The sequence below is a fragment of the Plebeiibacterium marinum genome (genome assembly GCF_026013615.1).
Taxonomy (GTDB): domain Bacteria; phylum Bacteroidota; class Bacteroidia; order Bacteroidales; family Marinilabiliaceae; genus Saccharicrinis; species Saccharicrinis marinus_A.
The window spans coordinates 1-57671 of record NZ_JAPDPI010000025.1 but is presented as its reverse complement, the minus strand read 5'-3'; the positions used below and the strand labels follow the sequence as shown (position 1 = coordinate 57671).

General features: G+C 37.2%; 58 protein-coding genes and 1 pseudogene (1 of these 59 running past the window's edge). 27 read left to right on the top strand and 32 right to left on the bottom strand.

What is annotated here, in order from left to right; translation table 11 throughout:
* On the bottom strand, nt 1–478 hold the 5' portion of the coding sequence (locus OM074_RS12905) for a single-stranded DNA-binding protein (RefSeq protein WP_301200045.1). Its footprint begins 8 nt before the window's first position; 478 of the gene's 486 nt are visible here — the first part of the coding sequence; its start codon is at nt 476–478; its stop codon lies off the left edge, out of view.
* Between the two features lie 166 nt (nt 479–644).
* Nucleotides 645–1691, bottom strand: coding sequence for an A/G-specific adenine glycosylase (gene mutY / locus OM074_RS12900; protein ID WP_301200043.1), 1047 nt, complete (start codon nt 1689–1691; stop codon nt 645–647).
* A 126-nt stretch (nt 1692–1817) separates the two neighbouring features.
* Between mutY and OM074_RS12895 the strand changes: the two genes are divergently transcribed.
* Complete coding sequence (locus OM074_RS12895; protein ID WP_301200041.1) at nt 1818–2102, top strand: HU family DNA-binding protein; 285 nt, start codon at nt 1818–1820, stop codon at nt 2100–2102.
* Nucleotides 2103–2363: 261 nt separating this feature from the next.
* Complete coding sequence (locus tag OM074_RS12890) at nt 2364–3914, top strand: Rne/Rng family ribonuclease (protein WP_301200039.1); 1551 nt, start codon at nt 2364–2366, stop codon at nt 3912–3914.
* Nucleotides 3915–3944: 30 nt separating this feature from the next.
* Here the strand turns inward: OM074_RS12890 and OM074_RS12885 are convergent, their stop codons facing one another.
* The 6 genes from OM074_RS12885 to yihA all read right to left on the bottom strand — a co-directional run bounded on the left by OM074_RS12885 (nt 3945) and on the right by yihA (nt 8015).
* A complete protein-coding gene (locus tag OM074_RS12885) occupies nt 3945–4511 on the bottom strand; it encodes a DUF4924 family protein (protein ID WP_301200037.1) in 567 nt (188 codons plus the stop codon).
* Nucleotides 4512–4566: 55 nt separating this feature from the next.
* Nucleotides 4567–4959, bottom strand: coding sequence for an RNA-binding S4 domain-containing protein (locus OM074_RS12880; protein WP_301200035.1), 393 nt, complete (start codon nt 4957–4959; stop codon nt 4567–4569).
* 3 nt (nt 4960–4962) lie between these two features.
* A complete protein-coding gene (gene pth / locus OM074_RS12875; protein ID WP_301200033.1) occupies nt 4963–5577 on the bottom strand; it encodes an aminoacyl-tRNA hydrolase in 615 nt (204 codons plus the stop codon).
* A 90-nt stretch (nt 5578–5667) separates the two neighbouring features.
* Complete coding sequence (locus OM074_RS12870; RefSeq protein ID WP_301200031.1) at nt 5668–6243, bottom strand: 50S ribosomal protein L25/general stress protein Ctc; 576 nt, start codon at nt 6241–6243, stop codon at nt 5668–5670.
* Nucleotides 6244–6341: 98 nt separating this feature from the next.
* The gene (locus OM074_RS12865) at nt 6342–7280 is read right to left on the bottom strand and encodes a ribose-phosphate pyrophosphokinase (protein WP_301200029.1); all 939 of its coding nucleotides are present in this window, start codon (nt 7278–7280) and stop codon (nt 6342–6344) included.
* A 138-nt stretch (nt 7281–7418) separates the two neighbouring features.
* The gene (yihA, locus tag OM074_RS12860; RefSeq protein WP_301200027.1) at nt 7419–8015 is read right to left on the bottom strand and encodes a ribosome biogenesis GTP-binding protein YihA/YsxC; all 597 of its coding nucleotides are present in this window, start codon (nt 8013–8015) and stop codon (nt 7419–7421) included.
* A gap of 119 nt (nt 8016–8134) precedes the next feature.
* Between yihA and OM074_RS12855 the strand changes: the two genes are divergently transcribed.
* On the top strand, nt 8135–9121 hold the full coding sequence (locus OM074_RS12855) for a type I phosphomannose isomerase catalytic subunit (protein ID WP_301200025.1): 987 nt from the start codon (nt 8135–8137) through the stop codon (nt 9119–9121).
* Between the two features lie 144 nt (nt 9122–9265).
* On the opposite strand, the gene murI is transcribed toward OM074_RS12855, so the two are convergent.
* From murI to porG, 7 genes are all read right to left on the bottom strand, one after another.
* Nucleotides 9266–10093, bottom strand: a complete 828-nt coding sequence (murI, locus tag OM074_RS12850) for a glutamate racemase (RefSeq protein WP_301200024.1) — start codon at nt 10091–10093, stop codon at nt 9266–9268.
* A 66-nt stretch (nt 10094–10159) separates the two neighbouring features.
* Nucleotides 10160–10675: an OmpH/Skp family outer membrane protein gene (locus OM074_RS12845; RefSeq protein WP_301200022.1), complete on the bottom strand. Its 516-nt coding sequence runs from the start codon at nt 10673–10675 to the stop codon at nt 10160–10162.
* Between the two features lie 31 nt (nt 10676–10706).
* Nucleotides 10707–11231 carry an OmpH/Skp family outer membrane protein gene (locus OM074_RS12840; protein ID WP_301200020.1) on the bottom strand — a complete coding sequence of 175 codons (525 nt, stop codon included), beginning with the start codon at nt 11229–11231 and terminating at the stop codon, nt 10707–10709.
* Between the two features lie 124 nt (nt 11232–11355).
* The gene (locus OM074_RS12835; protein ID WP_301200018.1) at nt 11356–11868 is read right to left on the bottom strand and encodes an OmpH/Skp family outer membrane protein; all 513 of its coding nucleotides are present in this window, start codon (nt 11866–11868) and stop codon (nt 11356–11358) included.
* A 68-nt stretch (nt 11869–11936) separates the two neighbouring features.
* Nucleotides 11937–14558 carry a BamA/OMP85 family outer membrane protein gene (locus tag OM074_RS12830; RefSeq protein WP_301200016.1) on the bottom strand — a complete coding sequence of 874 codons (2622 nt, stop codon included), beginning with the start codon at nt 14556–14558 and terminating at the stop codon, nt 11937–11939.
* A gap of 22 nt (nt 14559–14580) precedes the next feature.
* Entirely contained in the window at nt 14581–15324 is a 744-nt protein-coding gene (gene uppS / locus OM074_RS12825) for an undecaprenyl pyrophosphate synthase (protein ID WP_301200014.1), read from the bottom strand.
* A gap of 20 nt (nt 15325–15344) precedes the next feature.
* Entirely contained in the window at nt 15345–16097 is a 753-nt protein-coding gene (gene porG / locus OM074_RS12820) for a type IX secretion system protein PorG (RefSeq protein ID WP_301200012.1), read from the bottom strand.
* A gap of 237 nt (nt 16098–16334) precedes the next feature.
* On the opposite strand from porG, the gene kbl reads away from it, so the two are divergent.
* Nucleotides 16335–17522, top strand: a complete 1188-nt coding sequence (gene kbl, locus OM074_RS12815; protein ID WP_301200010.1) for a glycine C-acetyltransferase — start codon at nt 16335–16337, stop codon at nt 17520–17522.
* 71 nt (nt 17523–17593) lie between these two features.
* Here the strand turns inward: kbl and dnaJ are convergent, their stop codons facing one another.
* The 7 genes from dnaJ to OM074_RS12780 form a co-directional block, all read right to left on the bottom strand.
* Entirely contained in the window at nt 17594–18748 is a 1155-nt protein-coding gene (dnaJ, locus tag OM074_RS12810; RefSeq protein WP_301200008.1) for a molecular chaperone DnaJ, read from the bottom strand.
* 23 nt (nt 18749–18771) lie between these two features.
* Nucleotides 18772–19362 (bottom strand): nucleotide exchange factor GrpE, encoded by a 591-nt coding sequence (locus OM074_RS12805; protein WP_301200006.1) that lies wholly within the window; start codon nt 19360–19362, stop codon nt 18772–18774.
* Between the two features lie 208 nt (nt 19363–19570).
* Complete coding sequence (locus OM074_RS12800) at nt 19571–20092, bottom strand: TlpA family protein disulfide reductase (RefSeq protein ID WP_301200004.1); 522 nt, start codon at nt 20090–20092, stop codon at nt 19571–19573.
* Nucleotides 20093–20273: 181 nt separating this feature from the next.
* Nucleotides 20274–20804 carry a peroxiredoxin family protein gene (locus tag OM074_RS12795; protein WP_301200002.1) on the bottom strand — a complete coding sequence of 177 codons (531 nt, stop codon included), beginning with the start codon at nt 20802–20804 and terminating at the stop codon, nt 20274–20276.
* 325 nt (nt 20805–21129) lie between these two features.
* Nucleotides 21130–22443 carry a UDP-N-acetylglucosamine 1-carboxyvinyltransferase gene (gene murA / locus OM074_RS12790; protein WP_301200000.1) on the bottom strand — a complete coding sequence of 438 codons (1314 nt, stop codon included), beginning with the start codon at nt 22441–22443 and terminating at the stop codon, nt 21130–21132.
* Nucleotides 22444–22471: 28 nt separating this feature from the next.
* Nucleotides 22472–23095 carry a DUF4290 domain-containing protein gene (locus OM074_RS12785; protein ID WP_301199998.1) on the bottom strand — a complete coding sequence of 208 codons (624 nt, stop codon included), beginning with the start codon at nt 23093–23095 and terminating at the stop codon, nt 22472–22474.
* A gap of 153 nt (nt 23096–23248) precedes the next feature.
* Complete coding sequence (locus OM074_RS12780; protein WP_301199996.1) at nt 23249–25543, bottom strand: ATP-dependent helicase; 2295 nt, start codon at nt 25541–25543, stop codon at nt 23249–23251.
* A gap of 225 nt (nt 25544–25768) precedes the next feature.
* Between OM074_RS12780 and OM074_RS12775 the strand changes: the two genes are divergently transcribed.
* The 3 genes from OM074_RS12775 to OM074_RS12765 all read left to right on the top strand — a co-directional run bounded on the left by OM074_RS12775 (nt 25769) and on the right by OM074_RS12765 (nt 28433).
* Entirely contained in the window at nt 25769–26506 is a 738-nt protein-coding gene (locus OM074_RS12775) for an energy transducer TonB (protein WP_301199995.1), read from the top strand.
* A 167-nt stretch (nt 26507–26673) separates the two neighbouring features.
* A complete protein-coding gene (locus OM074_RS12770) occupies nt 26674–27444 on the top strand; it encodes a LuxR C-terminal-related transcriptional regulator (RefSeq protein ID WP_301199993.1) in 771 nt (256 codons plus the stop codon).
* Between the two features lie 263 nt (nt 27445–27707).
* Complete coding sequence (locus tag OM074_RS12765; protein ID WP_301199991.1) at nt 27708–28433, top strand: energy transducer TonB; 726 nt, start codon at nt 27708–27710, stop codon at nt 28431–28433.
* A gap of 105 nt (nt 28434–28538) precedes the next feature.
* Here the strand turns inward: OM074_RS12765 and OM074_RS12760 are convergent, their stop codons facing one another.
* Nucleotides 28539–29219, bottom strand: a complete 681-nt coding sequence (locus OM074_RS12760; RefSeq protein ID WP_301199989.1) for a hypothetical protein — start codon at nt 29217–29219, stop codon at nt 28539–28541.
* A gap of 240 nt (nt 29220–29459) precedes the next feature.
* Between OM074_RS12760 and OM074_RS12755 the strand changes: the two genes are divergently transcribed.
* The 9 genes from OM074_RS12755 (at nt 29460) to OM074_RS12715 (ending at nt 38213) form a co-directional block, all read left to right on the top strand.
* Nucleotides 29460–30338, top strand: coding sequence for a cell division protein FtsX (locus OM074_RS12755; RefSeq protein ID WP_301199987.1), 879 nt, complete (start codon nt 29460–29462; stop codon nt 30336–30338).
* Nucleotides 30339–30347: 9 nt separating this feature from the next.
* Nucleotides 30348–30593: a DUF3098 domain-containing protein gene (locus tag OM074_RS12750; RefSeq protein WP_301199986.1), complete on the top strand. Its 246-nt coding sequence runs from the start codon at nt 30348–30350 to the stop codon at nt 30591–30593.
* Nucleotides 30594–30745: 152 nt separating this feature from the next.
* The gene (locus OM074_RS12745) at nt 30746–31537 is read left to right on the top strand and encodes an undecaprenyl-diphosphate phosphatase (protein WP_301199984.1); all 792 of its coding nucleotides are present in this window, start codon (nt 30746–30748) and stop codon (nt 31535–31537) included.
* Nucleotides 31537–32238, top strand: coding sequence for a tRNA pseudouridine(55) synthase TruB (gene truB / locus OM074_RS12740; RefSeq protein WP_301199982.1), 702 nt, complete (start codon nt 31537–31539; stop codon nt 32236–32238). The genes OM074_RS12745 and truB overlap by 1 nt, the downstream gene beginning before the upstream one ends.
* A gap of 143 nt (nt 32239–32381) precedes the next feature.
* Nucleotides 32382–33431, top strand: coding sequence for a tRNA preQ1(34) S-adenosylmethionine ribosyltransferase-isomerase QueA (gene queA / locus OM074_RS12735; RefSeq protein WP_301199980.1), 1050 nt, complete (start codon nt 32382–32384; stop codon nt 33429–33431).
* Nucleotides 33432–33768: 337 nt separating this feature from the next.
* The gene (locus tag OM074_RS12730) at nt 33769–34611 is read left to right on the top strand and encodes a universal stress protein (protein WP_301199977.1); all 843 of its coding nucleotides are present in this window, start codon (nt 33769–33771) and stop codon (nt 34609–34611) included.
* A 44-nt stretch (nt 34612–34655) separates the two neighbouring features.
* Nucleotides 34656–35684, top strand: a complete 1029-nt coding sequence (locus tag OM074_RS12725; protein ID WP_301199975.1) for a 6-phosphofructokinase — start codon at nt 34656–34658, stop codon at nt 35682–35684.
* Nucleotides 35685–35788: 104 nt separating this feature from the next.
* Nucleotides 35789–36493: a phosphoadenylyl-sulfate reductase gene (locus tag OM074_RS12720; RefSeq protein ID WP_301199974.1), complete on the top strand. Its 705-nt coding sequence runs from the start codon at nt 35789–35791 to the stop codon at nt 36491–36493.
* A gap of 4 nt (nt 36494–36497) precedes the next feature.
* Nucleotides 36498–38213, top strand: a complete 1716-nt coding sequence (locus OM074_RS12715; RefSeq protein WP_301199972.1) for a S41 family peptidase — start codon at nt 36498–36500, stop codon at nt 38211–38213.
* Nucleotides 38214–38288: 75 nt separating this feature from the next.
* Here the strand turns inward: OM074_RS12715 and OM074_RS12710 are convergent, their stop codons facing one another.
* A complete protein-coding gene (locus tag OM074_RS12710; RefSeq protein WP_301199970.1) occupies nt 38289–38804 on the bottom strand; it encodes a gamma carbonic anhydrase family protein in 516 nt (171 codons plus the stop codon).
* 444 nt (nt 38805–39248) lie between these two features.
* Between OM074_RS12710 and OM074_RS12705 the strand changes: the two genes are divergently transcribed.
* From OM074_RS12705 to OM074_RS12695, 3 genes are all read left to right on the top strand, one after another.
* Complete coding sequence (locus OM074_RS12705) at nt 39249–41096, top strand: 2-oxoacid:acceptor oxidoreductase subunit alpha (protein ID WP_301199968.1); 1848 nt, start codon at nt 39249–39251, stop codon at nt 41094–41096.
* A 3-nt stretch (nt 41097–41099) separates the two neighbouring features.
* On the top strand, nt 41100–42119 hold the full coding sequence (locus OM074_RS12700) for a 2-oxoacid:ferredoxin oxidoreductase subunit beta (RefSeq protein WP_301199966.1): 1020 nt from the start codon (nt 41100–41102) through the stop codon (nt 42117–42119).
* Between the two features lie 151 nt (nt 42120–42270).
* Complete coding sequence (locus OM074_RS12695; RefSeq protein WP_301199964.1) at nt 42271–42957, top strand: head GIN domain-containing protein; 687 nt, start codon at nt 42271–42273, stop codon at nt 42955–42957.
* A gap of 45 nt (nt 42958–43002) precedes the next feature.
* Here the strand turns inward: OM074_RS12695 and asnA are convergent, their stop codons facing one another.
* Nucleotides 43003–44040: an aspartate--ammonia ligase gene (asnA, locus tag OM074_RS12690; RefSeq protein WP_301199962.1), complete on the bottom strand. Its 1038-nt coding sequence runs from the start codon at nt 44038–44040 to the stop codon at nt 43003–43005.
* Between the two features lie 198 nt (nt 44041–44238).
* Here asnA and OM074_RS12685 point away from each other — a divergent pair.
* The 7 genes and pseudogenes from OM074_RS12685 to OM074_RS12655 all read left to right on the top strand — a co-directional run.
* A pseudogene (locus OM074_RS12685) lies at nt 44239–44772 on the top strand (CobW family GTP-binding protein); the annotation flags it as partial.
* Nucleotides 44755–45210: a GTP-binding protein gene (locus OM074_RS12680; RefSeq protein WP_301200084.1), complete on the top strand. Its 456-nt coding sequence runs from the start codon at nt 44755–44757 to the stop codon at nt 45208–45210. The pseudogene OM074_RS12685 and the gene OM074_RS12680, both read left to right, overlap by 18 nt.
* A 300-nt stretch (nt 45211–45510) precedes the next feature.
* Complete coding sequence (ercA, locus tag OM074_RS12675) at nt 45511–46677, top strand: alcohol dehydrogenase-like regulatory protein ErcA (RefSeq protein WP_301199960.1); 1167 nt, start codon at nt 45511–45513, stop codon at nt 46675–46677.
* A gap of 4 nt (nt 46678–46681) precedes the next feature.
* Complete coding sequence (locus OM074_RS12670; RefSeq protein ID WP_301199958.1) at nt 46682–48310, top strand: PAS domain-containing hybrid sensor histidine kinase/response regulator; 1629 nt, start codon at nt 46682–46684, stop codon at nt 48308–48310.
* Nucleotides 48311–48520: 210 nt separating this feature from the next.
* Nucleotides 48521–48799 carry a DUF2089 family protein gene (locus tag OM074_RS12665; protein ID WP_301199956.1) on the top strand — a complete coding sequence of 93 codons (279 nt, stop codon included), beginning with the start codon at nt 48521–48523 and terminating at the stop codon, nt 48797–48799.
* The gene (locus tag OM074_RS12660; RefSeq protein ID WP_301199954.1) at nt 48792–49391 is read left to right on the top strand and encodes a hypothetical protein; all 600 of its coding nucleotides are present in this window, start codon (nt 48792–48794) and stop codon (nt 49389–49391) included. The genes OM074_RS12665 and OM074_RS12660 overlap by 8 nt, the downstream gene beginning before the upstream one ends.
* Nucleotides 49392–49393: 2 nt before the next feature.
* A complete protein-coding gene (locus tag OM074_RS12655; RefSeq protein ID WP_301199953.1) occupies nt 49394–49816 on the top strand; it encodes a hypothetical protein in 423 nt (140 codons plus the stop codon).
* Between the two features lie 214 nt (nt 49817–50030).
* On the opposite strand, the gene OM074_RS12650 is transcribed toward OM074_RS12655, so the two are convergent.
* From OM074_RS12650 to OM074_RS12620, 7 genes are all read right to left on the bottom strand, one after another.
* Nucleotides 50031–51089 carry a hypothetical protein gene (locus OM074_RS12650; protein WP_301199951.1) on the bottom strand — a complete coding sequence of 353 codons (1059 nt, stop codon included), beginning with the start codon at nt 51087–51089 and terminating at the stop codon, nt 50031–50033.
* Between the two features lie 53 nt (nt 51090–51142).
* Nucleotides 51143–51682: a hypothetical protein gene (locus OM074_RS12645; RefSeq protein WP_301199949.1), complete on the bottom strand. Its 540-nt coding sequence runs from the start codon at nt 51680–51682 to the stop codon at nt 51143–51145.
* Nucleotides 51683–51746: 64 nt separating this feature from the next.
* A complete protein-coding gene (locus OM074_RS12640) occupies nt 51747–53003 on the bottom strand; it encodes an outer membrane protein assembly factor BamB family protein (RefSeq protein WP_301199947.1) in 1257 nt (418 codons plus the stop codon).
* Between the two features lie 95 nt (nt 53004–53098).
* Nucleotides 53099–54079, bottom strand: coding sequence for a DUF3137 domain-containing protein (locus OM074_RS12635; protein ID WP_301199945.1), 981 nt, complete (start codon nt 54077–54079; stop codon nt 53099–53101).
* A gap of 111 nt (nt 54080–54190) precedes the next feature.
* The gene (locus OM074_RS12630; protein WP_301199943.1) at nt 54191–54751 is read right to left on the bottom strand and encodes a LemA family protein; all 561 of its coding nucleotides are present in this window, start codon (nt 54749–54751) and stop codon (nt 54191–54193) included.
* 2 nt (nt 54752–54753) lie between these two features.
* Nucleotides 54754–55527 carry a hypothetical protein gene (locus tag OM074_RS12625; protein WP_301199941.1) on the bottom strand — a complete coding sequence of 258 codons (774 nt, stop codon included), beginning with the start codon at nt 55525–55527 and terminating at the stop codon, nt 54754–54756.
* Between the two features lie 291 nt (nt 55528–55818).
* On the bottom strand, nt 55819–56568 hold the full coding sequence (locus tag OM074_RS12620) for a LytR/AlgR family response regulator transcription factor (protein ID WP_301199939.1): 750 nt from the start codon (nt 56566–56568) through the stop codon (nt 55819–55821).
* A gap of 326 nt (nt 56569–56894) precedes the next feature.
* Here OM074_RS12620 and OM074_RS12615 point away from each other — a divergent pair, with 326 nt between their 5' ends.
* A complete protein-coding gene (locus tag OM074_RS12615) occupies nt 56895–57527 on the top strand; it encodes a hypothetical protein (RefSeq protein WP_301199938.1) in 633 nt (210 codons plus the stop codon).
* The last annotated feature ends 144 nt before the right edge of the window (nt 57528–57671 follow it).

Below are 57671 nucleotides of genomic sequence, written 5' to 3'. Positions count from 1 at the left end.
GAAGATCATCTTGTTCTGTAGACTCACCTAAAATATCATCATTCCCCATTGGGTTCTGAACCGGAGCCTGAGGCATATTATTTTGCATTGGCTGCGCCTGTGCTGCTGGATTAGCAGAAACACCACCACTTGCCTGATTATCTGCCTTACGACCTAAAAACTGGAAATTATCAGCATAAACCTCTGTTACATACCTTTTGTTACCATCTTTATCGTCATACGACCTGGTTCTTATCTTGCCTTCAACAAATATCTGGGTCCCTTTTTTCACATAACTTTCAACCACTTTGGCCAATCCGCCCCAAACAACAATGTTATGCCACTCTGTCCTATCTGGTACTTGCTGACCTGCACTTGTAGTAAACCCCCTTTCGGTGGTTGCCAAAGGGAAATTTGCAACTGCCCTGTCATTTTCAAAATATCTTACTTCAGGATCTTTCCCAACGTTTCCAATTAAAATTACCTTATTTACTGACATTTAATTCTTTATTACTATTAAAATTAAGAATGATAAAAATACAAAACTTAAATTCGAATACAAATATACCATAATATGTATTTGTGATAGATTTTTTAATGGTTGATCTTTTGAATTTTGACAATACACAAACCCCATATTATATCAAAACTTTTACCTTAGAAAGTCATCTTACTTTAAAATCCTTCAAATACCTTTCGAGAGGCTTGGGAAATGCAAGATTTCCTAAATCAGACATACTTACAATTTCATACCCACTAACATCATTAGCACCAAGCTTTTCAACCTCAACCTCAATAAACTGTATATATAATTTTTGGTGCGTGAGCTTATGGGTACACCTATCAACTCTCTTTATATTTTTACTTCCGTTATACAGGCCTAATAAATCAGGCATCATATCTTCCACACCAGTTTCTTCTTTCGTTTCATTTAAAACAAATTGATACAGCCCTTGCCAAATATCCTTCATTACCCTTTTTTGGATAAGAGTATTTCCATAGGCATCATGTACAAAAAAGAAATTCAAATACCTTTCTTTCACCTTTTGTTTCTTTTCCTTTACCGGCAAAACATCCACCTTACCATGTCTGCTTGCGTAACATTGTGCGGCAAAAATACAGCTTGCACAATTGGCTTGCTTCGGCGTGCAATGCAAGGCTCCAAACTCCATCAAAGCCTGGTTAAACAAACCACTCTCCCCACCATCATTCAACTCATGGGCTAATTTTTCAAATTGTTTCTTCCCCTGAGCAGTATTTATCGGCGTATCTACTCCAAATAACCGACTTAAAACCCTGAATACATTTCCATCAACCACTGTTTGGTGTTCATTAAAACAGATTGAACTAATAGCCGCCGCTGTATAACTGCCAATACCTTTTAATTTAATAAGTTCGTGATATGAATCGGGAAAAATACCGTCCATTTTGTATGCAACAACTTTTGCTGTATGATGCATATTTCTAGCTCTTGAATAATATCCCAATCCCTGCCAAACCCTAAGCAGCTCATCCTCATCGGCATTGGCCAATGCATGTACATCAGGATACTTTTCCACCAATTTACAATAATAGCTTAATCCTTGATTTACACGGGTTTGCTGCAATATAATTTCAGATATCCATATACGATAAGGATCCCTTGTGTTTCGCCAGGGAAGGTCGCGCTTATGCTGTTTATACCACAATATCAGGTTACTACTGAATCTCATTGAACAATTAAATTTTGTCAAAAATAAGCGTTTTGTTTTTTTTTATATCGAAATCATTTTATCTTTGCAGTCTGAAATTTTTGAAAATTAATGTAATTAATTGATAATAAATAATTTTAAAGAGAGATGACAAAGGCTGATATCGTAAACGAGATTTCGAAGAATACTGGAATAGAAAAAGTTACAGTACAGAAGACTATTGAAGCTTTCATGGATACTATTAAAGGTTCATTAGTTAAAGGAAAGAATGTTTATTTACGTGGATTTGGAAGTTTCATCGTTAAGGAAAGAGCGGAAAAAACTGCTCGTAACATTTCTAAAAACACAACAATCATCATTCCTAAGCACTTTATTCCAGCTTTCAAGCCTTCAAAGAGCTTCGTTACTAAGGTAAAGAACAACGTGAAGTAATTGGTTATTAATAAGTAAAAAAGTTAAGTTATGCCAAGCGGTAAAAAAAGAAAAAGACATAAGATGGCTACGCACAAGCGTAAGAAAAGGCTAAGAAAAAACAGGCATAAGAAGAAGAAGTAATCTTCGCCATTTTATTTAAAAGCATTTCAAAGAACAAACATTCAATTTTAAATGTTTGTTCTTTGTTTTATGTACACATTGCATACCTGATATAAATGTATATTAGGTGAAATAGAATTTATTGTAATACCTACTATTGTGAGTGCAGAACTATTTGTAGATGTATCTCCCGACGAGCTTTCAATTGCATTGCTCGAAGACAGAAGGTTAGTTGAGTTAAGACGCGAACAAAGCAACGTACAATTTACGGTTGGAGACGTTTACCTGGGAAAGGTAAAAAAAATCATGCCGGGATTAAATGCTGCTTTTGTAGATGTTGGTTACGAAAAAGATGCTTTTTTGCATTACTTAGATCTTGGACCCCAATTTCGTACTCTGAAAAAATTTCTCAACATGACCAAAACTGCCAAAAAGGGAGGAGTTGCCTTACACAAGCTAAAGTCTGATCCGGACATCGATAAAAACGGTACCATTTCAGACGTTCTATCAGTAGGTCAGGAAGTATTGGTGCAAATAGCCAAGGAACCCATTTCAACAAAAGGGCCAAGGCTTACTTCCGAATTGTCAATTGCAGGACGAAATTTGGTGTTAATGCCATTTTCAGACAAGGTATCGGTCAGCCAAAAGATAAAATCATCTGAAGAAAGAAACCGTCTGAAAAAATTATTACAAAGCATTAAGCCCAAAAACTTTGGAGTTATCGTCCGAACTGTGGCAGAAGGCAAAAGAGTTGCTGAACTGGATAAAGAACTAAAAACACTTTGTCGTCGATGGGATGAATCCACTTCAAAACTTTTCAACCTCAAGCCACGAGCATTGGTTATTGGTGAGATTGGCCGTACCTCTGCCATTCTCAGGGACATTATGAGCCCCTCGTTTAACAGCATATACATTTCAGACAAAGAAATGTGCAAAGAGGTAAGAGAGTATGTGGGTTTAATTTCACCCGAGAGAGAAAAAATTGTGAAAGAATTCAAAGGCGACGTTCCTTTGTTTGATCAATTTGGAATTGAAAAACAGATTAAAACACTTTTTGGGAAAACGGTTTCTTTTAAAAGTGGAGCATATCTTATTATTGAACACACCGAGGCTCTGCATGTTATAGACGTCAATAGCGGAAACAGGGCCAAAACCGCTGCCAACCAGGAAAACAACGCCCTTGAGGTAAATCTGGCTGCAGCAGACGAAATTGCCCGTCAATTAAGGTTACGAGACATGGGGGGCATTATTGTTGTCGATTTTATTGATATGCAAAAGTCAGAACACAGACAAAAGGTGTTCGAACGCATGAAGGAAGCTATGAATGCAGACAGAACCAAACATAACATACTTCCTCTTAGTAAGTTCGGCCTGATGCAAATCACCCGTCAGCGTGTTCGACCTGAATTGGCCATTGAAACCAATGAAACGTGCCCAACTTGTTTTGGCACAGGAAAAATTGCACCAGCTATCCTACTGGAAGAAAAATTGGAAAACAGCATTAGAAATGCTGTTGAAGGACAAAAGAAGAAAAAATTGACCCTGAAGGTCCACCCTTATTTAGGGGCTTATTTGAAAAAAGGTTTTCCATCAACATTGTTAAAATGGAAAATGAAATATTCATTTGGGCTTAAACTAGCACCTTCCGCCTCATTAAGCTTTTTGGAGTACAAGATCTTAGATGAAAATAAAAAAAAGGTTGACCTGTAGGTCAACCTTTTTCTTTATCAATACATAGTTTTAATTCAAACTTATATCTCCCAGATCCTTATTCTTTTCGTCCTCTTGCTCTTCCTTATATTTACCTCCCAAAAAAGCCAAAAAGTTCCCAAACGCCTTTATAGCCTCCTGTGTTCCTTCAGACACTTCTTTCCCTTGTAATTTTAGCAAAAACTGACTATAAATTCCCGTAAGGCACAACTCGATTTCATTGCTCAGCTTTTTACCTGTTTTTTCATCAAATTCATTGATAAAAGGTAGCGTTGCATTATATATATGCCTATAGGCAATCTCAGAACTTTCCTTCAGCAAATCAACATGTAGCCTGTTAAGATCATTTACCAGGTTTGAGATTACCTGCAAATGGCCTTTTTCCTTAATCTGCTCCATTTTCATCATCTCAATAAGGTTATCGTACCATTCAATGGTTTCATCCACCAATTCGCCTGATATGCCATATTGTGGGATAATTCCTTCTTTTATGGCATCAATATCGAATTGATATGCCCGGATCAGGTCTTCCACCTGCCACATATACAAAATATACTCTACAATATTACTCTTTCTTTTTTCTCTTGCTACAATCATGTCCTCAGTTATCAATTTTCAACGGATAATTATCACAAAACACTATCCATGGTACTTAAAAGTCCCAATCATCAATTTCATCAAGCTTATCCAAATCCCTTCTTTCTTTTTTGGTTGGCCGCCCCAAACCTTTACGCCGCCCCATTGCATTGGCCATCCGAGTTAGCTCCATCAACTCAATCTGGTCTTCAGCCGTCACTTCCTTCATAAAATCAGGCACCAGTTTTGCACCCATCCTTTTTCCACTAATGGCCAATACCTTAAAAGACCTGGTAATGGGCGGAAACTTTACATCTATTGTAATCCCCACCTTTACTACCCGGGAATTCTTTACCGGCAACCCATCTATAAGGACTCTTCCCTTCTTAATGGCTTCCGTAGCAATGCTCCTGGTTTTAAAAACCCTTATTGCCCATAAATACTTATCAATACGAACACCATCCTCCATAACCTACTTTTTGTTATATTGATTCATTGTCCGGGCAGGACCGATAGTTACAAATCCTTTTATCATATCTATAGAATGATCAATAAGCAATGGCAGTTCTGAAGATTCCTCCGCAGACCATTTTCCTAATACATAATCTATCTGCTTGCCTCTTGAAAAGTTATCGCCAATACCAAATCTCACTCTCGAATAATTATTGTGTCCAAAAATATCCTGAATATTTTTCAATCCATTATGTCCTGCATCGCTTCCTTTCTGACGCATTCTTATGGAGCCAAAGGGCAACGCCAAATCATCAACTATAACAAGCAGATTTTCAGGATTTATTTTTTCCTGCTGCATCCAATACCTGATAGCCTTTCCGCTTAAATTCATATATGTACTGGGCTTAAGTAGTACCAGGCTTTTGCCTTTAAACTTATAGTTAGACACAGCCCCATACCTTAAATTCTCAAATACAAGACTTTCCTGCTTTGCAAGTTCATCCAAAACATTAAAACCTATATTGTGACGGGTATCCGCATATTCACTCCCTATGTTTCCAAGCCCTACAATTAAGTACTTCATTTCGTCAGATATATCTTCTTTTCTTTTATTGAATAAAATTCCAAATAACATTCTATTGCAGATCATTAACACCCACAATAATACAAAAAGCCTCCATATAAAAAAATATGGAGGCCAGATATAAAGTAAAAAACAATATTTCTACTCTTTTGCTTGCTGTGCTGCTGCACGAGCCGCTCTTGTAAGCTTAACAGCTGCAACTGTAGAGTTTTTAGCATTTAACAACTCAAGGTTATCAAACGATAATTCTCCAACCTGAACTGACTCACCTAATTTCAAATGGTCAATTTTAACTGATAATGTATCAGGTAAGTTTGCAGGTAAACCTTTAACACGTAATTTACGTTGTTCAAGAGTTAATCTACCACCGGCCTTAACACCTTCTGCAAAACCTTCAAGTTTAACAGGAATTTCAATCACTACTGGCTTATCTTCAAAAATCTGAAGGAAGTCAATATGTAAAACTCTGTCAGTTACCGGGTGGAACTGAATATCCTGCATAATAGCCTCAACTTCTGTTCCTTCAACATCAAGCTTTACAATGTAAACATTAGGAGTATAAATTAACCCCTTAAGTTGCTTTTCTTCAATAGCGAAGTGTACAACTTCGTTTCCACCATAAAGTACCCCTGGTACCATTTCTTCTTTACGAAGTGCTTTAGCAGCTTTTTTACCAATCACTTCTCTTTTCGAACTTTTTAATTCAATCTTTTGCATTTTCTTAATTTTTTGTGCTACTCAAAATAAATCACTTGTAATGAAAGACTTACTCCCCATCACACTTTCGCCCTAAAGCGGATGCAAAGGTAATCAATTTATATTAAAAACTGATTACTAATTGATTTATAATAATAAACTTTTTCAATCGTATCAGCCAATAGCTCCGCAATAGAAAGAACTTTTATTTTTTTAGATTCTTTTTTCAATGGAATTGAATCTGTTACATATAACTCTTCTAATGCTGAATTGGCAATATTTTCGTAGGCAGCACCCGACAATACAGGGTGTGTTGCGATAGCCCTTACGCTGGTAGCTCCTTCCGCCTTCATCATATCTGCAGCTTTGGTTAATGTACCGGCTGTGTCGATCATGTCATCGATAATAATCACATTTTTATCCTTTACATCTCCAATAATGCGCATCTCACTAACCACATTGGCCTTAGCTCTCGACTTATGACAAATTACCATGGGAGTACCCAGGAATTTTGAATACGTATTGGCCCTTTTACTTCCTCCAACATCCGGAGAAGCAATAACCAAATTATCAAGATTCAGGCTCTTGATATGTGGAAGAAAAATAGACGAAGCATACAAGTGGTCTACCGGAAGATTAAAAAATCCCTGGATCTGATCTGCATGAAGATCCATAGTAATCAAACGGTCAATACCTGCAGCTGTTAACATATCAGCAGCCAACTTTGCCCCAATCGAAACACGAGGCTGATCCTTTCTATCCTGGCGCGCTAAACCAAAATATGGTATTACGGCAACAATTTTATATGCCGAAGCTCTTTTGGCTGCATCAATCATCATCAACAGTTCCATGAAATTATCTGCTGGCGGAAAAGTTGATTGAATCAAGAATACATGTGAACCCCTGATGGTTTCCTGAAATGCAACGGCAAACTCTCCGTCGCTAAAGTTTAATTTTTTAATGTTCCCCAAATCCCTTCCGGAATAATGACTGATTTTTTCGGTAAGATAACGGGAAGTCGTCCCCGAAAAAATTTTAATGGGTGCTTTTGGTGGCATCGTAAATTGTTGTTTATCTGTTAATTATTATTTAAGACGTTGCAAAGATATAAAATTCATCACTTTTATAGCGTTGGGTAAGCGCAATTTATAATGTTTCCTCATTGTTGATAAACCAGCGCTTTTCTCAAAAATACATTACCAATTTTGGTTAACCTGTTCAATAAACGACAAAATTTCATCCTTTCCCTGGTTCTTCGTTGCAGAACTGATAAAAAAATCTGGCAATTCTTCCCAATCTTGTAACAAGGCATTTTTATATTCGGTCACATTTTTCTCCACTTCTCCTGGTTTTAATTTGTCAGCCTTGGTAAACACAACAACAAATGGAACTCCCCATTCTCCCATCTGGTACATAAATTCAATATCAACTTTTTGTGGCTTATGACGGATATCAACTAAAATAAACAAACACATCAAATTTGAACGATGACGTAAATACCCATCAATTAAAAGTTTAAAGGTTTTTCGTTGCGTTTTAGAAACCTTGGCATACCCATAACCGGGGAGGTCTACTAAATACCAATCACTATTAATAACAAAATGGTTTATTAACTGTGTTTTCCCGGGAGTAGAGGATGTTTTAGCCAGTGAATTCCTATCGCATAACATATTTATCAACGAAGATTTTCCAACATTTGATCTGCCAATAAATGCATACTCAGGCTTATCAGGGTTGGGACATTGAGTAGGTTTTGCGCTTGAGGTAAGGAATTCTGCTTGTTTAATTTCCATAATTCACAATTTTGTGCAAAGGTACACTTTGTTGCCTGAAAAGAGCAATAAAACAAAAGTAATAAGCAACTACACTAATGATTTTAGTATTTTTGCTCAAAATCAAAAACGCATTTTAAATGGATACAGCACTATACCCATTAAAATTTACGCCTATTCTTAAAGAAAAAATTTGGGGAGGCGACAAACTCAAATCCAGATTAAATAAAACAAGCAACACAGAAAACATCGGAGAATCCTGGGAGATTTCAGGGGTACAGGGAGATGTTTCTGTTGTATCAAACGGATTTTTAAAAGGAAATTCCCTCGAAGAAATCATAGAAATCTATATGGGAGAGATTGTTGGCGATGAAATATTCAATAGATTTGACAAAGAATTTCCCCTTTTAATTAAGTTTATTGATGCCAAACAGGATCTATCTGTTCAGGTTCATCCTAACGATGAATTGTCAAAAGAAAGACACAAAGCCTACGGTAAAACTGAAATGTGGTATGTTATAGATGCTGATCCGGGCAGTAAATTAATTTCAGGATTTGCTGTTGATACGGATAAGGCAGAATACCTGAACTTTTTACAGAAAGACAAAATAACTGCTCTTCTAAAATCTCACACTGTAAAAAATGGCGATGCTTTTTTTATCCCGGCAGGAAATGTACATGCTATTGGAGCAGGGGTATTATTAGCTGAAATACAGCAAACTTCGGATGTAACATATAGAATTTACGATTACAACAGAAAGGATAGTGACGGAAAAACCCGCGAATTACACACAGAACTGGCTCTTGACGCCATTAATTTTACTGACAAAGGAGTTGTTCCTGATTATGACCCAAACAAGACTAATGAAGCTGAAAACATTACCAGCTGTAACTACTTTGTTACAAATCTGGTAAAAATAACGGAATCATATATAAGAGATGTGTATTTGCTGAATTCTTTTGTTGTGTATATGTGCATTGAGGGATCTGCAAAAATAACATGCAGCAATGGTACAAACGAATCCATATCAAAGGGAGAAACAGTATTAATACCAGCAAGTATCCAGGACTTAGAAATAACACCCTCTACCTCCTGCAAGCTTTTAGAAGTATTTATAAAATCATAAATCAAGAATCGTACTTCCCTTTAGCCATAAAGTTAAGGGGATGTACGCCACCAAGATTGTGAGATGGGAATTTGTTAGCTATCCAGATAAAATCTATAAGTTCATCTGATACCTGAAACTCTTTTTACAGCCTTAATATCTTACCTAAAGATGTAGATGTTTTACATCTATGTCCTCATCAAGGAAAAAACCTGCTGTCTGCTTAAACTTTTCAACGTTTTCTGTAGTATAAAAAACAGTTGAGCCCTCCTTTCTACAACGTTTATCCATTTCTGGATGCCGTTGCAAATAATCAATTAAACTATCAGCAACTATCTCTCCCTGCGAAATCATTTTTACATGCTGTGGTAAGTATTTTGCTATCTTTTTTTCTAGCAAAGGATAATGTGTACACCCCAAAATTACAGCATCAATAAGGTGGCACTTAGTCATTAACCCACCCACATTCTTCTTTATGAAATAATCCGCCCCTTCTCCATCACCTTCACCATTTTCTACTAAAGGAACCCACATGGGACAAGCTTCCTGAAACACTTCAATAGACGAATTTTGTTTTTTTATTTCCATGGGATACGACAAGGATTGAACAGTTCCAACTGTACCCAGAACACCCACTTTCATGCTTTGAGTTAAACTGGCAATAGCTTCCACACTTGGCCTGATTACGCCTAACACCCTTTTTTCAGGAGCCATTGCCGGCAGGTCTTTCTGTTGAATATTCCTTAGTGCTTTTGCCGATGCAGTGTTACAGGCTAATATGATTAGGTGACAACCCATCGAAAATAATTTATTCACAGCCTGTAAGGTATATTCATATACAACATCAAACGACCTGGTTCCATATGGAGTCCTGGCATTATCTCCCAAATATAAAAAGTCGTACTCAGGCATCTTGCGCCTCAGTTTATCAAGTACTGTTAAACCGCCATAACCCGAATCAAAAACAGCAATAGGGCCTATATTCTCATTCATAACTATACAAAAAAAGGATGGCTAACAATAACCATCCTTACAAATATAAAAAGATTATATAGTATCTTAATTTGTTGCAGCCAATTTAGCCTTTACCAACTCTTCAACATCAGTACTCTTTTCTGAATGATAAACAACCACTCTAGAGCTAACATCAAAAATGTAAATAAATCCATTTTCAGCACCCACTTCGTCAATTGCTTTTTGTACAGCCTCAACAATTGGCTGAAGTAATTGCCCTTCTTTCTTTTGAAGGTCTTGTTGCGCCATCACCTGGAATTGTTGCAATCTGTTATTTATCTCCTGAATCTCTTTTTCTTTTGTTGCCCTGATTAATTCTGGTAAAGAATCCCTCTTTTCCATATAATCTGTATACTTGGCTTCAAGTTCTTCATTCATTACCTTAAGGTTTTGCTCTAATTTTTGAGCCTCAGCCTGTAAAGTTTTATCAGCTTCCAACTTGGCCGGCAATTCAGCAACCAGCTTTTGAATATTTACGTGACCAAATTTCAAATCCTGTGCAAAAGCACTGGAGCTTAATAAAATGGCAGCTACAACTAATAGTAATTTTATCGATTTCATCTCATTAAAATTTTTCTGATTATCTCTTCATTTATTGAATTCCCAACTTTGCTTTCACTAGGGGAGATACATCTACACTCTTTTCTGATTTGTAAACAGTTACTCCTCCTACTTCTTCAAATATATATAAAAAGTTGTTCTCGGCACCCACTTCTTTGATCGCATTGCTAACTTTTTCGAAAAGTGGAAGCTTTAATTGTTGTTCCTTTTCTTGTAATGACCTCTGTGATTCCTGATAAAAGTTCTGAACTTTTGCATTCATTTCATTAATCTCAGTCTCCATATTGGCTTGCTCATCAGGTGATGCAAATGCATTTTCCTGCATCTTTTTAATGTAATCCTGCTGTAAAGTTTTTAAAGCTTCCTGCATGTCGGTAAGTTGAGCCTCCAGTTTTTCGTACTCCCCTTTTAGTTGTTCTTCAACATTTTTTAATTCAGGCATAACACTAAGTATAGATTGAGTGTTGACATGTCCGAACTTTAAAGTGGACTGCGCAGACAACGCACCTGTTGTCATCAACATCAATCCAATAAACAGTTGTTTCAATAGCTTCATAAGTTCCTTTTTCAAAATATATACTAACATCCTGATATCAGCGACTCCATATTCAATTATCAGGAATTATTTATCAAATATATCATTTAATGCATTTTGTGCACTCACAAATTCATAAAATGCTTTACTTTTTATATCCAAGTTTTTCTAAAACAAGGTCACTCATATCATATTTAGGACTTGAAAACAATACAACACCACCTGATGCTTTATCAAATATAGCAGCATAACCTTCCTCATCAACCAATTCCCTGATAGCGTTGTAAATATCATCCTGTATAGGCTTTATCAAAGTCTCTCTCTTTTTACCCAATTCTCCTTCAGGCCCAAAGTATTTTGTTTGTAACTGACGAGCTTCTTTTTCCTTGTTTACAATCTCTTCCTCTTTTTTAATCTTCATCTCATTTGACAAGAAAACACTTTCTGACTGATAATTTTGATACATGGTTTCTACCTCAGCATAAACTGCTTCAATTTCTTTTTGCCATTTCAGAGAAGTCTGGTTTAATTGCTCATTAGCTGCTTCATACGCAGGTATGTTTTTTAAGATATACTCCGTATCAACAAAAGCATATTTTTGTGCATTTGCAATAATCCCAAATGCCAACATTACCGAAAACAAAAATAATTTCTTCATGTCTATATGTTTTAATGGCTACCTATTTTTAACTATGGCGTGTATAAGTAGCAAAAACCAAACCATTTTTAAAACTGCTGGCCAATAACAAAGTGGAACTGGCTTCCATTAGCTCCTGGTTGATTGGCAATATCATCAAACCCATATCCCCAGTCTATACCCATCAATCCAAAAATTGGCAGGAAGATTCTTACACCAACACCGGCAGACCTTTTTAGACTATATGGGCTAAATTCTTTAAACTCTGCCCAAGCGTTACCCGCTTCAAGGAATGCAAGTGCGTACACCTGAGCCGATGGCTGAAGGGTTAACGGATATCTCATTTCAAAAGTTAACTTGCTATACATGTTACCATTTTGGCTTCCTCTTGAATATGGAGTTAACGAAGAGTTTTCATATCCCCTAAGACCTACTGTTTGGCTACCATACATACTATATCCTGACATTCCATCACCTCCAACAACAAACTTTTCAAAAGGAGAACGAACAAACTCATTATAGTATCCAAGGAATCCCATTTCATATTTACCCATCAAAACAAGTTTCTCTGCTTTATCAAGTGGTGAATAAATGGTTCCTGAAGTAGTCCATTTATGATATTCTATTAATTCATACAATTCTTCTTCAGCATTTTCCTGATCCGGATCTGAATAATCAATTGAAGTTTCATACAGGTTTTCATAATTCTTATCCCTAAACAGCGAGTAAGGAGGTGTCAACTCCAAACCAATAGAAAAGTTCGATCCCCTACGTGGGTAAAGCGGGTTACTAATTGAGTTTCTGGAAAACATCAATTTGAAATTTAAGTTCTGGGATACACCATTTTGCATAATAAAATAGTTCCAGTCACTTAAGTGATAATGCTGATAACTGATTTCACTGTAAAACGAAAAGAAGTCATCAGGCCAGGTTAAACGCTTACCAAAACCTACAGACAAGCCTGTGATTTTCATAAACTGAGATGTATTAGCCTGTCCATAACCATAACCTCCGTAACCATATCCACTATATCCATATCCGCTATAACCACCATAACCTCCGTAACTTGACCCATAAGGATTGTATCCATAATTTCGGGAAACGCCTGTTTGAATGGAGCGGTATAATGAAAACGAAAATGAATTTGGCTTTCTGCCTCCCAACCAAGGTTCTGTAAAAGACAAGCTATAGGACTGATAGAATTTTCCGTTTGTTTGTGCCCTAAGAGACAATGTTTGTCCATCTCCTGTTGGCAATGGTCTCCAGGCCTCTTTGTTAAATATATTACGTACAGAGAAGTTTGAGAATTTCAATCCTAATGATCCTACAAACATACCGGCTCCCCATCCACCGGAAAGCTCAATCTGGTCATTGGCCTTTTCTGTAAGGTTATATACCAGGTCAACTGTTCCATCTTCCGGGTTTGGATTTACATCCGGACTAATATTTTCAGGGTCGAAATGGCCTAACTGAGAAAGTTCACGGATAGTACGGATCAGCTCCGATTTACTAAACAACTCACCTGGTTTTGTACGAATCTCCCTACGCACTACATGCTCGTGAGTTTTTGTATTTCCTTTAATAATTATATTGTTTATAGTGGCCTGTTTACCTTCAAAGATCCTCATTTCAAGATCAATCGTATCACCATAAACATTTATTTCAACAGGAGTGATGTTTGAAAAAAGATAACCATTGTCCATATATAAACTATGGACCGCATCTTCATCGTTGATCAATCTTTCATCCAGTCTTTTCTGATTAAAAACATCTCCTTTACCAATCCTTAAAACAGCACTTAGGTAATCTGAAGGATAAATACTATTTCCAATCCAGCTAATATTACCGAAATAATATTTTTTACCTTCGTCAATTTTAATTTTAATATCAACGGTATTGTCATCATTCTTAGAAATTGAATCATATTCAATAATCATATCGCGATAACCTTTTTCGTTGTATTCATCAATTAAAGCAACCAGATCTTCCTGATATGTTTCTTCAATAAACTTCTTGGTTCTGAAAAAGTTCAGGATTTTACCTTTTTCATTGGTTTTCTTCATTGTCCGATTTAGCTTTTGGTACGCAAAAACGTTGTTGCCCAAAAACTCTAAAGATTTAACCTTAACTTTTTCCTTTTTATCTACAGTAATATCAAGATATACATGGTTCACTTTGGCTGTATCATCCTTTTGTACTACCCTAACTTCGGTATTATAAAACCCCTTTGCAACAAAGTAATCTGCAATGTACTTCTCTGAGCGGGTTATAAGGTAAGGCGTAACCTGGCTACCCTTCATCATGGCTACCTTTTCAGCAACCGTTTCTATCTCTGATTTTTTCAGACCATAATAATTAATGTATGATAGTCTTGGTCGCTCTTGCAGCTCTATCGACAACCAGATTTTCCCGGCTTCAATCTTTTTTGCCTTAACCTTTACATCTGAAAATAAACCATGCTCCCAATACTTACGTATAGCTTCTGAGATTTCATCTCCGGGAACGTTAATACGTTGCCCTACTCTCAAACCCGAAAGGTTAATGAGGATCTTAGGATCATAATTCTGAATCCCCAGCACTTCAATATCTGCTATTTCGTAGCTTCTAGGAGAACCTGTATAGCTAATTGAAGGTACATCTGTTTCTGTTTGAGCAAAAGTAAACGAGGATAGTAAGGATAGTAATGTATATAAAGTAAACTTTTTAAGCATATTATATCGAGATCTATATGTTCTATTTTTGTATCTGTTCACTGGTTTTTCCGAACCTTCTTTCTCTTCCCTGAAAATCAAGAAGTGCTTCGTAAAAATCTTCTTTACCAAAATCCGGCCAAAGTGTATCGCAAAAATACAGTTCGGCATAGGCCAATTGCCATAAAAGGAAATTGCTTATTCTTAATTCACCACTGGTTCTGATCATCAATTCCGGATCAGGCATCCCACCGGTAGTAAGGTTCTTTGATATTATTTCTGTATCAATATTATCAGGATCCAAATCGTTGTTTTTAACCAGCTTTGCAATTTTCTTTACTGCATCGGTTATTTCCCAACGCGAACTATAACTCAAGGCAAGATTAAGTGTAAGTCCGTCATTCCCGGCTGTTTTATCAATACATTCCATTAATTTTCTTCGTACATCATTAGGCAGGTTATCTACGTTTCCTACCACGCCCAGCCTGACGTTATTTTTCATTAATGTTTTAGTTTCTGAGCTAATAGTAGAAACCAACAACGACATTAAGGCATCTACTTCAAGCTTAGGACGATTCCAGTTTTCAGTAGAAAATGCATATAAAGTAAGGTATCCGATTTGCAGTTCGGCTGCAGCTTCTGTTACCGCACGCACAGCCTTAACTCCATTCTTATGTCCAAACACCCTTGAATTTCCTCGTTTTTTTGCCCATCGCCCATTGCCATCCATTATAATGGCAACATGCTCTGGCAACCTTTCTTTTATGAGTTTATCTTTTACAGACATATTGCTTGTCTTTGCCTTTTTTAATATCCACTATTACATTCGGTCTTCCTTCGGAACATGCTCACTGTTATAGAAACGCCAGCAAAAGAATACCAATCATTATTATGAAGGGTCGTTTCCTGATAAAAGCCATAAGGATCATCCGGGTTAACCGGTAAGTTATTGCCCACATAATCCAAATCATCTACAAATGTTTTCCTGAAACTCCATTCTGCTCCAACCCTAACCCATTTGTTAACTTTATACTTAAACCCTACACCGATTGGCAAAGATAATATAAAAACGGTTTGTTCAGAGTTATTTTCAATATCTGTAGAAAATCTTTTATAAATTGTTGTTCCTAAGCCAAATGAAATAAATGGAGTGAAGTTGGTTGTTCCAATAAATGGATGATCATACGAAGTAAAATTAAACTCCATTTGCAACGCAGCATCGCCCATTGCCCTGTTAAAAGAATACGTCTGCTCTCCCTCTGGAAACAAAACATCATTATCGGGGTAACTGCCTTTAATCCTAACCATTGAAGCCGTTCCTTTCAAGGCAAAACGATCGGTTAAAACATAGCGTGCAATACCCCCATAGGAAAAACCAGGCTTATAGAACTGCTTTTGAGGATTCAAATCTCCTATATAATAAGAAGCTCCGGCCATTACCCCCAATTCAATCCTGTCCTGAGACTTTGCTATACCAAAAGCCATCATAAAAAGCAAAATCAACATTTTACTTTTTATAGTATTGAAATAATATCCTACACTGAGCTTTCTAAGTTTCATTTCCTTTGGAACTTTTGGCACATTTTTGTTACTGGCAGCCACAAAAGTAATATTTAAATGCAAAATGCAATGAAATATTCATTTTGGGCTGTAAATATAACCCTCAAATTTGGTTTTTATTGTTGATGGATAGTTAAAATGGAGTTAAAGTTATTATACTACAAACCATTGCCAAAATCATTTTTTTAATTGATTTGCCTTTTTAATTTTGGAGAAACTAAATAATCATTGATAGTTATGTACGGAGATTTTAAAAATTACCTCAGCTCAGAGCTTGAATCAATAAAAGAATCAGGTTTATATAAAAACGAAAGAATCATCACTTCTCCCCAGGGAGCAGATATAAAAGTAAACACTGGCGATAAGGTTTTAAACTTTTGCGCCAACAACTACCTTGGACTTTCATCCCATCCCCGGGTGGTAAAAGCTGCCCAGGAAATCATGAACACACATGGCTACGGCATGTCATCTGTAAGGTTTATTTGCGGAACGCAGGATATACACAAAAATCTGGAAAAAAAGATTTCAGATTTTTTAGGCACGGAAGACACCATTTTGTATGCTGCATGCTTTGATGCCAATGGCGGTGTTTTTGAACCCTTGTTTACTCCTGAGGATGCAATTATATCAGACGAACTAAACCACGCTTCTATAATTGATGGAGTACGTCTGTGTAAAGCTGCGAGGTACAGATATAAACATGCCGACATGGCCGACCTGGAAGAGCAATTAATAAAATCCCAGGATCAGCGTTACAGAATAGTTGTTACGGATGGCGTATTCTCCATGGACGGAGATATTGCCAAACTAAATGAGATATGCGATTTAGCAGAGAAGTACAATGCCATGGTAATGGTTGATGATAGTCATGCGTCAGGATTTATTGGTAAAACCGGAAGGGGAACTCATGAATACCACAACGTAATGGATCGGGTAGACATTATAACCAGCACCTTAGGTAAGGCCTTAGGCGGTGCTTTGGGTGGCTTTACCAGCGGAAAGAAAGAAATTATTGATATGCTACGTCAAAGATCCCGTCCGTATTTATTTTCCAATTCACTGGCTCCCGCTATTGTTGGAGCTGCATCAGAAATCTTTGACATGTTGAGCCAATCAACTGAATACAGAGACAAGGTAATTGAAAATGCTGCATATTTCAAAGAGAAGATCAAGGCTGCCGGGTTTGATATTAAACCAACAAACTCCGCCATTATTGCCTTAATGCTTTATGATGCAAAGTTGTCGCAAGAATTCGCCAACAAGCTTCTTGAAGAAGGAATTTATGTAATTGGGTTCTATTATCCTGTTGTTCCTAAGGGGCAAGCCAGAATCCGCATCCAAATTTCTGCAGCCCACGAAAAAGAACATTTAAATAAAGCAATCAAAGCCTTTATTAAGATAGGGAAAGAATTAGGCGTGATTTAATCTCATTATTTACCATAAAAAAATCCAGCTTGAATAAGCTGGATTTTTTTATTATTGCATATAACTGCAAACTAAAACATATCTTTCATTCTACTAAAAAAGTTCTTTTCCTGAGAACTTGGTTTTGGGTCAAACGCTGAAGACTCTCCCATTTTTTCCATCACCTTTCTTTCTTCCTTTGATAATTCTTTTGGGATCCAAACATTGATCTTAACCAATAAATCTCCACGCCCGTAGCTATTTACCTCAGGAAGTCCTTTACCCCTTAAACGCAACACTTTTCCTGGTTGAGTCCCAGCTTCAATTTTCACTTTTACCCTACCTTCCAGTGTTGGGATTTCAACAGGTGAACCTAAAACTGCCTGAGGGATGCTCACGAATAGATTATACAATAAGTCACGCCCATCCCGAACAAGCTCTTTATGTTCCTCTTCATGAATCAATACCAAAAGGTCACCGTTGATACCACCCCTGCGGGCAGCATTACCCTTTCCTGAAACAGACAACTGCATGCCTTCCTCAACACCAGCAGGTATGTTGATGGAGATCACTTCTTCATCACGTACAATTCCCTCTCCCGCACAATGCTTACACTTATTGGTTATTATTTTACCTTCACCACCACAAGTAGGACATGTTGATGCTGTTTGCATCTGGCCCAGTATCGTATTTGAAATACGGGTTACCTGACCCGAGCCATTACAGGTTGTACAAGTACTGTGCGAAGCTCCTCCTTCTGCTCCCGACCCACTACAATGGCTACATGGTACATATTTTTTTACACGAATTTTCTTTTCAACCCCGTTTAATATTTCATCAAGGGTAAGTGTAACTTTAACGCGCAAGTTAGAGCCTTTGTTGACCCTTTGACGGCTTCCACCTCCGCCAAAACCACCAAAGCCACTAAAACCGCCAAAACCACCACCTCCAAAGATATCTCCAAAGTGCGAGAAGATGTCGTCCATTGACATTCCACCACCAAAACCACCACTTGAAGCACCACCTACACCTGCATGGCCAAATTGATCATATCTGGAACGCTTGTTTTGGTCGCTCAAAACTTCATAAGCTTCGGCTGCCTCTTTAAATTTCTCCTCAGAAGCCTTATCACCCGGATTTCTGTCAGGATGGTATTTAAGTGCTTTTTTACGATACGCTTTTTTTATTTCTTCGGCAGATGCGCTTTTTGAAACTTCCAGTACTTCGTAATAATCTCTCTTCGACATAATAAAACCTCCGTTGTGTTACTTTATTCTCCAACAACTACTTTTGAGAAACGCATCACTTTGTCGTTAAGCATATACCCTTTCTCAATACAATCAATTACTTTCCCCTTCATCTCTTCTGTTGGAGCAGGGATTTTTGTTATCGCTTCATGAAACTCAGTATCAAACTCTTTCTCCACAGCCTCAATTTCAGATACTCCATTTTGTTTCAGGAACTCTTGAAACTTATTATATATTAAATCAATCCCTTCTTTAACCGCATCCAAATCCGAAGCTTCTCCCAAATGCGAAATAGCACGATCAAAGTCATCCACAACCGGAAGCAAGCCCTTCAACAATCCTTCCCCTGCGCTTTTAGTTAACTCCATCCTTTCCTTTAGGGTTCGCTTGCGATAATTGTCGTATTCGGCAGTTAATCGCAAATACTTATCATTTATATCCGAAACCTGACCTGTTAATTCCTCAATTTTTTTTTGCTCAGGACTTAGCTCATCACCCTCTTCCTGCTCTTGAGTTTCTTTCTCAACTTCTTGATTTTCTTCAATATTCTCGTTTGATGTAGTTTGCTCTTCAACTACTTCCTCCTCTTTTTGTTTTGAAGTTTTCTTTGTCATTATCGTAATATTCTTATAATTTCTTTTTTTACAGCACTTCGCTTAACAATTATTTTGCCACTCCTTAAAAAAAAGACAAATTGACAGCGTTTCAATTGCATCCCCTTAAAACATGTCACACAAAACAAATAATGGCAGAAAGCCTATCAAGCTTTCCGCCATTAAGTATTTTAGTTTTTCATGAACATTTCTGCCCAACCACCAATGGTTACTTCAGAATATCTTTAAGCGCCCCTTCCAGAGCCGGCCCCCTTAACCCTTTACCAATGATAACTCCGTTACCATCAATTAAAAAGTTATCCGGAATACCTCTGACACCATATATTTTTGCACCCTCGCAGTCCCACCCTTTTAAATCACTCACATGCGAGGACCACTCAAGACCATCCTGTTTAATGGCCTGCTGCCAACGCTCTTTGTTTTTATCAAGAGAAACACTATACACGGTAAAGCCTTTCCCATTTTTAAACTTTTCGTTTTTATACTTTTGATAAGCCCTTACTACATGAGGATTCTCTCTTCTGCAGGGCCCGCACCACGATGCCCAAAAATCAATCAACACAACCTTTCCCTTAAGCGACGACAATGCCACCATTTCACCTTCAGGTGACATTAGCTGTATTTCAGGAGCCTTGTTTCCTACCCCCAGCCCTACAATCTGAGATTGGGCTGACATACAAACCAAGGCAAAAAATACACTAATAATAAAACACTTTCTCAATTCCTTCATATTACATAAATTATTGCCACAGATTCAATCACAAAATCTGAACCACATATATTATACTTCTACCATTTCTGCATGTTCACATTCTGTATACAATTATAAAAAAAAATTGTTCAGAAATGTAAACATACAAAATGACTATTACTCTGCAGCAATAATATTTATAAATAAAAATTGGGAATTATTAATTTCTGTGAAGGTACTCAAGCGATGATGTCACTTTGTTGATACTTGAGCTACTGGCAATTAATCTGCCATCCCCATCAATAAGGAAATTTGATGGTTTTTCTACTTTGAAGGCTTTTGCAATTGATGATTCTGCTCCTTGATAGTCGCAGATGTGCAGGGCATTTGTTAATCCATCTTCTTCAATAGCCTTTTTTAAAGGTGATTTAAAACGATCAAGGGAAATTGACACAACAACAAAACCCTCTCCGTTGTGAAATTTGCCATTAGCAAATTCCTTTTGAAGTTTCATCTTTTGATGATTATCCACTCTAGACTCTCCATCATAAGAAGCCCAAAAATCAATCAGAACCATTTTTCCATCCAATGACTCCAGACTAAATTCGGACCCGTTCAATAGAGTTGCCGTAATCTCGGGAACCTTATCCCCAACCTCAAGACCTACCTTTGGTTCAGGTATGCCATTGATAAAGGAAAGAAATCCCGGCCCTGCTAAAACAACTAATAATATTAGTTTTAGCTTTCTCATACACACACAATTTTGGTTTATATTCACATCGCAAAGTTTATCATTTTTGCGACACGTGTCATCTAAATTTAGACCAACACATCAGTTTTCATGACAAATGTTAGGAAAACGGGGAGCAAAAATATGCCACAAAATCTCAAAAAACAAAATATAATCCTTTGCAAATTCAAATTTCTTTGCTATTTTAGTCGGTTCTTTGCTAAATGTTAAAAGATAAAAAAACTATTGACTTTTTATCAAACCCTTGGTGTTTCTACAAAAACAAAGAGGCCATTGCCGACTCTTCATCAAACAATGACCTCTTGGTTAATAAATCTTAATTTTTTTATTTAGACTGTACCCTTTTGATTTTTGCGCCCAATTTCTGCAACCTTTGGTCAATATTCTGATACCCCCTGTCGATTTGGTTAATATTTTGAATAACACTCTTGCCTTTTGCAGACAGAGCTGCTATTAACAGTGCCACCCCAGCCCTTATATCTGGCGAAGTTAAGACAGTGCCCCTTAGCATAGTTTCTTTGTTTAAGCCAATAACAGTTGCCCTATGCGGATCGCACAATATAATCCGTGCGCCCATATCTATTAGCTTATCAACAAAAAACAACCTACTCTCAAACATTTTTTGATGAATCAACACACTCCCTTTTGCCTGGGTTGCTATAACCAAAAAAACACTTAACAAATCAGGTGTCAGGCCCGGCCAGGGAGCATCAGCAATAGTCATAATCGAACCATCAATAAAGGTTTCTATCTCATAACCCTCTTGTTTGGGAATATAAATATCATCCCCTCTTCGCTCCAACTTTATTCCCATCCTCCTAAAAGAATCAGGAATAATCCCCAATTCATCATAGGCAGTATCTTTAATTGTGATTTCAGAACCTGTCATGGCAGCCATTCCAATAAAACTACCAATCTCAATCATATCCGGCAAGATACGATGTCTACATCCAGAAAGCGACCCAACTCCTTCAATATGAAGGAAATTTGAACCTATGCCGGTTATCTTTGCCCCCATACTTACCAACATCTTACATAATTGCTGTAGGTATGGTTCACATGCTGCATTATATATACTTGTTTTACCCGGCGCCAGAACCGCTGCCATTACAATGTTAGCTGTACCTGTAACCGAAGCTTCATCCAGCAACATATAGCAGCCTTTCAGCTCATCAGCCTCAACACTATAAAATATCTCATTAGGATTATAATGAAATCTGGCTCCTAATTTTTCGAAACCGATAAAGTGGGTATCCAATCGTCGCCTACCAATTTTATCACCACCAGGCTTTGGAAAATACGCCTTCCCAAATCTGGCCAACAAGGGCCCCATAATCATAATAGACCCCCTTAAACTTGAAGCTTTTTTTCTAAAATCAGTTGACTGCAGGTATTCCAGATCAATATTTGCGGCTTTAAAAGAACAGGTATCTTGTGAGATACGCTTTACGTCAACTCCAATATCACCCAAAAGGTTTATCAGATTATTAACATCAACTATATCCGGAATGTTGGTTATTGTAATTTCTTCTTTTGATAACAATGTTGCACAAATAACCTGAAGTGCTTCATTTTTTGCCCCTTGAGGAGTTATTTCACCAGAGAGCTTATGCCCTCCTTCAATCTCAAAACAATGCATCTTTACTAGTGGATTATTTCAATTTGGTTTATCTTCGATCGTCGTACTTTTTAAACTGACGCTTCTTTTTGTTTCTATTTTGGTTTTGGTTTTGATTGTAGTTTTGATGCTCTTTATGCTCTGGAATCTTCATATCCTCTGGAATTACCAATCGTCCTCCAGATAGCTCAATCATATCAGAAAAAACCCTTTCATCGCCCGGAAAGTCTTTATTCCACTGAAGTAAAGATTTTTTCATATTATTGGCGATCAATAACATTAAATGACGCTTCAGGTCACCCTCCTCCATTTCGCAAGCCTTATCAATCATTTTTTCGATAGTTCTTCCATAATGACGGTATCTCATCCGTTCCATGCTATACGGCATTTTATCAGGACGTTGATACAATATTTGTTTTTCCGGAAGCTCAAATGGTGTTTCAATACCCAATTTAAAATCAGACATAATAGCCAAGTGATCCCAAAGTTTATGTTTAAAATCATTTACATCACGTAAGTGCGGAAACATATTCCCCATATTACCGATAATGGCATGAGCACACTTTGTCTTCTCTTCCAAATCTTCTATTGTAACACAATAATCTACCATCTTCTGAATATGACGGCCATATTCAGGCAGAAGCAACTTCTTCCTATTCGAATTGTAATCCATATTTTATTTAAAAATACTTAGTATACTCTTTTTCTGAGATATTAAATCCAAAAGCAATCTATTTAATTATTAAACACTTTCAGAAACAGGAGTAAAATTTAATATAAATGTGCAGTAAACATGTGTATATCATGAAGTACTATCGCCACAAATCTAACCTAAAATTTTAAGTTTGGCAAATTTTAATAATAATTGTTTAACTCCCGAATTATCAAAATTAACCGTGGCTTTGGCATTGGGCAATTGCCCGTCAATACTCACAATTTTACCACGGCCAAACCGTATGTGCTCAACTGTCATTCCCGGTTGCAAATTGCCTGTCGGGCTACCCTTGCTTACCGAACCAAGTTTTCCGGTTGGGGCATTGTTTGAAACCTTTTTGAAATTATATCCTGGCTTGGGAGATACCGGCGCGCTTCCAAAAGATCTTTTGGGTTGCGACGAGGCAGAAAACCGGCTCTGAGGTGCAGCGATTTTTATTTGATCTCCAGAGAATTCCACAAACTCATCATCTATCTCACCAATAAACCTGCTAGGTCGACAAAAGGAAGATTCTCCAAATTTATATCTCGTCCTTGCAAAGGAAATAGTGGCATTATCTTCGGCCCTTGTAACTGCAACATAAAAAAGCCTGCGTTCTTCTTCAATCCCTTGCTCGCTCTCAATGGTCATGTTCGACGGAAACAAACCTTCCTCCACTCCAACTACATAAACATTTTTAAACTCAAGTCCTTTACTTGAATGGATAGTCATCAATGTGACTTTATTGATGTCATCCTCCGATTCATTATCCTGATCTGTCAATAAGGATACTTCTTCCAGAAAGTTTACTAATCCGGTTTCTCCACCTTCCTCTGTGCGATTTAAGGTAAACTCCTGTATACCATTCAATAGTTCCTGAACGTTTTCCTGGCGCGACACATTCTCCGGGCTCCTGTCCTGATACAATTCTTTCATCATGCCACTTTGGGTAGCTATCTCTGTAACCAAATCGTAAGCTGACAATTGGGTACTTCCAGCCTTAAATCCGGAAATCATCCCAACAAACGAATTTAGTTTTTTACGTGTTCCTGCATTAAACAGGTTTCCGGCATTGTCAATGCCCACCAGAACATCCCACATGCTCTTCCCGGATGCAGCAGCTGCACCTTCCAATTTTTCAACCGTGGTCTTTCCAATACCCCTGGCAGGGTAATTAATAATCCTTTTAATAGCTTCCTGATCAGTGGGATTTATAGTAACCCTACAATATGCTAGTAAGTCTTTGATCTCTTTTCGTTGATAGAAACTTAGCCCGCCATATATCTTATATGGCATCGATGCTTTCCTTAAAGCCTCCTCAAAAATACGCGATTGCGCATTGGTGCGGTACAAAATAGCAAAATCCTGGTATTCATAATTTGCTTTTAAACGTTTCTGCTTAATATCGTTTATTACAATGTACCCCTCTTCAATATCAGAAATGGCATTATGGATCTTAATTTTGTTGCCAATATCATTTTCAGAAAAAACTGCCTTTTTGATTTGTTTGGAGTTTTTTGCTATGATACTGTTTGCTGCATTGACAATAGTTTGGGTAGAACGATAATTTTGCTCCAGTTTAAACAATTTATAATCGGGGTAATCATTCCTGAAATTAAGTATATTCTCAATTTTAGCACCTCGGAAACTGTAAATACTTTGGGCATCGTCGCCTACCACACAAATATTACTGTGTTTTTCGGCCAGTTTTTTTATAATAATATATTGTGAATAGTTTGTATCCTGATACTCATCAACCATAACATATTGAAAAATATTTTGATACTTCTGTAACGCCTCGGAATGATCACGGAACAATATATTAGTATTGAGCAACAAATCATCAAAATCCATAACCCCTGATTTATAGCACTGACGCATATACCGGGTGTAAATTTCATAAACCAGCCCACGCTTACTGGCCTGATCCTCCATCATCCGGTGCTGGTCCTTTACATACGAAGCTGGCGTAACCAAATCATTTTTTGCAGCAGAAATCCGCCCCAGCACTGCGCCCGGTTTGTATTCCTTATCGTTTAGCTTCATCTCCTTAACAATCGACTTAACCAAACTCTTGGAATCTGCGGTATCATAAATAGTAAACGACGATGGATAACCAATCCTTTCTGCTTCATTCCTAAGTATCCGTGCAAAGATGGAGTGGAATGTTCCCATCCAAAGGTTACGGGCAACATCGGCCCCTACAATAGAAGCAATCCTCTCCTTCATTTCCCGGGCAGCCTTATTGGTAAAAGTCAATGCCAAAATGCGATGGGGAGGTACTCCCTGGGTTAAAAGATGGGCTATTCGATAAGTAAGCACCCTTGTTTTACCAGAGCCTGCGCCCGCTATAACCAAAGAAGGGCCTTTTGTATTTACAACCGCCTCTCTTTGTGAGACATTCAATTGTTCGAGATAACTTTGCACTAATATTGTTTTTTTTGATGGAACGCAAAGATAATTAAAATAGAATTTCTGGTAAATAGATGTCACCGCCGTTTTTTATAGAGCCTGAAACTCCAAAAAACTCATTATAAACTTAAACCCTCCGGGCAAACAGCAAACTGAAAATTTATACTCACGAATGAGTATGGACATACCACCATCCTCCCATTAAATTTGTTAATGTATTTATTGTAAAATTTAACGAAGATGAAAAGGGTTGGAATATTTGTTTTGCTGATCATGCTTTCTGTGATTTGCGTTGCTCAAATACGCAAAATTGAGGAAGTTGTTGTAAAGGCTCCTAAGTACAATGGAGTGGTTACATTTGAAAAAGGATCTGAAAATTTTGTAAGTCCAATTAGTAGGTTCTTACAAAAAGATTTATCTATAAAATCAAAAGAATATGATTATTTAAAGGAAGGAACTGTAATTATTGATTTTACCGTAAATACCGACGGTACAGTTGACAATTTCATTGTAAAGAACTCCATTTCCCATACAAACGACAATTTTGTTATTTCCGCTCTAAAAAGCACATCGGGAGACTGGATTCCAGGCCAAAGAGATGGCTTCCCTGTTGAAATGGAAAAACGCGTTGTGGTAGCCTTCACAAGTGAAGAAACTCCATCATTAAACCATCAGGCCAGATACTATACCGTTCGCGGAATAAAAAAATTCATGGCTGCTGAGAGATGCCAAAAAAATCTTTTTATCCACCAGGAAAACAAAGAAAAACGAACTGAAAGAAAACTTTGTGCCGCTTTAAAAAGGTTAGAATCTGCAAATTCATTGCGCCCCAATGAACCTTGTGTTAAGTTTTGGGAAGCTAAAACATACGAAAAACTAGGCGATGACATCATGAGGTACCAGAAACTAAATGAATATCAAGATGCACTGGATGCCAGATACTATGCAATGACAGACCTTGTTACAATCACCTTATGACTATACTAAACAACACAGCAACCACTTACAAACTGCCTTGGTAATACTAAGGCAGTTTTTTTATAAAAAACCGCCTTTAGTATTGACAACCTCATGTACACCAAAGTAACTTTAGCCATGCTTGAAATAGTCACAATAGGCAGATTTGGGTAAAAAAGGGTTGTGTTATGTCGGAGAAAGATTATTTATTTCACGGTTTATCACGTTTGGTTGGAAAATTAACAAACACCGACTTTTGTAATCGTGCAATTGATTATAGCACAGAACTCAAAGAACTACACAACCTTATTTGCTTAAATAACCAATTCTACCACATCATACAATTCCCTCAGTTTAAACTATTTTATACCTCTCCCAACATCATGCCCATACTTGGATATGATTTTCATGAATTAACCCTAAAAAAACTTTTCAGTTATATTCATACAGAAGACTATCCCACAGTAATACTTGCCACTAAAAAAATGTGTGAATTCGCAATAAGTGAAATTGATAACCTAAAACCTTTTAACAGCATTATTTCAATGGATTTTAGAATCAGGCACAGAGACGGACATTATGTTAGACTGCTCAATCAAAATTGCCTGTTTAAAAAATGCATCGAGAAACCGACGTTTTACACCTTATCTTTTAGTACAGATATTACACACATAAAAGAAAGTTTAAAAATTGACTTTAATTACACAAATACAGGCGACGATACTAGCTTTATATTTCCGGATGATGAATTAAAAGAAATAGCCTCCATTTTTACCAAAAGAGAAAAAGAAATACTTTCCTTATTAGCCATGGGCAAAAAAAGCAATGAAATAGCAGAAATACTTAATATCAGCAAACATACTGTTGATACTCACCGCAGGAAGATGCTGTCAAAATCCCATCTTTGCAATACTGCAGAACTTATTGCTTATTCCATATCCAATCATATTGTTCAATAAAAGCACTCTATTGTGTTAAATTTTGTTAATGAAACTTGAAATCGTACACCTTTAACATCTGTATATCAGCCAACAGACCACTCTTGTTCGCCAGCGTATATAGGCAAAAACCAAATCTGATGGTAATTTTATACTGTCTTTAGTTTTCTCCCCAATCATAAATACTGTCTTTATTAATTTAACCGTAGTCATTTTTATGACAGCAAAATGTGTAAATGCATATTTCTAACAAAGAAAAATGTTTTACTAAATTAATTTACGTTATGAAAAAGATTGCCTTATTAACCGGCCTGCTACTTTCAGCAGTAATTACTTTTGCCCAGGTAAAAGAATTGTCAGAAACCACAGTTGAGTCGCCCAAGTATATTGGACAACAAGGTGCAAATGAAATAAACAGTTCTGAATCCTCTCCTATCTGTAGCTATCTAAAAAGCAGCCTTATTAACAACAACTTTGAGGAGGGTGTTGTAATAATTCTTTTTACTATCAATGCAGATGGGACTCTATCTGATTTTAATGTAAAAAATTCTGTATCCAAAGCCTCTGACCAAAAAGTGATCAATTGCCTAAAATCGACTTCTGGCTTATGGAACCCAGGTCGTGTAAATGGCACTCCGGTAGAAATGCAAAAAGAAATCCATGTTCGTTTTGTAGATCCTTCAGGCAGTTCATTAGAAGAACTGGCTCAGAACAACATTGAATCAGCAGTAAAACAATTTGAATCTGCTAAAGCCATTAAAAATAATGTTAGCTTAACATCGGTTAAAGCAGATAAAAAATCTACCCGGAAATTACAATCGGCACTTGCCTATTTAAAAGAAGCAAGCAAATACCAACCAAACGAGCCATCTGTTGTATTTTGGGAAGCATGCACATATGAAGAACTCGGCAACGAAATGAGAAAAGCCGAAAAACTAAACCGTTTTATGGAAATGGTTGATCCAAAATATCAGGCAGGACTTGAATCGGTAGATATTCATTTGAACTAGTTTGGTAAATAAAAATTATTACCGAACTTATTCCCCATTAATACTATTGTTAATGGGGAATACTCCAACTCCATATCCCCAAATATACAGAGTCAAAAAATTATACTAAAATCTTTGCGCTACAAATTCCGGTTGAACTTCTGGAGTGAATGATGCCAAATAGTCTCTGATTTTTCCGGGAGTAAGGTAAATTTCCCTTTTTAGCTTTTTATATTTTTTACTTGCATTGGAATCATACAGTACGGTATGTGCCCAGTCGTGCAATTGCCAGCCCAACCCACGTTCAATGGTCATCTGATCAATTTCCTTTTCAAACCTGGCCTTGCTCTTTTTATTGGTATAGCTGGCCAGCCTTTTTAAAATACCCCAAATACCTTTCTCCGAATAATCAATGAAATGAGAGAATTCATGCGCCAAAACACCGATTTGTGCATTATATGAAACTTTTGACAATTGAATGCTGCTATCGCGTTTTGAACTATTGATACGAACTATATATCTACGGTTCTCTTTTTTCTTAAATAATAACGATAATATAGTTGGACGAGCATTTAAGGTGGTTTTAATATTCTGGTACTTGAATTTTATATGAGTCTGCTCCAACTCAGGAAAGTATGCCAAAGCATGGTAAATAGTTTTTTCAAACTCGGGTAAAAGCCTTTTGTTGGCTCCCATTTTCTCACCCAAAAATTCTACCTCATTCTTTGTCAACGGTTGAAATTCCCTCTCCACTTTTTGTTGTGCCAAAGCAACACCGGCACATAACCCCACTAAAATCATAATCACCCTACACATTTAAATTTCACTAAATATTTCAGCTGTTGCATATCTTTACATACACAAAGCTAATAATGTTGCGTTTTTTTATTTTTTTAACAAAAGGCAGCAAATAAGATACAGTTTCAAATTAAACCACAATAAAAAAATATCGCCTCAGCAAATAATACTTTTTACTATCTTTGCGCCGGTATTCTCTTGAATTAATTTAAGATATAAACGATTTAATAAGCGCACCTCAACGGTAATATGGCAAAAAAAGACAACCAACATACACAACGACAGCTCAGAAATTCCTATTTCACCACTGTAATTAGTATTGCCCTGGTGTTATTTTTATTGGGAGCCGTGGGGTATTTAATGCTAAATGCTCAGCGATTATCAAATTACGTAAAGGAGAATATTGGTTTTAACATTGTTTTAAAAGACAATGTAAGAGAAGCTGAAGTTCGCAGATTACAAAAATATCTTGATGCTTCATCGTATGTAAAATCAACAGAATATATCGATAAAGAAAGAGCCGCAGAAGAATTAAAAAAACAACTAGGTGAAGATTTTATCGAATTTCTTGGCTACAACCCCTTGCTTTCATCAATAGAGGTTAAACTGTTTGCTGAATATGCCAATCCGGACAGCATAAAAAAGGTAGAAGATGTTTTTGTTTCTTTCCCTCAGGTAAAAGAAGTGTTTTACCAGAAAAACCTAATTCAGAAAGTAAATGAAAACGTAAAAAAAATAAGCCTTGTTTTACTTGGTTTTAGCCTCTTGCTGCTGCTTATTGCCATTGCACTAATTAACAACACCATACGCTTATCGGTTTATTCAAAACGCTTTTTAATCAATACTATGCAATTGGTTGGGGCAACCAAAGGTTTTATCAGACAACCGTTTATAAGCACAAGTTTAATCCATGGATTCATAGGGGCTGTTTTGGCCAACGGATTACTAGCAAGTGGAATATACATACTGCATAAAGAACTTGGTGGATTTATCGGATTTGATAACATTGAGATTATTGGCGTTTTATTTGTTTTAGTTGTTATACTGGGAATGATGCTATCGCTTGTCTCAACCTTTTTTGCAGTAAACAAATACCTGCGACTTAAAACAGATCAATTATATTTTTAACAAAATACTATGTCGAGCAACAAACAAGAAAAGAAATTTGAATTTGCACTATCCAAACATAATTATATGCTAATGGCAGTAGGTTTTGCCATTATTATTTTAGGTTTTGTACTCATGATAGGCGGCCGGAGTGAAGATCCAAACGTTTTTAGCGAGGAAATCTATGGATTCCAACGAATCACACTTGCCCCTATGGTTGTTCTATTGGGCTTTATTTTTGAAATATATGCCATCATGAAAAAACCAAAACAATAACATTATTGGCGGTAGAATTACAGAACTAAAACATTAGATGTGTTTATGTTACGTGTTTTCATACACGTCACTGAAATCAATCTAATGTTTATTCTCTTCCCCTTCAAACACACAGAAACACGAACGCACAATAAAAAACAAATTTATCTGATATGAGTTGGATTGAAGCGTTGATTCTTGGAATTATCCAGGGATTAACAGAGTTTTTGCCTGTTAGCAGCAGCGGGCACCTGGAAATTGGCAAACACATTTTAGGCGTACAGGCCACCGACAATTTAACTTTTACTTTAGTTGTACACGGAGCTACAGTACTAAGCACAATAGTTGTTTTCAGAAAAGATATTACAAACCTGATTACAGGTTTGTTTTCATTCAAATGGAATCCTGAAACCGAATATATTTTTAAAATTGGAGTAAGTATGATTCCCATAGGGATTGTTGGTGTATTTTTTAAGGATTATGTTGAAGAGCTATTTAATACCAACAAAATACTCTTACTTGTGGGGGCAATGTTGCTGATCACCGCCACTCTACTCGCGTTTACATTTTATGCCAAAGCAAAGGATAAAGATGTTTCGTTTAAAGATGCTTTTATAATTGGAATAGCACAAACAATTGCAGTACTACCGGGCATTTCCCGATCCGGCTCAACCATTGCTACAGGTTTACTGCTTGGCAACAAAAGAGAAGCTGTAGCCCGGTTTTCATTTTTAATGGTATTAATACCAATCCTTGGAGAAAACGTTTTAAGCCTACTCAAGGATGATGTTTCATCAACAGGAACCATAGGTTTTTTACCTCTGTTAGTAGGTTTTACCGGAGCATTTATATCCGGGCTTCTGGCTTGTAAAGCAATGATTAATTTGGTTAAAAAAGGAAAACTAATATATTTTGCTATTTACTGTGCTGTTGTTGGTACAATTGCAATAATTTGGGGATTTTGATGGAAGATATTATAATAGCAGGATATAACTTTAAGGCTGGTGAAGTTTTATTGTTCGACAAGCCGTATGGATGGACATCTTTTGATTTGGTCAACAAAGTAAGAAAGTTGCTATGCACTGCCCTTGGTGTCAAAAAACTTAAAGTTGGCCATGCCGGCACACTGGATCCTTTAGCAACCGGATTGCTAATTGTTTGCACCGGCAAAGCAACCAAAACCATCGATAATTACCAGGCAGAGGAAAAAGAATATATAGCCACCATGAAACTGGGGGCAACCACCCCTTCTTTCGACCTGGAAACAGAAATTGATGCTACCTATCCAACCGAACACATCAACAAAGAATTAATAGACCACACACTTAAAGATTTTATTGGAGAACTCGACCAGGTTCCTCCAGCATTTTCTGCAGTAAAAGTCAAGGGAAAACGAGCTTATGAATTTGCCCGGGATGGAAAGGATCCGGGCTTAAAACCCAAGAAACTAATAATCAAAGAAATTGAAGTAATAAGTTTTGAAAGTACAGAACTTATCCTTCGCATTGTTTGCAGCAAAGGCACCTACATTAGGGGGCTTGCCAGGGACATTGGGAAGGCATTGGGAAGCGGGGCCCACTTAACAGCTTTAAAGCGAACTCGAATAGGCAGGTTTCATAACACTGAAAGCATGGATCTTGAAAGCCTTGAAAAAAAATTAAAATAAATTGTAACATTTCGAAAAATGCCCCGTATAAGGTTGCTTTGTGCTCATTTTGCGTTACATTTGCAAAATGTATTTATAATCAACATGTTTTTAATGTTGAACACAATAAAAAAGCTGGCTAATATTAAATAAACAGATTTCAAATGAAGTTATCGAAGTTTAAGTACAATCTACCCGAAGAACTAATTGCTTTACACCCAACTCAAAACCGCGACGAATCAAGATTAATGGTGATTGACAAAAACACAGGAGCCATTGAACACAAAGTATTTAAAGACCTTGTTGAATATTTCGACGAGAAAGACGTAATGATATTCAACAACACCAAAGTATTTCCTGCCAGACTATATGGCAACAAGGAAAAAACAGGGGCTGAAATTGAAGTATTCCTTTTACGTGAGTTAAACAGAGAACAAAAGCTTTGGGACGTGTTGGTTGATCCGGCCAGAAAAATCAGAATAGGAAACAAACTCTACTTTGGTGAAGACGATGAAATGGTAGCCGAAGTTATCGACAATACAACTTCAAGAGGCCGTACATTAAGATTCTTATATGATGGCCCTCACGACGAATTTAAAAACGCTTTATTTGCATTGGGGGAAACTCCACTACCAAAAATAATAAACCGCAAAGTTGAACCGGAAGACAAAGACCGCTACCAAACAATTTACGCAAAACATGAAGGTGCTGTTGCAGCTCCAACTGCAGGAATGCACTTTAGCCGTGAATTAATGAAAAGGCTGGAAATTATAGGGGTTGACTTTGCCGAAGTTACGTTGCACGTGGGACTGGGAAATTTCCGTTCGGTTGATGTTGAAGATTTAACAAAACACAAGATGGACTCGGAGCAAATTTTTATTACCGAAGAAGCTTGTAATATAATCAATATCGGCAAGGAGGCTAAAAAGAAAATATGTGCAGTAGGAACGACTGTAATGAGAACCATTGAAAGCTCTGTTTCTACCTTTGGGCACGTAAAACCTTTCGAAGGGTGGACTAACAAATTCATCTTCCCTCCGTATGAATTCAGCGTTGCCAATTGCATGATTTCTAACTTTCATCTTCCTCTGTCGACGTTAATGATGATGACGGCTGCATTTGCAGGATACGATAACCTAATGAATGCCTACGACGTTGCCGTAAAAGAAAAGTACCGATTTGGTACTTATGGAGACGCCATGCTCATTATATAAAAATAGAGGATAACAGTATCGATCAATATCAAAGGCCACATTAATTACGATGTGGCCTTTTTCTTTCACACCCACCACCCTTTTAAAACACCTTCTGTACACAATATTTTTCAAAAGCAAAGCCATCCCAATATCCCCCTGGTGTTCGGAAAAATATATCAACCTGCAAGTGTACAAAGCTCTACCTCCTCAATACACAAAACACACAAACACATTTAGCCATAAACAATTCGACAACACCAACTTTTGTCCTTCCATTTTTTTTCGAAGAGGATAAATTTTGATTAAATTTATATATCTTATAGCATGAAATCACTTCAATAAGAAAGGAGAAAACATGTACATCAGATTTTTAGTGCCCATTAATTTCGAGCCATACACAATAAACGCAATCAACTACTGTTTACTTTTGGCCCAAAAATTTCAAAGTGAAATAACCCTTCTGCATGCTTACACTCCATATCTTGAAGAGGATCAAAATGACGAGCCTTATAATTACCCAAAAATAACTTCACAGCAAGAAGCCGGCAATGAACTTGAAAAAATAAAACAACAGGCCATAGCAGATTCTTTATCTGAAGGCATCATCATAAAAACAAAAATAATTGAAGGATACCCAGAGGATGCCATACCTGAGTTCTGCAACAGCTACCACCCCGACCTGGTTATTATGGGGACCAAAAGCAAAGGCGAAACCATAAAAGAATTGCTAGGAAGCGTTACTTTAGACATCATCAACAGCATCCATTTTCCTGTTCTTGCAGTCCCCAAAGATTACGATCTGAACCTTAACAAACTACAAAACATCTTGTTTTTAACAGATTTTTGCCAGTGCGAATACACCTCATTGCACAAGCTTATCCGTTTAATCATGTCCTTTGACACCATGATTCACAGTGTACAATATTGCAACGGCGGGAAAGAAAAAGCAGACATTGATCTGCTCAATGAGTACGCAGAATATTGTACCTCAACATATCGAAATCAAAGAATGCAATCTGAGTACATTTACGGGGAAGACATTTTACAGGCAGCTAACGAATACATAAAAAATACTGACATTGACCTTTTGGCCATAACTCGCAAAAAAAGAAATATTATCTCTAAATTATTGCACCCAAGTTTAACTAAAACCATGCTTTTTAATGTAGATATACCTATGTTATTCTTTCATCAATAGTTATTTTAAATTAAATTTACGCGTTCAATTAAAACACGTTTATCATGACAGGTAAAAAGACAAAAATTGGAATTTTAACGGCAGGGGGCGATTGCCCTGGTTTAAATGCAGCAATAAGAGGAGTAGGAAAAACAGCAATAGTCCAGTACGGTATGGAAGTTATTGGTATTTCCAATGGTTTTAGTGGATTAATTGACAGAGAATACGAAGAACTAACCGAGGATAAGCTGTCCGGGATTTTAACATTGGGCGGCACTATTTTAGGTACCTCCAGAATGAAGCCATTTAAACCACAGGATGGGGATACTGTTGATGATAAACCGCAGGTTATTCTGGAAAACTATGAAAGGCTTGGCCTGGACGCTTTGGTTTGTATTGGTGGAAATGGAACTCAGAAAACAGCCAACTTACTGGCAAAGGAAGGACTAAATATTGTTGGGCTTCCCAAAACCATTGATAACGATGTTTGGGGAACCGATGTGACTTTTGGGTTTGATTCTGCTGTAAACATTGCAACTGATGCCATCGACAGGCTTCATACCACTGCCAATTCACACAAAAGGGTAATGGTAATAGAAGTAATGGGACACAATGCCGGCTGGATCGCTCTGCATTCAGGCCTTGCAGGAGGCGGGGATGTAATTCTGCTTCCTGAAATGGAATATGATATGGATGTGGTAGCCCAAACGGTTATTTCAAGAGCCGAAAAAGGGAAACCCTATTCTATTATTGTTGTGGGAGAAGGCATCAAAACGCCAAACAAGAAAAATGCCGCCAGATACATTGGAAAAGAAATTATGGCCAGAACCGGTATTGAAACCAGGGAAACCATACTGGGATATATCCAACGAGGAGGCAGCCCATCTCCGGCTGACAGGATTTTAGCTACCAGATATGGATCGTATGCTGCCAAATTGATTCATGACCATGAATTTGGAACTATGGTCTCTATCAAAGGAGGCGAAATAACCTCAGTTCCTCTTGAAGAAGTTGGAGGAAAAACCAGATTGATTGAACCAGACAACACGCTTGTTGAAAAAGCAATTAACCTGGGCGTATCTTTCGGGCAATAATAATTTGAAAAGAACACAGAAAAAAGGTTTGTTAACCTATAAAAATAAGTGCGGCTATATTTGTACCATAACAAATTTAGTCGCTTTTTAAGCTTTATAAAGTAATGACAAGAGAAGAAATATCAGAACTAAACAAAAAATTTTTAAATGCCGGCCCAATTGAAGTCATCTCCTATTTCTTAGAAAAATATGATGATAAAATTGCTCTGGCATCAAGCCTTGGTGCGGAAGATCAGGTATTGACACAAATGATTTTGAGCGTTAACAATAATGCCAGGATATTTACCCTCGATACGGGAAGATTATTTCCTGAAACCTATGATCTAATAGATCGTACCAACAAGCGATACAAAACAAAGCTTGAGGTTTATTTCCCCAAATCGGAAAATGTACAAAAAATGGTTGTACAAAAAGGTATCAATCTTTTTTACGACAGTATTGAAAACAGAAAAGAGTGCTGCTACAACCGAAAACTGGAACCTTTAAAAAGAGCTTTTGAAGGATTAGATGCATGGATATGTGGCTTAAGGGCTGATCAATCAGTAACCAGAACCGACATACAGATTGTTGAATGGGATGAAAATAATAACATTTTAAAAATTAATCCACTGGCAAACTGGAGCGAGAAGGATGTTTGGGACTACATAAAAGAAAACGGAATCCCATACAACCCCCTTCACGATAAAGATTTTCCGAGTATCGGATGCCAACCTTGTACAAGAGCCGTGCTAGAAGGCGAAGATATCAGGGCTGGACGTTGGTATTGGGAAAACCCGGATACTAAAGAATGTGGATTACATAAAAAATAAACGAATGAACAGATTTTTAAAATCGAGCCGAGTAAAATGGATCAGCAGTATGTTGATCGTTATGGTGGTTTCAGTCGGGCTACTCGGCTTTAACAATGATGATAAACGAAACTTTTCTATCATCAAAAACCTGGATATATTTTATACCCTTTTCAGGGAATTAAATAGCTATTACGTTGACGAAACAAATCCGGAAAAATTAATAAAAACAGGCATCGACAACATGTTGGAGTCGCTTGACCCATATACCACATACATCCCGGAAGATGATATGGAGGACTTTAAGTTTATGACAACCGGAGAATATGGTGGCATGGGATCGCTTATTTCGAAAAACGGTGAATACATAGTCATAGCAGAGCCATATGAAGGTTTTCCGGCTCAAAAAGCAGGTTTAAAAGCAGGCGACAAACTTCTTGAAGTAAATGGAGTACATGTAGTTGGGAAAGCAAGTTCCGAAGTCAGTGAACTTTTAAAAGGAGCCCCCAATACTCCCTTAAAACTAAAAATTGACCGCCCGGGAACTAATAAACCTCTTACCATAGAGCTTATCCGGGAAAAAATATCAATAAACCCTGTTCCTTACTTCGGTATGGTTAATGACAAAACAGGAATTATTATTTTGAACAATTTCACTCAAAACTGCTCCAAAGAAGTTGAAAAAGCACTTATTGATTTAAAGGAAAATCAAGGTGCGCAAAGTATCATCCTGGACCTTAGAGCAAATCCCGGTGGATTATTAGATGATGCAGTTAAGATTGTAAACCTGTTTGTTAAAAAAGGCTCTGAAGTGGTTTCTACCAGGGGAAAAGTAAAGCAATGGGACAAAGTATACCGGGCCACAAAAGAACCTGTTGACACCATAATTCCTTTAACTGTTTTAATCAGCAGGGGCTCCGCATCAGCATCTGAAATTGTAGCTGGCAGTCTTCAAGATATGGACCGGGCGGTGCTTGTTGGCCAACGCTCTTTTGGAAAGGGATTGGTACAAACAACCCGTAATCTATCATATAACAGCAAGCTAAAAGTTACAACTGCCAAATACTATATTCCAAGCGGAAGATGTATCCAGGCCGTAGATTACAGTAACAGAAACGAAGATGGAAGCGTGGGACTGATACCAGATTCGCTGATTTCAGAATTTAAAACATTTGGTGGCCGTTCGGTATATGATGGCGGAGGCGTATCGCCGGATGTAAAAGTGGACATCACCAAATATGGCAACATTTCGTTTGCCCTGGTTGCCCAAAACATGTTCTTCAACTTTGCCACCGACTTTTGCATTAAAAACAAAGAGATTTCAAGTGCTGAGAGATTTAAAATTACCGATGCAATATTTGATAATTTTAAGGCTTTTGTTGCGTCAAAAGAAGATTTTAAATATGAGTCGGCTACTCAGGATGCACTTAAGAAGCTAAAGCAAACAGCTAAAAGAGAAGAATATTATGAAAAATCAAAAGCCGAATTTGAACAACTTGAGAAGTTACTAAAACTTGATGTTCAGAAAGACTTGAATATTTTTAGAAAAGAGATTTCTGAATTATTAGGTGCTGAAATTATTAAAAGATATTACTACCAGAAGGGTGCTATTAAATACAGCCTGCAAGAAGATGAGGAGCTTGATAAAGCTCTTGAAATACTTTCTGATCCATCTAAATACAATGGGATATTGAAAGGAACTGTATTAAGCCATGCCGGAGACAAACGTGGCATAAAGTAGTGTTGAAAAAGAAGACAGAAGTCGGTGGTATGAAGTATACAACTTCAAACTTCCGACTTCTGACTTCTCAAATGATTATTCCTTATACCAGCTAGAGTACATCAAATAATTATTCGCAATCTTCTCAATCATTTCCTTTGTTTGTTCAGGCTCAATATCCTTAACTTTTTTTGCCGGAACACCTGCATAAACACTATTGGGCTCCACCTTGGTGTTACTCAACACCAATGAGTTTGCCGCAATAATCGAGTTTTCGCCAATAACTGCATGATCTAAGATTGTTGCACCCATCCCTACCAATACATCATTCTCAATTTTTGCACCATGAATTGTTACATTATGGCCAATTGATACATTGTCGCCAATTTCAATTGTTGACTTCTGATATAGTGTATGCAATACTGATCCATCCTGGATATTTACCTTATTCCCTATTTTAATAGAGTTAACATCTCCCCTTAAAACAGCATTGAACCAAACACTACAATCGTTCCCAATCTCAACATCGCCAACTATAGTAGCATTTTCGGCCAAATAAACATTTTCACCAATTTTGGGGGTAAATCCCCTCACTTCCTTTATTAAAGCCATATCTATAATTTTATTTAAGTCGCAAAAATAGCTTTTTACGCACAAACAACACACTGGTTCGCATTGCTATAAAGCAGTGTTTTCTATGTTTTGTTCAGGCGCCTGCGTTTTTTTCGAAAAAAACTTTGCTCCGCAACCTACTTAGATTTTTATATATTAACCTAATAATCTTTGCTTAACACGTTTTGGAATTGATTTTGCATACAACACAAACCTCACTAAAATATTGATATTCATACAAAAAGCTGACTATAGTCAAGCTTTTGTTTTTTCATACACCCTACCTTTACTTTTAAATTAACGTGAACGAAACTTTAAGGATTAATATCTGAATCAAGATTAATTGCATCATTTTAACAGGATGAATGATGTTGATAAATCTTGTCTTTTATATTATCTTAAAGTTTCATTGAAGAATCCAGATATTAACAGATTAAAATTATTATGGGAAGAAGTTCAAAAGTAATCGAACGTGACGAGGTGGTAGTTCGATTCTCAGGAGACTCCGGAGACGGCATGCAGCTAACAGGAACTTTATTTTCGAATACCTCAGCTATTTTTGGGAATGATATTTCTACATTCCCTGATTACCCGGCTGAAATTAGGGCTCCTCAAGGAACTATTGGTGGTGTATCTGGTTTTCAGGTACATTTCGGGCATACCGAGGTTTATACTCCAGGTGATTACGCAGATGTGCTGGTAGCCATGAATCCGGCTGCACTTAAAGCAAACGCGCAATGGGTAAAGGCCGGAGGTACAATCATTATGGATGTGGACAGTTTTGACGACAAAAATCTTGCTAAGGCTGGCTACCAAACCAACGATCCTATTGTTGAGGACAAGCTTGGTGGTTTTAACATCATCAAAGCCCCCATCACAACTCTTACCAAAGAGAGTTTAAAAGGCATGGGGCTAGATCATAAAAGCATTCTAAGGAGTAAAAATATGTACGCTTTAGGACTGGTTTATTGGCTATTTGACCGCCCATTGACTCATACAAATGAGTTTATTAAAAAGAAATTTGCTAAAAAACCGTTGGTTGTTGAAGCCAACCTTAAAGTACTTAAAGAAGGGTATAACTATGGCGTTATCATTCAGGCAGTAACTCCTTCATATCATATAAACCCGGCTTCAATTGAAAAAGGTAGGTACCGTAACCTAAACGGTAACACTGCTGTTGCATGGGGATTGATTGCGGCATCCCAGAAAGCAAATCTTGAGTTGTTTTTAGGATCCTACCCTATTACTCCTGCAACCGAAATCCTTCAGGAACTATCTGCCCGTAAAGATTTAGGTGTTAAGGTTTTCCAGGCTGAAGATGAAATTGCCGGAATTTGTACTGCTATTGGTGCCAGTTTTGCCGGAGACTTAGCTGTGACTACCACGTCTGGCCCGGGTTTAGCATTAAAAGGTGAAGCTATCGGCCTGGCAGTAATAGCCGAACTCCCAATTGTTATTGTAAATGTTCAGCGCGGAGGCCCTTCTACAGGATTGCCAACCAAAACCGAGCAAAGCGACTTGTTCCAGGCCCTATATGGCCGAAACGGAGAAAGCCCCTGCGTTGTAATAGCAGCTTCTTCGCCAATCAACTGCTTTGAGTATGCCTTTTATGCAGCAAAAATTGCAGTAGAACACATGACTCCAGTGATTTTGCTTACTGACGGATTTCTAGCCAACGGCACACAGCCATGGAGAATTCCTGATTTAAAAGATTATCCTGAAATAAAAGCCAAAAGGGTAACAGGAAACCCAGACAATTGGCTACCCTATATGCGCGATCCTAAATCGTTGGTTCGCAGCTGGGCAAAACCAGGCACTCCAAAATTAATGCACCGGATTGGAGGTTTGGAGAAGGATGAATTAACAGGAGGGGTTTCTTATGATGGTCCAAACCACCAAAAAATGGTAGATACACGCCAGGCAAAGGTTAAAAATATTGAAAACCACATCCCTGAACAAGATGTACTTGGCTGCCCTGATAGTGACGTTTTAGTTGTTGGATGGGGTGGTACATTTGGTCATTTATATACTGCAGTTGATGAATTGAAGCAAGAAGGCATAAATGTTGCCCTGGCTCATTTTAATTATATCAATCCACTGCCCAAAAACACTTACGATGTACTTAAAAAATACAAGAAGATTATCGTTTGTGAATTGAATCTGGGACAATTTGCCAACTATTTACGGATGAACTTTCCTGAAATACCATACAGGCAATTCAATAAGGTACAAGGATTACCGTTTACTGTGGTTGAATTAAAAGAACAGTTTAAAAAATTATTGGAGGAATAAACGATGAGCAAGATTTGCGAATTTCAATATACAGATTTTAAAAGTGATTTAAGCGTACGTTGGTGCCCGGGGTGTGGCGACCATGCCATCCTGAATTCTGTTCAAAAAGCTATGGCAAGGCTAAATGTACAACCACACAACGTAGCTGTAATATCAGGAATTGGTTGTTCTTCCAGGTTTCCTTATTACATGAATACATACGGTTTTCATACCATTCATGGTCGCGCAGCAGCTGTTGCTTCCGGAGTAAAAGTTGCCAACCCCAAACTTCAGGTTTGGGAAATTACCGGAGATGGAGATGCTTTGGCAATTGGAGGAAACCATTTTATCCATTTGATTCGAAGAAACATTGATATTAACGTGATTCTTTTCAACAATCAAATTTATGGATTAACCAAAGGACAGTATTCACCTACTTCAAAACGGGGCTTTATTTCAAAAACATCGCCTTTTGGAACAGTTGAAGATCCATTTAAGCCCGGCCAGTTAGCCCTTGGGGCAGGAAGCCAGTTTTTTGCACGTACTGTTGACAAAGAGCTAAAACTATCGGTTGACATAATGGTTGAGGCTGCAAAACACAAAGGGACATCCATTGTTGAAGTATTGCAAAACTGTGTGATTTATAATGACAAAACACACGAAGCCATCACTGATAAAAAACACAAAGCAGACAGAACTATAGTGCTTCATCATGGCGAAAAAATGATTTTTGGTGAAAATAAGGACAAAGGTCTTGTTTTGGATGAAAATCATAACCTCAAAGCAGTTACTATAGGCAAGGATGGCTATACTATGGAAGATATCCTGGTACATGATGCGCATAACTATCATGTTTCTATGCACCGCAAACTGTCGAATATGGAATATCCTGAATTACCTGTAGCTCTGGGTGTTATTCGATCAGTGGATGAACATATCTATGATGAAGATGTTGAAACACAACTTCAAGAAATACAAGAAAAAACAACCATTTCAACTTTTGAAGAAATGGTAAATTCAGGTGAAACCTGGGAAGTAAAATAACTTTGCCAACATGATAAATTAAACTATCGTGAAATACTATAAAAGGTTGTGGCTATAACGCTGCAACCTTTTTTTGATTATTATACATACATGTTGTAACTTCTGCTCTTTGCAATGCGTCTCACACTATACAAAAAGAAAAACCATTGTTATGAGAAAATCGTTAGTTACATTGTTAATGGTCGCCATTACAGCCACCTCCATCTTTGCACAGGAAAAAGAAGTCCGCGAAACTCAATCCTTCAACTCGCTATCTGCCAGTTCTGGAATAGATGTTTACATAACACAAGGGAACGAATTTAATGTAATCGTAGAATCTCAAAAGAGCTCCATACACCGTATTATTACCGAAGTAAAAGATGAAACGCTCCACATATATGTAAAAGGAAGGTTCAAATGGAGCTCCAGAGATGTAAAAAAGGTGCATGTTACTGCTCCTGAATTTAAAAGAATTTCTGCTTCTGGAGGAGCCGATATCAGGGGTGTTGGCGGAATGGAAGAAAATAACCTGACCCTAATAAGTTCGGGAGGTGCCGATATATACCTGACAACAAAAACCCACGACATTAAACTGGTTTGCTCAGGAGGATCTGATATCTCTGTAAAAGGGGAATCGGTAAATATTGATGCCACTTGTTCTGGTGGTTCGGACATAGATGCAGGTAAACTTGTTGCGAAAAATGTAAACGTGTCCTGTTCGGGAGGCTCGGATGCCTATGTGAATGCCACTGAAGAACTAAAAGCTACTGCCAGTGGTGGCAGTGACGTGCATTACAGGGGAACTCCCCCAAACATAAAGATTAATAAAAGCGGAGGTGGCGACGTAAGAAGGTTTTAAATATATACTCCCGGTGCAATATGTGTTGCACCGGGAAATATCAATTTATACCAAAACAATACCATTTTGGGCACATTCCTTACGCATATCGTCAGGCCATATACTCGACTGTATTTCTCCGATATGTGCCTTACGCAAAAAGAACATACACAACCGTGACTGGCCAATACCACCACCTACGGATAACGGAAGTTCTCCTGATAACAATCGCTTATGGAACATCAACTCTTTACGTTCAGGACAACCTTCAATTTCCAACTGTTGCTGTAAGACCTCCGGACTCACACGTATCCCCATAGAAGACAGCTCAAACGAACGCTCCAGTATGGGATTCCAAACCAAAATATCACCATTCAATCCTTTGTGCCCATTTTCTGCTACGGATGTCCAGTCGTCATAATCCGGTGCTCGTCCATCATGTTTTTCGCCATTAGTCAGCTTTCCTCCTATTCCTACTAAAAAAACAGCCCCAAATTCTTTTGCCGCAGCATCTTCCCTTTCCTTTGGAGAAAAATCCGGATATTTTTCGAGCAACTCCTGTGAATGGATAAAAGTAATATCATGAGGTAATATGGGAATTATTTCAGGGTACCTCTCAAAAACAATAAATTCGGTGCGCTTCATTACCTCATATATTTTTTTAACAATATATTTCAGAAAACCGATATTGTATTCTTCACCAGAGATATGGCGCTCCCAATCCCATTGATCCACATATAACGAATGTATGTTACTCAGCTCTTCATCTGGGCGAATTGCGTTCATATCTGTATACAATCCATATCCACTTTCAATATTATAATCTGCCAGCATCATCCTTTTCCACTTTGCCAGGGAATGCACTACCTCAGCCGGGGCATCATTAAATTCTTTAATAGGGAAAGATACCGGTCGTTCTGTTCCATTTAAATCATCGTTGATACCAGTTCCTTTCATTACAAAAAGTGGGGCTGTAACCCTTCTTAACCTTAACTCAGAAGCCAAAGAACTCTGAAAAAAATCCTTAACGGTTTTAATTGCATGTTCTGTCTGTTTCAAATCCAGATGGGATTTGTAATTTTTTGGTATAAATAATTTTGCCATAACTTAAAAATAATATGATATCACAATTTAAGTATTGATTTTTCAATTAGCAATATTGGGCTTGCAATTATCAATCTAAAAAACAAAAATGCACGCAAGTAGTATTATACACAATGTACAACCATGCTTTAAACTTTGTTGGTATGTTCAGTGTTTTATTATTTTTGCAGAGCTTATCCAAAATCACTCATTCTAAAAATGGAAAATACACCAATTCCTGTTACGATTATTACCGGCTTTTTAGGAGCGGGAAAAACAACTGTACTAAACAATATTCTTAAAAACTACAACGAGTTAAAAATATTAATTATTGAAAACGAAGTTGGCGAAATCAATATTGACGGCAGTCTGTTATAAAAAGGAAGCAACAACAGTATTTATGAGCTTACAAACGGCTGTATCTGTTGTTCTTTAAAAACAGAGTTGGGCACGGTTCTAAACAGTATCATCATGTCGAAAATAAAGCATGACTATATGCTTATTGAAGCTACAGGCATTGCTGATCCGGAAGAGATTGTAATGATGTTTAACGGGAAAAGGGTACAAAAATATTTTAAGCTTGATGGAGTTATCTCAATTGTTGATGCCAGTTTGTTTTTAACGCAACACCCCCTATTCCCTGAAATAAGGAAACAGGTGGCTTTGTCGGACATGGTTTTGATAAACAAAACTGATTTAATAACACCGGATGTTTTATCCGAAGTAAAAATAGCGGTGCAATCTATTAATCCCCTTGCCAATATAGAACAATGTACATTTGGTAATACATCCTACAAAGCATTGCTGCACAACAATGCCCATCATCCCAAAGAAATTGAAAAGACAGTAACCGACTTTTCATCTATAGCTTTTGCCCCCAAGCATTCAATACAACCTGTTTCCATCGTACTTGAAAAGGATTTTGACATGGAAAAAATATCCAAATGGCTCGAAGCATTTTTAAACGACAATTCCAAAAATATTTTACGGATTAAAGGCGTACTAAGCATCAATGGAATGAAGCACAAAATTATCCTCCAGTCAGTGGGAAACCAGTTTCAGGTATACCAGGGAGCAGAATGGGATGATGAAGCCCGTATCAACAGACTGGTGTTTATAGGAACAGGACTAGATAAGAATGAAATCCTTAATACCTTAAACACCATATCTCCCTTGCTCCCTAAACAATAACCCCATCAGTAAAATGTCATTTAAAATAAAAATCCAACAGAAAATGAAGACACCACGTCTTTAAAAAACTCGATAAAAATGAATTACAGTTGCCCGGGGGTGTATTTTTTAAAAATATTTTCTTTTTTTATCAAACAAATTTTGTTCTATTACCACTAACCACCTAGCTCTCTTATTAGTATCATTGAACTGTATGGTATTTGTCCCCAAATTAAGATTTGATGGCTCAATCCAGGCGGAAATGTGTGGATATTTTTTTTTAAATTTACCTTGTTGATAGTTCACTAAATACCTTCAGATATGGCTGGTGATTTGGAATTGAGTCCACGTAAATTTTTAGCCCCTGAGTATATTTTTGGAATTGACTCCCGTTTAATGGCCGGAGTTTATTGTAAAAAACTTGGAGGGAGAAAAATACTCCTTGTTACGGACAAGGGGATGATGAATACCCCATGGGTTGCTGAAATAGAAGACCAGCTAAAGCAACATGCTCTCGAATATATCATTTTCTCGTCAGTTTCGCCCAACCCGCGCGACTATGAGGTAATGAAAGGCACCGAAATTTTTGAAGAGCACAAATGCAATGCAATTCTTGCCCTTGGAGGAGGAAGTGTAATGGATTGTGCCAAGGGGATTGGTATTGTAAGCTCAAACCATGGGCATATCATAGAATATGAAGGTGTAGATATGATCACCAAACCCATGCCGCCATTGATATGTATCCCCACTACAGGAGGCACTTCTGCTGATGTATCACAATTTGCCATTATTAACAACACTAACGAAAGGTATAAGATGGCTATTATCAGCAAGGCCGTAGTTCCTGATGTGGCACTAATCGATCCCTGGATACTAACCAGTATGGATTCTTTTTTAACGGCATGTACAGGATTGGATGCCCTCTCCCATGCCTTTGAAGCCTTTGTTTCAAATGCCAATTCACCATTTACTGATTTATATGCATTAGAGGCCATAAAACTTTTAAAAGGCAATTTAAAAGATAGTATCGACCGCCCAAAAGATGTTCAGGCCCGGGGCAAGGTGATGCTGGCCAGTTTATATGCAGGCCTGGCTTTTTCTAATGCCAGTCTGGGATGTGTGCATTCTTTGGCTCATAGCCTCGGAGGATATCTTGACCTGGCTCATGGAGAATGCAACGCTATTTTACTTCCCCATGTAGTTGATTATAATTTTGAATCAGCAGCAGAACGCTATATAGAAATTGCCAGGATATTCAATTTACCGGTGGCAAACCAAACCACTCGCAACATACGTAGCAACTTTGTTGATTACCTTATTGGTTTTAAACAAAGTATGGGCATTACAAAAACCCTGAAAACAAATGGGGTATCTACTGATATAGTACCTATTATTGCAGGCAAGGCCATTAACGATCCTTGCAATGCCACAAATCCCAAACCTCCGGTTAAAAAAGATTTGGAAACAATTTACCTTGAAGCCATGTGATTGAATGGAAGAAAACTGGAACAAATATCGCGATAAAATAATAGGCCTGGGGGAACACTCCCTACGCAAAAGCTATTACCCCGAATTACAGGAAAAAATAGGTAGTCTTGAAGCTTCCCAAAAAAACCTGCAAACCTTGTTTAATAGCATTAGTGATGCCATAATTATTCATGATGTAAATGGAAACATACTATATATAAACGACCATGCCCGAAAAACCTACAATATAAACGATGATCCCCAAACAAAATATACCGTTTATGATATATCTGCCCCTTGTCAGGATACCAGTGGACTACCTGATGTCTGGGAGAAAGTAATCAACAACTCATCCCAGATTTTTGAATGGGTTGGGAAGCAATTAGAGACGAATGTTGAATTGTCAATACAAGTATCCCTGAGTCCTACTTTTTGGAAAGGCGAACGTGCCATTGTTGCTGTAACAAGGGATTTTGCTGCCCGAAAAAAGTACGAGCAGGAATTAAAAATGGCAAAAGAAAAAGCAGAAGAGGCCAACCGGCTAAAAACAGAATTCCTGAACAACATGTCGCACGAAATCAGAACCCCGATGAATGGGATCAGTGGATTTGTTGACCTGCTGGGCGAGGATGACATAAGTTCAGAAATGCGCAAATATTATTCTTCGATTGTTCAGAACAGCTGCGCACAACTTTTAAAAATCATAGACGATATATTAGAAATATCTAAGCTCGAAACAAAGCATATAAAAGTTTACGAAGAAACATTTTCAATAAACGATGTGCTCATGGAGATATTTTCAATATTCAATCTCCGGTCAAACAAGCGTAAACTACCCATATACCTAAAAAAGGAGTTAAAACAAGACGAAAGCTATATTGTTTCAGATAAAACCAAACTATACAAAATTTTAAACAACCTTTTAGAAAATGCTTTAAAGTTTACCTATGAAGGATACATCGAACTTGGGTATTTTACAAAAAAGAACAAGCTGGTAATCTATGTAAAAGATACAGGTGCAGGAATATCTTCTTTAAACAAAGAGATTATTTTTGACCGGTTTTCGCAGGGAGATGCCAAAATTTCGGACAAGCATGAAGGTCTGGGCCTTGGGCTTTCAATAGCAAAAGAAAATGCTCAACTATTAGATGGGGATATTAATGTAGAATCAGTGGAAGGAGAAGGCTCAACTTTTTATGTGAGTATTCCATACAATCCAGCAATAAAAAGCCATACTGCCCAAGCCTATAGCAAAAAATCAGTTGGCAATCCAAGCCCGGCCAAAACTATTCTAATAGCGGAAGATGAAGAAATAAACTACCTATATTTAGAAGCCATACTCGAAAAAAAAATAGATTTCAATTATACTTTGATTCATGCAAAAAACGGCAAGGAAGCTGTTGAAATCTGCAATCAAAACAGCAATATCGACCTGGTATTAATGGATATAAAAATGCCCATAATGAATGGTCATGAAGCGACAGAAAAAATAAAAACAATTTTCCCTAATCTTCCTGTTATTGCACAAACAGCCTACTCTACCGAAGCCGACAAAAACCTTGCTCTGGAACATCGTTGCGATGACTTTATTTCCAAACCCATCAGTAAAGAACAATTGATGGAAATAATATACAAATACCTGCCCGATAAATAAACGGTGTGGGAAGAGTTGACTACAACCATTAAAAGGCATTATATAGGTTTAACATATAACAATAGTTCGTTAGTTCTTTATAAGTGTAATTTTGGCATACTAAATAACTTGAGAAATACTTAACTTTATTCACCCCTAACTTCATTTTATTAATTTATATTTGAATTATATTTATTTTAATATTATCTTTATTCAAAATAAATTAAGTTTATGGATAAAAAACTCCCTATATCTTGTCCGAGCTGTAGTGCCGGGTTAAAAGTAAAAAGTCTTTATTGCGAAAACTGTGAAACCACAATTACCGGCCAATTTGAATTGCCGGTTCTTTTAAGACTTGAACCCAGAGAACAGAACTTTATCCTTGATTTTATTCAATGCAGCGGAAGCCTAAAACTGATGGCTTCAAAATTAAATTTAAGCTATCCTACAGTTCGAAATATGTTAGATGACCTGATCGGTAAAATTAAAAATCTACAACATCATGATTAAAAAACTAATCAATCCATTTTATTACATAGCCGGTTTAAAGTCGTTGGCATTAGGATTGGCAATTATTATACTTTCATCAACAATTGGTTATTTTAGCCATACACACTTTCCTTCTATCATATCCATAAAAACCAGTCCGGATATGCCTTTATGGTATTTTATTATCCAAAACCTGATCAACTGGCTTACTATATCAACGTTTATGTATATTGCAGCCATTTTATTCTCAAAATCAAAGGTGCGTATAATTGATATCTATGGCACCCAAGCTCTTGCACGATACCCATATTTTCCAGCCGCTTTTATTGGATTTTCGGAAGCCCTTGAATTATTTGGGAAATATATTTTATGGACAACCCTAAAGATGGGCGAACCTGTTGAGATATCGAATATAGAAATAATGGTAGCTGTTACTCTTATAGTGTTCTCCTTACTTTTAACCATTTGGTTAATTGCATTAATGTTTAATGCATTTAAAATATCAGCCAATATTAAAGGTTCAAAACTTTCCATCATCTTTATAATTGTGCTGGTTATTTCTGTAATTATTACCGAATATCTTAATTATCAATTCACCTTAAAACTTTATTAGTTATGAAACGCACTCAATTTGGATGGGTAACAGTTACCATCGTTTTAATTGTTAATAGTATTGTAATCTTCCAATTTCCACATCCCACAACATTTTTGTTGATTTCAATAATATCGCTTATAACCATTTTAATGTTTTACAAGCTCACAATAACCGTCTCTGAGAAATGTGTGCAATACAGCTTTGGAATTGGCTTAATTAAAGGAAGTTATAAATTGAACGACATTATTAGCTGCAAGCCTATAAGTTACATGCCATTGGGGTGGGGAATCAGGTTCAGGCCGGGCGTTATACTTTATAATGTTTCGGGCAATAAAGCCATTGAACTTGAAGTGAAAAACAAGAAACGGAAAATATGGATCGGAACAAATGTTCCTGAAGAATTAGCCGATTACATAAACTCACAACGCAGCCAAGTTGTATAATATAATAATGGTTTTCAGGCTATTCAAGCCATGTTGATTTATAACAATATTGGTAAGAACCAATCAGTAATCTTAAAAGCAGTGGGGTGTCTCAAGAATATTTTATTCAATAATTAAACATACAAATTGTTAGTTGAGTCTGAATAAATCATATCCCCGAGACATCCCGTTCCCCATTGCAATAAAAAGGCTATTCCTATCTATCCTTTATATCCTAAAATTGTAGCTTATCTGAAATAGATACCAAAGTTGATTTATCCATCGTGGGTAATGCCGCTATGATAATATACATATCATAGGCTGGATAATCAATGATGAGAGCAGTACCTTCTTCTTCCTCCATTTCACCATAATAGCAGTTATGGCCATTGTGTGTAAACTTTTCCATGCCACTGTATTCGCCTTCTTCGGCATTTTTTCTTGATTCTGCTACAATAGTAAGCGACGAGAATCCTTTTGTTAAAGTACTGGCATGTACCCCAAAAACAGAATTCACTCCCCAGCTTTTGTATCCTCCATACGAAAAACCATTTACTACACTTTTAAATTTATCAAAAGGGTATTCAACCGGAATCTGCAGATCATCATCATCATCATCCATATCTTCCATGGCAGGCATATTTCCCATTTGTGCAAAAAAGTTATTCTGGGCGGCTGACAAATCCTGATAGTTTACATCGGTTGGTGCTGTGAATGTTGATGCCGGAACTGATATTCCTGGTTTTAAATCTGTAAACATTTCATTATTAACAATACCCATTACTTTAACTTCGCTTTTTATGGCTACACCTTTATACAACCAGCTTTTACATCCCATAATAGTAAAAACATCACATGAATACCCATTCAGGGATTCACTACCTAATTTTTGCCCACCCATACTTTCTAAAACTCCGTTGGCAAAAGCTTCTCTCTCTTCCTCGGTCATAGATTCAGATATTTCCTGTCCTATGTTATAACCAGGGACTGTTCCTTTGCAACCCGTGTTTTCAATATAGTTAACGGTCCAATAATTATCTTTTACCACAATCGTTTTTGCATGTTTTTCCTCAGTGGTTTTCATTCCAAACAGCTTGGTAGTGGTAACGGATTTTTCAATTTCGCAGGTTTTTTCTCCAAAATCATCCCACCAAAGCTCCTTGGTTCCCACAGTACTCCCTGTAAGTTCGAGTTTTACATAACCCGACTTTAAGGCATAGCGTTTTGCTTTTTGGGAATAAATAGCAGTACTACATACCACTATTAAGCACCATGCCATAACATTTTTTTTCATAAGCTATCCTTTTGAATGTTGATCACCAAATAATTATAGATGCATATGATTTTTTAATACACCTGCATCATATACCTGAAGTCTACCGTTACCGTTCCCTTATAGCTTTCTCCAGTATCACCGGTAAGATCCAATGTTATCTTGTAAGTGTATTGATCAGAAGTTGCTTCAACCTTTAACGTTCCTGCTGTAAAGTATACAGATGATTCGTTTGAAGTATATCCTTCAGCCGATTGATAAACACCTAACTTCATATATCCATAAAAGAAACCTTCCTCCTCCTCATCTTCTCCAAAAGTGTAGGTGCCAACTGGAATATCGCTGTTTTTGTGCAAAATAAGTGTCAGCCAATCTCCTTCTCCTTTAACCTCAAAGCTGGTATTAAGGTATAATGAACCATCCCACAGGCTAATCTTAAAGTAATCTTCGGTATTATCATGCCAAAGCTCGCACATACTATTGGGATTAAATTCCGTACCATTAAAAGTAAGTGCAGATTTTGTGTCCTCAGGTTTTGTATCATCTTTTCCGCACGAAGGCAGTACAACTGCAGCGCACACAATAACCGCTAAAAAAAATGCTATTTTCTTCATAATTTAATTTATTGTTTAGGGAACTGTAGGTTTGCAGATCCCAATTGTTACTTTATTATTGTTATTAATTACTTTTTAAACTGCTATGTCCGGTACCACTACCAAAACACCCCCACTGGGCATCATCAGACAACCCTCCTGCATCTGTGGACACCATGTATACTTCGCCCATTCCTGCATACACCAGTGTTCCATTACTTAACATAGAAAGGTCGGACAAGCCAAATCCGTCAATAGGAATTGCTGTGGACTCACCAGAGAGTGGATCAAGCTTTTCGGCTCCTTGCAAACATTTATATACATTCCCATCTTCAGCGATAAGCATTTCCCCTCTTACAAAAATCCGTTGCAAATTGTATGAAAACAACTCACTCCCATCTGGTGAATATTTATGAAAGTATCCATCTTCAACCCCAATAAACAGGTTACCATCTTTATCAATTACAGCATGATTGGCCACATAATTATCTCCGAATGAAATTTCCCATTTTTTATCCAGAGAAGCTGATAGAGAGATCAGTTTGGTTTCAAAATTCACATCATCATTACCACTAATAAATATGTCGCCATTATTATTGGCGCAGTGTAATTTACATCCGTTATAATCGTCATAAATGGCAGGGGTAAGCCCTGCAGTCCCATCAGCTGTGACATATTTGTTTAGTATGGCAAAATTTCCGGAAGAATGAGAAACATGGGCAACCATATAAACGCCATTTGAAGTAGCCAAAGGGGCTGATAATTTTGTAAACCTGTCGTAATAGTTATCTCGCAAAGTAATGTCCTGCACCCAGTTCTCAGTGCCTGTAGAAGAAACACATACCATTTTACCACTAACTGCTGTGCTTATATCCGAAAGATAAGAGTCAAAAGTAACAACAATACTACCATCAGATGCAACACAAGGCTTATAAGTGTTTTTAGTGGCTATTAATCCATCTCCTGTTAATTGATAACTCCATTTTTTCTGTCCGGTTTGTGCATCGAGAGCATACAAATAGTTTTTACAGGCAAAAAACAACTGTCCGTTATGGTAAACAGGATTGGAAGGATTTTCTGGCAGTTCGTTACTCCATATTATATCTCCCGACTCATTGTAACAGTATATGGCAACACCTTCACTCAATAAATCCTTAACAAAAGTAACCACAAAATTATCGTTGGGCATAACTACCGGCACACCAAGTGGTGTATAATCGTCAGAATCGACTTGTAATACTTTGCTTGATACTTTTTTATCATTTTCAATCAAGTCATCGCATGACGATAGAAACGCAGCGATGAATAAAAATCCTATTAGTTTTAAAGTAAATTTTCTCATTGGTTTGTATGTATTATTTTATAAATTTTTAATGCAACAGCGTTTTGATCTGGAGTCTATGATATCGATTTCATAATCCCTTGAATAGAATTGCCCTAAACAGCATAGTCTTTTGTCCAGATCCGGGTATTCAGGTTCATTTCTGTAACTATGGTTTCAATCATGCCAAAAAGCAAGAACATCTCTTCAACATCTTCATACTTTATGCCTTCTTTGCCTATTTTAGGCTCAAACATATTTTTGTGCATAGGTATGGCGCAATAAACATTGTTCCCTACAAAAGAAAAGTACATTTTAACTCCCAGGTGTCTATAAATATTAACAATAGCTTCCATCATTGTAGGTGTTAATATATAGCGGGCTTCCTGCTGACTGGAACCATAAACCGAGAATATCTTTTCAAACTCAGGATTTTCCAGTTTAATCAGTTCTCCAAATCGGTGGGTCTTTTTGCGTTCCCTGCCAAACAGATTTGTTGTAAACTTATCATTCTGAGGCACCACAAAAGTCTGCTCACCCAGATGCTTGTTAAAATCAGCCACAAAAAAGATTCCCCTAAATATGGTGTTCCATTCTGTACGCTTTGAACCATCATCATCCCGCGTTTCACTCTTCTCTTCCGTTTTCAATTCAGAAAATTCAAAAGGTGTTTTATCGATTTTTCCGGTAATTAAATCATCTCCATTACATCGGTCTGGCTTTTTCGGAAAAATACCTGATTGAGAATAAACCCGTTCAGAAATATGTGCAGATGGGTTATATGAATAATCAGGATTTATTAACCTCACTATTTTTGCAACCACCTCCGCTTTAAAAACTTTTTTATAATCCTGATATCGGATATAGGCCTTAAGTCCGCAAAAAATGCCTGCAATAGCCAATATAACCAACAACACAATAACCAACGTACCGCTCACAAAAGACTCGCCATAATGATAGGTAAGAAACACCAATACTGCAGCAAAAATACCAAGCCCACGCCATTTTTTAATATATTTTCGCTGACCCTCCATTTGAGCCAGTTGAGGTTTCAGTTCATTTTTATATAGTAATTTTAATTCTTCCGGTGATTTCATTTTATGTATTAAGTTAAGATCATTAAAGTGCAAGGCAATCCACAAACAAACATATTACAGATGCAATAAATAATGTGGCTTTGATATCTCACGCTATTACTGTGAACTATATTAGAACAGGCTCTTCACTTCCACATTTTGCCTCTCCAATTCAGGAATTACAAATACCTCCTTACGCTTTAGGTTCATCATGCCTGCCAATATGCTTTTGGGAAATGTTTCGATACCATTATTAAAATCGGTTATCACTGCATTGTACGTTCTCCGGGCAGCCGATATTTGAGACTCTACTTCATTAAGGGTGCGTTGCAGGTTAATAAAGTTATCATTGGCCTTTAGGTCGGGATAGCTTTCAACGGCTACCATAAGCCCTTTCATGCCAGCGGATATCTTATTATCGAGTGCCACTTTTTCATCACTGGTCAGGTTTCCTGAAGTAGCTTTAGAGCGCATTTCTGTCACTTGAGTCAATAACTCTTTTTCATGGGCAGCATACTGCTTTACAGTAGCCACCAGGTTGGGGATAAGATCGTATCGTTTTTTGAGCTGTACATCCATGCCTCCAAAAGCATTATCCACTTCGTTTCGCCTACGAACCAAACTGTTATACATAGATATAACCAAAATAATCAATAGCAGAGCAACAGCGGCTACAATAATGATTGAATTCATATTTAATAGTTTTTATCTTTAAGTTTTGTTTTTACATACTCCACTTCACCAGCCACCCTTTTTATTCCTTTCATAAAACGCCTAAGCTTCACTACAAAGAATACAATGATCAACCCCAACACAATTATAGGGAAAGCAATACCAACCCACATTGGGGTTTCTATAGCCTTTGAAGAGCTTGAGGTTTCATGACTTACACCCTGAGATTTCATCCATTCATCATGCAACCGGTGTTGCTCCTGGATGTATTTTGCTTCCGCCTCAATTGAATCTTTCGCTGCCTGGTTTTGTGGAGTCTGGTCCAACATACTGCCAAATTCCAGATTTCCTCCTGCTTTTAACCGGGCCAGTTCTTCTTCTGATAATCCCAATTCATCCGTATTAATGTCACCAATTTGAGATTCCATTTGTTTTATCACAGAATCAAGTGCCAGGATCTGCTTAACACTCAAGTCCCGGGACAAAACGGCTGCCCTGTCTTTAGCTTCATCAATGTGCTTTTTAGCCAACATAACTTTTGATACAGCAAAAGCTCCTTTTATGCCTTGGCCAACACTCAAACTATCTGTATTGTTTTTTTCCACCGAAATGGCAAATTTTACCGCTTTCTGCATAGCTGCCTGGCATTCCCCTACAGCTTCAGCCATTTCATCAATAACCTCTACAGCCTCGGGCTGGTCTTTTAAATTAGCCGGAACAACATAATCTACTTTTCGTTTCTGCGAACATGAAGCCCAAAGGCATAACAAAATCAATAGCAACAATGAATTTTTCATATACTTTACAGTTAAGTTTTAAAACCCGGTTTCATCTAAAAAAAGCACGCTGTTATTTACCCAATAGGCAACTGGCACTAGCCATAGCATAAAAATGATGAACAATGGGGTTAATTCACTGCGCAAAGAAAAAGTGAAAAAAGATGCTTAATGTGGTAAAATTTGAAAGCGGTAGTTTACATCTTGAAAGTGGTCAGTAATACCTAAAAGTTGTTATTTACCGGACAGATATTATACCTGAATGCAAAAACAAGTTGAATTAGTTTATTGGGCTTGGTTTCAATCTGTATACTAAACCAATAATTTCTCAAGGTCGTTTAACACCTCTTGCTTTCTACGTTTTGATACAGGTATCTCCTGGTTGTCATTCATAATGATAAAACCCCCATCCGATTTATCGATCCTGTTTACCTCATTAATATTAACCAGGAACGACTGGTGCGGACGAATAAAACAATAGCCTGAAAGCAATTCTGTATATTCCTTTATACTCTTTGAAACCAGCAATGGTTTTTGGTTTTTAACATAAAAGGTAGTGTAGCTATTGTCACTTTTGCAGTATGTAATGTCGCAAATATTAACAATATGCAACGATTCGGAAGTACGAAGAACAATTTTATTGGGTTTTTCTTTTGTTGAATATTGTTGCTCAAAATATTCAGTTTGCTGCAACAAGTCTTCTTGCTTTATTTGAGCAATAACGCGGTTGATAGCATCACAAAACTCGAATTCATTTACCGGTTTTAAGATATAATCAATAGCACTAAATTTTATGGCTTTGATGGCATATTGGTTATACGCCGTAATAAAAATCACTTTGAAACTATATGGCCTGCAAGCCTGAAGTACCTGAAAACAATTACCCCCTTCAATTTCAATATCCATTAATACTAAATCTGGCTTGGTGCTATTAAGTAAGGCAATAGAATCGTTAACGCTTGAGGCTTCTCCTATAATTTCCACCTGAGGAAAATTCCCGATCAGCAAGTTACGGTTTGTTTCCCGCAAAGCTTTTTCATCTTCAATGATTACAGTTCTCATAATCAGGTTAATTAATAATTGGCAAAAGTAATCATTTTCATAACCCATAAAAAAACAAGAACCTGATCTTAATGGAGCGATATTGGCTATTCGTCAAATACTTTACCTGAACAATGGACGTTCAACAACTATGAAAATCAAACTAGTTGTATATGATCTTTTGATATATCCATACCCAAACAACAAATGCCAACCAAACGACCACCATAACACACACTATATCTACACATTACAGCTTTGGCACATCCTTTGCAAATGTCTTAACATCTGAATACCGGTAAATTCAGGCACCAAATTTTATTATAAAACATAAAAAACTGGAAGCCATGAAAACAACAAAATTAACACTGCTTGTAATGGTGTTTACCCTTACAGCATTTATACCTGAAAATAGTGCCGAGGCACAAGAACGTAGAAAGCATAACTATAATGATTCGCGGGTAAAACGATATAAAGAACTCCGGCATAAAGAAACCCGGGATGAAGGTCATGATTGGGACTACAAATACAAAGTACATCCCAATAGGGACAAAAATCGACAACATGCCAATAGAAGCTACCAAAAACAACATGATAAACACAACTATTATTCCGGGCATAATAACCATAACAGATACAAGCATCATAAAAATTACCCGTACAATAAGAACCTATGCTACAGGCATCCACACCATGGAATGGTTTATCGTAAATTTCACAAGGCACCTGTAGAATTCAGGCACCACAATTGCCACTATTATTACATAGACGGATATTACTACCGCCACCAGGACGGAGTTGGATTTATACGCGTAGAATTACCCGGGAATATCGTTATTGAACGACTACCGGAGCGTTGTGAACGGTTTTCCCATCATGGACATGTTTATTTCAGGACGGGTGATTTGGTTTTTGAAAGCTATGGACACGGATTTAGAATGTTACCTGATTTTAACATACAAATCTTAGCTCGATTTTAGATATAATAAAATGTATATATAGTCATTAGTTCGTTAAAATTTTATAATATACTGATTCCAAATACATTGAATAATTTATGGCAAAATTATTATCTTATTGATTTTAAGCGAATTGTAAATCAGTCTAATGTCTATTATCTAAAA

What these genes read in the sequence shown, in the direction of transcription:
- mutY (WP_301200043.1), bottom strand. Translation starts at nt 1,691, where the DNA reads ATGAGATTCAGTAGTAACCTGATATTGTGGTATAAACAGCATAAGCGC.
- OM074_RS12895 (WP_301200041.1), top strand. Translation starts at nt 1,818, where the DNA reads ATGACAAAGGCTGATATCGTAAACGAGATTTCGAAGAATACTGGAATA.
- OM074_RS12885 (WP_301200037.1), bottom strand. Translation starts at nt 4,511, where the DNA reads ATGATTGTAGCAAGAGAAAAAAGAAAGAGTAATATTGTAGAGTATATT.
- OM074_RS12880 (WP_301200035.1), bottom strand. Translation starts at nt 4,959, where the DNA reads ATGGAGGATGGTGTTCGTATTGATAAGTATTTATGGGCAATAAGGGTT.
- pth (WP_301200033.1), bottom strand. Translation starts at nt 5,577, where the DNA reads ATGTTATTTGGAATTTTATTCAATAAAAGAAAAGAAGATATATCTGAC.
- OM074_RS12870 (WP_301200031.1), bottom strand. Translation starts at nt 6,243, where the DNA reads ATGCAAAAGATTGAATTAAAAAGTTCGAAAAGAGAAGTGATTGGTAAA.
- OM074_RS12865 (WP_301200029.1), bottom strand. Translation starts at nt 7,280, where the DNA reads ATGCCACCAAAAGCACCCATTAAAATTTTTTCGGGGACGACTTCCCGT.
- yihA (WP_301200027.1), bottom strand. Translation starts at nt 8,015, where the DNA reads ATGGAAATTAAACAAGCAGAATTCCTTACCTCAAGCGCAAAACCTACT.
- OM074_RS12855 (WP_301200025.1), top strand. Translation starts at nt 8,135, where the DNA reads ATGGATACAGCACTATACCCATTAAAATTTACGCCTATTCTTAAAGAA.
- murI (WP_301200024.1), bottom strand. Translation starts at nt 10,093, where the DNA reads ATGAATGAGAATATAGGCCCTATTGCTGTTTTTGATTCGGGTTATGGC.
- OM074_RS12845 (WP_301200022.1), bottom strand. Translation starts at nt 10,675, where the DNA reads ATGAAATCGATAAAATTACTATTAGTTGTAGCTGCCATTTTATTAAGC.
- OM074_RS12840 (WP_301200020.1), bottom strand. Translation starts at nt 11,231, where the DNA reads ATGAAGCTATTGAAACAACTGTTTATTGGATTGATGTTGATGACAACA.
- OM074_RS12835 (WP_301200018.1), bottom strand. Translation starts at nt 11,868, where the DNA reads ATGAAGAAATTATTTTTGTTTTCGGTAATGTTGGCATTTGGGATTATT.
- OM074_RS12830 (WP_301200016.1), bottom strand. Translation starts at nt 14,558, where the DNA reads ATGCTTAAAAAGTTTACTTTATATACATTACTATCCTTACTATCCTCG.
- uppS (WP_301200014.1), bottom strand. Translation starts at nt 15,324, where the DNA reads ATGTCTGTAAAAGATAAACTCATAAAAGAAAGGTTGCCAGAGCATGTT.
- porG (WP_301200012.1), bottom strand. Translation starts at nt 16,097, where the DNA reads ATGAAACTTAGAAAGCTCAGTGTAGGATATTATTTCAATACTATAAAA.
- kbl (WP_301200010.1), top strand. Translation starts at nt 16,335, where the DNA reads ATGTACGGAGATTTTAAAAATTACCTCAGCTCAGAGCTTGAATCAATA.
- dnaJ (WP_301200008.1), bottom strand. Translation starts at nt 18,748, where the DNA reads ATGTCGAAGAGAGATTATTACGAAGTACTGGAAGTTTCAAAAAGCGCA.
- OM074_RS12805 (WP_301200006.1), bottom strand. Translation starts at nt 19,362, where the DNA reads ATGACAAAGAAAACTTCAAAACAAAAAGAGGAGGAAGTAGTTGAAGAG.
- OM074_RS12800 (WP_301200004.1), bottom strand. Translation starts at nt 20,092, where the DNA reads ATGAAGGAATTGAGAAAGTGTTTTATTATTAGTGTATTTTTTGCCTTG.
- OM074_RS12795 (WP_301200002.1), bottom strand. Translation starts at nt 20,804, where the DNA reads ATGAGAAAGCTAAAACTAATATTATTAGTTGTTTTAGCAGGGCCGGGA.
- murA (WP_301200000.1), bottom strand. Translation starts at nt 22,443, where the DNA reads ATGCATTGTTTTGAGATTGAAGGAGGGCATAAGCTCTCTGGTGAAATA.
- OM074_RS12785 (WP_301199998.1), bottom strand. Translation starts at nt 23,095, where the DNA reads ATGGATTACAATTCGAATAGGAAGAAGTTGCTTCTGCCTGAATATGGC.
- OM074_RS12775 (WP_301199995.1), top strand. Translation starts at nt 25,769, where the DNA reads ATGAAAAGGGTTGGAATATTTGTTTTGCTGATCATGCTTTCTGTGATT.
- OM074_RS12770 (WP_301199993.1), top strand. Translation starts at nt 26,674, where the DNA reads ATGTCGGAGAAAGATTATTTATTTCACGGTTTATCACGTTTGGTTGGA.
- OM074_RS12765 (WP_301199991.1), top strand. Translation starts at nt 27,708, where the DNA reads ATGAAAAAGATTGCCTTATTAACCGGCCTGCTACTTTCAGCAGTAATT.
- OM074_RS12755 (WP_301199987.1), top strand. Translation starts at nt 29,460, where the DNA reads ATGGCAAAAAAAGACAACCAACATACACAACGACAGCTCAGAAATTCC.
- OM074_RS12750 (WP_301199986.1), top strand. Translation starts at nt 30,348, where the DNA reads ATGTCGAGCAACAAACAAGAAAAGAAATTTGAATTTGCACTATCCAAA.
- OM074_RS12745 (WP_301199984.1), top strand. Translation starts at nt 30,746, where the DNA reads ATGAGTTGGATTGAAGCGTTGATTCTTGGAATTATCCAGGGATTAACA.
- truB (WP_301199982.1), top strand. Translation starts at nt 31,537, where the DNA reads ATGGAAGATATTATAATAGCAGGATATAACTTTAAGGCTGGTGAAGTT.
- queA (WP_301199980.1), top strand. Translation starts at nt 32,382, where the DNA reads ATGAAGTTATCGAAGTTTAAGTACAATCTACCCGAAGAACTAATTGCT.
- OM074_RS12730 (WP_301199977.1), top strand. Translation starts at nt 33,769, where the DNA reads ATGTACATCAGATTTTTAGTGCCCATTAATTTCGAGCCATACACAATA.
- OM074_RS12725 (WP_301199975.1), top strand. Translation starts at nt 34,656, where the DNA reads ATGACAGGTAAAAAGACAAAAATTGGAATTTTAACGGCAGGGGGCGAT.
- OM074_RS12720 (WP_301199974.1), top strand. Translation starts at nt 35,789, where the DNA reads ATGACAAGAGAAGAAATATCAGAACTAAACAAAAAATTTTTAAATGCC.
- OM074_RS12715 (WP_301199972.1), top strand. Translation starts at nt 36,498, where the DNA reads ATGAACAGATTTTTAAAATCGAGCCGAGTAAAATGGATCAGCAGTATG.
- OM074_RS12710 (WP_301199970.1), bottom strand. Translation starts at nt 38,804, where the DNA reads ATGGCTTTAATAAAGGAAGTGAGGGGATTTACCCCCAAAATTGGTGAA.
- OM074_RS12705 (WP_301199968.1), top strand. Translation starts at nt 39,249, where the DNA reads ATGGGAAGAAGTTCAAAAGTAATCGAACGTGACGAGGTGGTAGTTCGA.
- OM074_RS12700 (WP_301199966.1), top strand. Translation starts at nt 41,100, where the DNA reads ATGAGCAAGATTTGCGAATTTCAATATACAGATTTTAAAAGTGATTTA.
- OM074_RS12695 (WP_301199964.1), top strand. Translation starts at nt 42,271, where the DNA reads ATGAGAAAATCGTTAGTTACATTGTTAATGGTCGCCATTACAGCCACC.
- asnA (WP_301199962.1), bottom strand. Translation starts at nt 44,040, where the DNA reads ATGGCAAAATTATTTATACCAAAAAATTACAAATCCCATCTGGATTTG.
- ercA (WP_301199960.1), top strand. Translation starts at nt 45,511, where the DNA reads ATGGCTGGTGATTTGGAATTGAGTCCACGTAAATTTTTAGCCCCTGAG.
- OM074_RS12670 (WP_301199958.1), top strand. Translation starts at nt 46,682, where the DNA reads ATGGAAGAAAACTGGAACAAATATCGCGATAAAATAATAGGCCTGGGG.
- OM074_RS12665 (WP_301199956.1), top strand. Translation starts at nt 48,521, where the DNA reads ATGGATAAAAAACTCCCTATATCTTGTCCGAGCTGTAGTGCCGGGTTA.
- OM074_RS12660 (WP_301199954.1), top strand. Translation starts at nt 48,792, where the DNA reads ATGATTAAAAAACTAATCAATCCATTTTATTACATAGCCGGTTTAAAG.
- OM074_RS12655 (WP_301199953.1), top strand. Translation starts at nt 49,394, where the DNA reads ATGAAACGCACTCAATTTGGATGGGTAACAGTTACCATCGTTTTAATT.
- OM074_RS12650 (WP_301199951.1), bottom strand. Translation starts at nt 51,089, where the DNA reads ATGAAAAAAAATGTTATGGCATGGTGCTTAATAGTGGTATGTAGTACT.
- OM074_RS12645 (WP_301199949.1), bottom strand. Translation starts at nt 51,682, where the DNA reads ATGAAGAAAATAGCATTTTTTTTAGCGGTTATTGTGTGCGCTGCAGTT.
- OM074_RS12640 (WP_301199947.1), bottom strand. Translation starts at nt 53,003, where the DNA reads ATGAGAAAATTTACTTTAAAACTAATAGGATTTTTATTCATCGCTGCG.
- OM074_RS12635 (WP_301199945.1), bottom strand. Translation starts at nt 54,079, where the DNA reads ATGAAATCACCGGAAGAATTAAAATTACTATATAAAAATGAACTGAAA.
- OM074_RS12630 (WP_301199943.1), bottom strand. Translation starts at nt 54,751, where the DNA reads ATGAATTCAATCATTATTGTAGCCGCTGTTGCTCTGCTATTGATTATT.
- OM074_RS12625 (WP_301199941.1), bottom strand. Translation starts at nt 55,527, where the DNA reads ATGAAAAATTCATTGTTGCTATTGATTTTGTTATGCCTTTGGGCTTCA.
- OM074_RS12620 (WP_301199939.1), bottom strand. Translation starts at nt 56,568, where the DNA reads ATGAGAACTGTAATCATTGAAGATGAAAAAGCTTTGCGGGAAACAAAC.
- OM074_RS12615 (WP_301199938.1), top strand. Translation starts at nt 56,895, where the DNA reads ATGAAAACAACAAAATTAACACTGCTTGTAATGGTGTTTACCCTTACA.